Here is a 57,671-nt window from a genome sequence, read left to right as displayed (position 1 = left end):
TCAGCAGGGTAACGATGATCCGTGCTCCTGAGGCCCCCAGGGGATGGCCGAGTGCTACGGCGCCGCCGCAAACATTTATTTTTTCTGCCGGGATACCCAATTGTGCAGCAAAGGCCATGGGCACGGCGGCAAAGGCTTCGTTCACTTCAAAATAGTCGATATCACCGGTTGTCAGCCCGGCTCTTTCCAGAGCTTTGCCGGCGGCCAGCACCGGGGCAGTGGTGAACCATTCCGGGGCCTGGGCGGCATCGGCAAAGCTCACGATTCTTGCCAGGGGGGTAAAGCCGCGGGCTTCCATTACTTCGCGGGAAACCAGGAGCAAAGCCGCTGCCCCGTCGTTAATGGTAGACGCATTGGCGGCTGTTACGGTGCCTTCTTTGGTGAAGACGGGTTTTAAAGCGGGTATTTTCTCAAAGTTTACGCGCTTGTATTCTTCGTCTTCCGATACCCGGGTGACGTTTCCTTTTTTGTCTTTGATCTCTACCGGCAGGATTTCTTTCTGAAAGAAGCCGTTTGCCGTATTTTCAGCAGCGAGCGTGTAGGAGTTTATGGCAAAGGCATCCTGTGCTTCGCGGGTTAAGCCGAACTTTTCAGCCGTAGCATCGGCAAAGCATCCCATGGCTTTTTGCTGGTAAACATCGGTGAGGCCGTCTTTGGCGAGCCCGTCAATGAGCGTGCCGTTGCCGTACCCGTAACCGTAGCGTGCTTTTTCCAGGTAGAAGGGAATCTGTGACATGTTTTCCATACCACCGGCTACCACGGCTCCGTTATCTCCGGTAGCAATGCTGGTGGCGGCCAGCATCACCGATTTCATGCCGGAAGCACATACTTTATTGATCAGTGTGGCAGGAACCGATGAAGGCAGGCCTGCACCCAATACGACCTGGGTAGCCGGCGCCTGACCCAGGTTAGCCTGCACTACCGAACCGAAATAAAGCTCATCTACGGCAGAAGGGTCAAAACCCACGCTTTCAAGGGTACCTTTTACGGCCAGGGCGCCCAGTTCAGTAGCCGGTATGCCGGCAAATACCCCGCCGAAACTCCCGATAGGAGTTCTTTTGGCGGCCACGATAAATACGTCTTTCATACTATAATAGTTCCGAGTGCAAAAGTTCCGGGTAGAGCGTTCCGGACAATATCCGGGCCAGCGGGCAGTCGCTGATTACTCAAAACCACAGTAATAAAGCAAAGATACGCAATCTTTACAAATTTGCCCGTGAAATGGCCTGCTCGGCCAGCTGCAGCAATTGTTCGGGATTTTTGAAACCGACGGCATGGTTGACTACCCGTTCGGTGCGCGGATCAATGAACAACAGGGTAGGGTAAACCTGCACTGCATATTTCCTGCTCAGGCTTACTCCCTCGCCTTTCTCCATGTCAAATTTGACATTGATGAAATTCCGGTTATAATATTCGCCCAATGCCTTATCAGGGAAAACCTGATTCTGCAATTTTAAACACGGACTGCACCATGTGGTATAGGCATCAAAGAAGATGAGCTTGTTTTCTTCTTTGGCTCTTTTGACCACATCTTTCCACCTGGGTGACTCAAAATCAATTCCTCCTGACTGCGCATGCACAAGCTGCCACCCCATTAACAGGATCAGAAAACCAAGTTTTTTCATTCTAAATGTATCAGCGGGTTCTTCTTCCCGGTTTATAGTATAACGTCAGAGCGGGGTTAATCGTATCCTTCGTCGTCATCATTGCGTTTGCCTCCTCCTATCTGCATGGTATCCAGGTCGGTGTAGCCTCCTGTAGAATCTTCTTCTTCCTCATCATCTTCCGAAATAGCAGCTTCGGTATCGAGGACATTCTTTTTGGCTTTCAGATGGGGCATACGAAGGAGATAAAATTTGTCTTCAGTCTCGTAAGGAAGGGCCTGCGCGTATTTACCGTCTCTGTCGGTAAACAAAATCAGGCTGGTTTCATACCCGTCAGGATATTGTTCCAGAATTTGTTCCTGAAGATGCTCTTCTAATTTCAGGAAGTCTTTGATGACTTTTGGCTTATTCATTTCTTAATACAATAGTATTATGCGTAGTGAAAACTATAATGTTTAAAGCGATCCGTTTATATATCGTGCTAACAGTAAAAATATTTTTTTAGTTTTACTTTTTATTTATTTTCTTTCCGAAATATTATTAAAATTTACGTACAAAAAAACACGAATGAAACCGGTATATAAAGCACACCCCTGGCATGGGATATCCATAGGATCAGAGGCTCCTGAGAAAGTGACCACTTTTATTGAAATTGTCCCTTCGGATACCATTAAATACGAAATTGATAAAGATTCGGGCTATTTAAAAATAGACCGGCCACAGAAATATTCGAATATCATTCCTGCGTTATACGGGTTTATTCCCCAGACATATTGCGGTGACCGGGTGGCCGAGATAGCCCGGGGCAACGGAGCGGCAGTGGTGGAAGGCGACGGCGACCCCCTGGATATCTGCGTGCTTTCAAGTCATAACATTACCAGCGGGAATATCATTCTGCAGTCGCGCCCTATCGGCGGCTTTTGCCTGCTGGATAAGGGGGAAGCCGATGACAAGATCATTTCGGTGCTGGTGGGCGACCAGATCTATGGTCAGTACAACGACCTCTCTGAGCTTCCCAAAGCGGTGGTAGAACGTTTAAAACATTATTTCCTGACCTATAAGAATCTTCCGGATGAGCCCCAGACCTGCTCTATTGCTTATGAGTACGGTAAGGAACACGCGCACCGGGTGATCCGGAATTCGATGGAAGATTACCGCGACCTGATCTTCAAGCCGTTTTAAAGAAAGGGTCTTAAAAATCACCAACTGCTGCGTTGTTTTCGGAATTAGGTCTCAGTCACATACCGTTAGTATGCTCCTTCGGCCTCATCCTCAACGCCTTGCATTTGGAGGTTTTTAAGACCTTTCCGACACATCCGGGCATAAGAAGCCCTTTCGTCAAGGCTTCAGCCGGCCGTCAAAACTCATTTTCCGGCTTGAAGCCACTTTGATTTTTTTTGCATCCGGGTGATACGGATTGATCAGGTAGTTAGACTCCGGAGGCACAATGCTACTGGGTACCTTCAGAACGGCCGCTTTTCCCTCCATTACAAAATGATCGCCGATATGCTGAGTAGCCGTAACCGGTGGTTTGGCATTCCAGTTTTCGGGCAGGTCTTTAAGCGTCAGTTCCCGGATAACCACATCATCCGGAATTTCAATCTCTACGTAGTAACGGTCGTCCGGTAAATCTTCACTCAGGTCAAGATGTACGGAAACTTCCAGGGTAGCCAGCGCCCTTGACTCTGCCGTGTAGACCAGGAAGGTGTTTTTACTGTTCCAGCGGAAGCCCCCGCTCTGGGCTGCGCCGATCCCTTTCAGGGTATGGGGCAGGTACTTTTCCCGCTCAATTCTGTAGACTTTCATCAGGCCAGGTTACCGTATTCCAGGCGGTTTAGGGCATTTTTAACCTCCTGTATCCCGGTAACAGAGTCTAAAAGGCTTTCAGGAGTAAGCCCTGCTAAAGAAAGATTCGGCTTTTTCAGCCAGCGTGAAAATTTAGGCTCTTCTCCGTTAAAGACTTCCAGGCCGAAATCTGTTAATTCAGACAGAAGAAGGATGAACTCACTATCGCGGCCATTAAGCAGGGAGTTTTCCCTTTTCTTTTTATTGTAAGTGGTTTGAGGAATATCCAGAAGTGCCAGCATATCTTTCACCGGGGTATTCATTTTTTTGCTGATGGCTTCAATGGCATGATAGGATACCCCACGCCTGACCAGGTTTACCCGGTCCATGCGGGTATTCCAATAGTATACCTCTGTGTCACTCACCGTTAAACGGGAGCATTCTCCGGTCTTGTTATCCGTATTGCGGCTGCTGTGCTTTGAAATATATTCTACCGGTTTGTTTGACATGGAATAGTTATTTTGCTACTAATATAAAGCATATATGTTGTAATTGCAAATAATTTTCAAAATTTCATTCTTTGTATCCGAACGGCGTTCAGGATAGCCAGCAGGGCCACGCCCACATCGGCGAAAACCGCCTCCCACATGGTGGCCAGTCCGCCGGCACCCAGGATAAGCACAATGGCCTTCACGCCAAAGGCCAGCCCGATGTTCTGCCAGACAATTTTCCGGGTAGCTTTACCGATGGCAATTGCCAGGGGAATTTTGGCGGGGTTATCGTCCTGGATAACCACATCAGCGGTTTCAATGGTGGCATCGCTGCCCAGGCCACCCATGGCGATTCCCACGTCGCTCAGGGCTACTACCGGGGCATCATTGACGCCGTCGCCCACAAAGGCCACAATCTCGTTTCCGGCTTTGATCTCTTTTACTTTGCTGACTTTGTCTTCCGGCAGGAGGTCGCCGAAGGCTTTGCCTATTCCCAGCTCTTTGGCTACGTGCTGTACTACCGTTTCTTTGTCGCCGCTCAGCAAGGTGGTTTTTACATGAGCTTCGTGCAAACGCCGGATGGCCGGCCCGGCTTCGGGCTTAATGCTGTCGGCGATGGTAAGATAACCGGCAAACCGGCCGTCATAGGCTATGGCGATCACCGTATGGACAATGCCCGACGGGTCAAGGTGATGAACAATGCCTGCTTTGTCCATGAGCTTGAAATTACCGGCCAGGAGTTCTTTCCCGTTTACGTCAGCTTTCAGGCCGTGCCCGGCCACCTCTTCGATATTCTCCAGCTTCACCGAACGGTCTGCCGGACCTGCATATTCGTGGATGGCAGTGGCTACGGGATGGGTGCTGTGACTTTCGAGCGCATTCACCCATTTCAGAAGCTCATTTTTGTCCCATCCCGGCTGGAAGATGGCTTCCTGCACCCGGAAAACACCCTCGGTCAGGGTACCGGTTTTGTCCATGACCACATGCCGGGCCTGGGCCAGTACATCCAGGTAATTGCTGCCTTTGATGAGAATTCCGTTCCGGCTGGCCGCCCCGATCCCGCCGAAGTAGCCCAGTGGAATGGAGATGACCAGCGCACAGGGGCAGGAGATAACCAGGAAAATAAGGGCCCTGTACAGCCAATCCCTGAATAGGTAATCATCTGTAAAAAGAGCGGGAAGGAGGCAGATGGCGATAGCCAGGAATACCACGATGGGCGTGTATATCTTTGCAAATTTACGGATGAACAGCTCGGTAGGCGCCTTTTGGGCGGTGGCGTTCTGCACCAGCTCCAGGATCTTGCTCAGCTTACTGTCTTTATAGGCCGTAGTAACCTGTACACGGCTGACCGTATTCAGGTTGATCATCCCCGCCAGAACCGTTTCTCCTTTTCGTTTGGTATCCGGTTTGCTCTCGCCGGTGAGGGCAGATGTATTGAAGGAAGCGGTTTCGGAGAGAAGCTGCCCGTCAAGCCCCAGCTTTTCGCCGGGCTTCAGGTGAATGATGTCGCCGATACTTACGGTTTCTGCCCTGACAGTTACAATTTCTTCTCCCTGCAGAACAGAGACCTGGTCGGGGCGCTGGTCAAGCAATGTCTTGATATTGCCTTTTGCTTTGGCCACCGCCATAGACTGGAAGGCTTCGCCTACGCTGTAAAAGAGCATAACGGCCACGCCCTCCGGGTATTCGGCAATGGCAAATGCCCCCAGGGTGGCGATGCCCATCAGGAAAAATTCGGAGAAGAAGTCGCCGCTCTGTATACTTTTAAAGGCATCTTTAATCACCGGCAGCCCCACCGGGATATAGGCAGCCCCATACCCGATGAGCCTGACGTAGCCTTTGAACCAGGTTTGCGGTATCCAGTTATCCAGGGCAATTCCTGCCAGTAGTAAGACAAAGGAAATAATGGATGGGATAAACAGCTTTAGTGTGCCGTTTTCATCATGTTCATGCCCGTGATCATGCGAATGATCATGCTCGTGTACCGGTGCGCAACAGGATTCCTCGTGCTCGTGTGCCATTAAAACTCTGATTTTTAGTCAAAGGTACGCGGCAGGAGAATGCAATGCTACTGCAAGTACTATATCTAATGAATAAAAGCAGAAGCCAGCCCGGTCAGAATAAGCGTAGCCCCTGTAATGATTCCGGCATTGTGCTCCAGCTTATGGGAATCGAATTTCAGCAGGCCTCTATAGGCTACCCGTACCAGCAACAGCATGCCGGCGATCGTCACCAGGGCATAAACAAGCGAAATGGTCACCAGTAATTGTATAGACTGCATGCCAGCCATAAGAAAAAGGGCTTCGATCTCCATACACGGTGACATAAACATGGCTATTGATAACGAGATAATGATGTTCCGTTTGGAGGTGACTTTTATGTGGTCTCCCTGCAAATGGAAATGCCTGTGCTTATAATGACGGTAGATGTAGACAATACCCATCAGGGTAAGAATGACCGGAGCCGCAAAGTGCGTGATGTGTTCTATATTAAGCGCCAGCTGGTGGCCGGTCAGCCCGAGGGCCCAGCCAATCAGCAGGGTACTCAGCACATGGGCAAGCGCCGTAAGAAAAGTAACCTGGGTTACTTCGCCAATACTCCATTTGTATTGTCGCCCGATAGCAATTACAGGCAACCAATGGTTGGGAATAAGGGCATGCAATAAGCTGATGATGATGGCTCCTGTTAGTATCTCCATTCTGTTGTTATGCCGGTTCCGCGATTAAGTGTATGCCGGCGGAATCTGCCTGCAAAATTAATTGATTCCTGCAACATTATTGCAATTTGTTTTCAATTCTATTGTTTTTCGGTCAGGTATTTCCAGTATCTTCTGGGTACGTGGCGTAAATGAAGCTTCAGGTTTTTGCGGGCTTCTATGTTAGTACTTTGAAAATATTGTTTCCAGAGGTGCTGAAAATGTTCATCCCGTTCGTCGAGGCTCAGGGTTACGCCGGTGGTTAAGGCCGTCTTTTCTTCGGGCGATAATTGTATGGGTGAGACGGTGATTTTATCGTAAAGCAGGCCGTATTTTCTTTTGTTATCCCAGATCAGCCAGGACTGATCGGCATAGCGATTCCTGAAAAAGCCGGCAATAAGGGGTAAGACGTCGAAGTCAGGTTCTACGATGGAAAAGAAGAGCCCGTCGCTGCTTTTCTGAAACCGGATAAACGCTTTCATCCGGTGGCGTTCGCGGTGCACCTTTTTCAGGGTAAGTGAAAAGCAGATGACATCGTCATCGCCGAAGTTCTGAAGAATGTCCGGGCCTGCCGTGAAGATCCGGCAAATGAGCCGGAAGGCAGCGGCCCAGGCTTTCCGGTCTTCCGAGAGGAATACCTGGTAAAAATCCTGTGCCGCGGTGGCGCCTGAATGTTTTTCCAGGCCCTTTTGTACCCGTTCGGCGCTTTCAATATCTGTTATAACGGTTCGCCGGGCTTCAAACAGCTCATCCGGCCGGTCTCCAGGAAGCAAAGGGATAGCTTCCGGTTCTTTCCGGGCAAAGCTGTCAAAGACGCAGCAGAGAAAACCGGCATAAGTGCCGTCAAAGAGATAATACATTTTCAGAAAAGGCTGAGCTGGCTGACATCTGCTTTTTTAGGAGCCTCAGGTTTTTGCAGGATAGCTGCTTTGACACTCATCATGGAAGGTGCGCCCAGGATAAGCGGGCTGTCGGCACATACCAGGAAGTGGCGGGCGCGGTTCCAGGCGATGCCCATTTTGCGCAGCTGGTACCCGTGCAGCCGGCCGAATTTCCGGGCCTGAACGATTTTCAGGGCCGACGACCTGCCTATACCGGGAATCCGGAGAATAGCGCGGTAGTCAGCCGTATTGACATCTACCGGGAAGTAATGCGGGTTACGCAGGGCCCAGCTGAGCTTGGGGTCCATATCCAGGTCCAGCTGGCTATGGCCCGGATGCAGGATTTCCTCCAGCTCAAAACCGTAGAAACGAAGCAGCCAGTCGGTTTGGTACAGCCGGTTTTCCCGCACCAGGGGCGGGGCGCTTCCTATCTGCGGCAGGAGAGGGTTTTCATTGGTAACCGGCACGTAAGCACTGTAATACACCCGTTTGAGGTTATAATCCCGGTAGAAGGTTTTGGCGATATGCATGATTTCAAGGTCGGTTTCAGGGGTGGCCCCGATGACCATCTGGGTACTCTGGCCTGCGGGTACAAATAGCGGCTTGTGTTTAATGATCTTCGATTCGGACCGGAGTTCCCGGATCTGGTTGTTGACAAATGCGAGCGGCTTTCGTACGGATTCGTGGTCTTTTTCCGGAGCTACCATCTTCAGCCCGGCCTCGGTGGGCAGCTCGAGGTTAATGCTCATGCGGTCGGCGTAAAGCCCGGCTTCACGGATCAGCTCTTCACTGGCTCCCGGAATGGTCTTCAGGTGAATATACCCGTTGTAGCGCTCTTCGGTGCGCAGCTTTTTTACGATGCGCAGCAGGCGTTCCATGGTATAGTCGGCATTTTTGAAAATCCCGGAGCTCAGGAACAGCCCCTCAATGTAATTTCTGCGGTAGAAATTCATGGTCAGGTCTACCACCTCTTCTACCGTAAAAGCGGCACGTTTGACATCGTTGCTTCTTCTGCTGACGCAAAAGGCGCAGTCGTAAATGCAATGATTGGTCAGCAGGATTTTCAGCAGTGAAACGCACCGGCCGTCTTCCGTATAGGTGTGGCAGATGCCTGAAGCGGAGGCATCTCCTATGCCGCCCGTATTTTTTCTTTTGCTGCCGCTTGAGCTGCAGCTGACATCGTATTTGGCTGCATCGGCCAGTATTTTCAGTTTTTCCTCTATCCTCTCCACGCTAAGTTTCTATGTAAGATTTAACCCGGTATACCTGCAATATTAATGAAATATACCGCAGGCCTGATCCTCGTTCTGAAAATAGCTACGATTTATAGCAAATGCATGTCGGGGATATTTTGTAACTTTACTTTCGTGCGTGAAGCGGGTATGGTTTTACAGAAAGGTTTATGCCAATGAAAAAGCGTTTTTTCAGATTTCTAAACAAAGTGAATAAGGCGGTGCTGCCGAAGTACAGCAAAAAAGATCCGATGAAGCTCACGAAGTTTGAGCAGGCCATAGTGGCCTATAAGTACTATGTGCTGATTAATTCACTGGACTGAACTGCCCTGAAAAGGACGAAAACTGCTGCGTTGTTTCCGCCCTTTTTAAGACAGCTTCTAGCCTGATCTCATTCCGGGCTGATGGACTAGCGGCCCATTCTGCTCAGATAGGCACCCATATCAAATTCTTTTGGCGGTGTGAGCCCTTTTAAATGCCGTACAAAATAATCCCAGCGCAGTCGCATCATGTAATTGGAATATGGCCCGAAACCGTGGGTAGCCGACGGGAAAATCACCAGGTCAAAATCTTTGTTCGCCTTCTGCAGGGCTTCCACCACCAGCAGGGTGTTATAAGGGGGTACGTTATTGTCCATCATCCCGTGAGCCAGCATGAGTTTCCCTTTCAGGTTTTTGGCATAGGTAGGGTTGGCCTGGGCTTCATAATCGGCATTTTCGAGGAGGCCGTTGTACCTTTCACCCCAGTCGTCTTCGTAGTTCCGGTTATCGTGGTTGCCCGATTCTGAGATGCCTACTTTGTAAAAGTCAGGGTATTTGAACATGGCGGCGGCTGTGGCAAACCCGCCACCGGAATGCCCCCAGATACCCACTTTGTCGAGGTCGATCGGGAATTGTTGCGCCAGCTGCTTAATACCGGCGATCTGGTCGGGCAGGGTATTTTCACCCATGTTTCCGTAGTTCATGTCGTGGTAGCTTTTAGACCTGTAGGGGTTGCTGGTGCCTTCTATGGCTACCACAATAAAGCCCAGCTCGGCCAGCGCGCGGTTATCTCCGGAAACCGTGCTGAAGCCCCATGACCGTACGCTTCCGCCCTGCGGGCCGGGATAGATATAGTTGATCACCGGGTATTTTTTGCCGGGCTCGAAGTGCCTGGGCGTATATACAAGTCCGTAGATGTCGGTTTTACCGTCGGCTGCTTTCAGCCTGACCGGGGTGGCCGGTGTCCAGCCGGTTTCCGATTCCAGCTGCGAGATATCGGCTTTGCCCAAAGCCAGCAGGCTGTTGCCGTCGGCGTCTCTCAGCTCAAATGCCTGGGGAACGTCAGGTTCGGAGTAGGTATCAATGAGGTATTTTTTCGAAGGCGACCAGGTGATCTGGTGGGTTCCGGTAGCCGGCGTGAGATCGGTAAAGTTTTTCCCATCGAAATCTACCCGGCAATAGCGCTGGTAATACGGGTTTTTGGGGTCCATGCCGGCCGTGGTAAACCAGATCCGGCGGCTTTTCTCGTCAATATCTGTGACGCGCGCTACTACGAAATTGCCTTTGGTTACCTGGTTTTTAAGCTTCCCGGTACGGGAATCGTACAGGTAAAGATGGCCCCAATTGTCTCTTTCAGAATACCAGAGGATTTCGTTTGTGGCCGGGAAGTACCGCCAGTTGATGGCATTCACGCCTGATTCGTAGTAAGTGGGAACTGTCTCTTCAAATACTTCCCGCACATCGCCGGTTTCAGTGTCGGCGATCCGCATCCGGGAGATCTTGTGATCTCTTGAAGTAGAGAGGAAGGCCAGCTCTTTTCCGTCAGGCGACCAGTCTACGTCGGCCAGGCGACCGCTGTCGGTGATATTGTCGCTCAGCGATGAGCGGCGCGGATCCGGGTCCACTTTCAGGCGTACCACCTTGCGGGTGGGTACGTCAATGACCACGCGGTGGATCAGAATGACTTCTTTGTCACCCGGCAAAGGGTATTTCCAGGATTTCAGGGTAGGGGAGCCTACATTGGTGGTCACCAGGTACATGTCTTTTACATGGCGCTGATCCTGCTGGAAGGTGGCTATTTTCCGGGAATCGGGCGACCAGCTGATGATAGCACCGTCGCCGTTGGTCCAACCGGCATTATCGGTAGCATAGCCGAAATCTTTGACCCCGTCGGTAGTAAGCTGGGTTTCTTTTTTGGTGCTGACGTCGCGTACCCAAAGGTTATGATCTTTCAGGAAAGCCACCATTTTACCGTCGGGTGAAGGAATGTCAGGAGTACGCGGTCTCCGGGCCATAAACCCTTCCTGCCCCGGTTCGTCTGCTACTTCAACCGTTGATTCTGAGAGCTTGCCGGAAGCCGGCGTGTAGGCCCAGCTTTTCTTTTCGGCTGAAAAATAGAGGGTCTTCAGGTCAGGAGAAAAACGGATGGTTTTAAAGGGCAGCTGGTCAGGGTCATAGCTCTTACCCGTTGCTTTTCCCAGCGCCTGTGCCAGCTTCGTATGATCAAAAGCGGCTTTCCGTGTTTTCTTAACCGGGTCTGCCAGGAAAAAAGTTTTCCCTTTCGAAGTGATTTCGAGGAACCAGAATTTGTCGCCCTCCAGCCAGTTGGGGCGGAGTGAAGTGTTATACACATATTTTTGTAAGCCCTGAGCCAGATAGTTGGCAGCTCTTTCGTAGTCTTTCCGGCGAAGGGAGTCGCCGGGTGATGCCATACTGTTACCGTATAGGAGCAGTATTATTACACAAACCTTGCTTTTGAGTGTTCTGAACATTTCGTTGGTCTTTAAACGTACTTTAAATATAAGGGTTTCCGGAGAAATATCTATAGAATGCCTGCTGACTTTCGATAATCCTGCAGTTTGAATAGACGAAGTTATTCCTCTGCTTTGTTCTTCAACCCCATCAGTAAAGTATAGGCCCCGTTCTCCACCAACGCTTTTCCTCCCAATACGCCCGGTTGAAGAATTTCTACCCAGCCCAGGTGACGGATGCCCGGCTGGACTTCCAGCATACGGAAAACGCGTTCGGATAGCTGCTCAAAAACATACCATTGGTTTTCAAACATTACTACACTGGCCTCGGGAAGTACGTTAGCCGGCCGGTTTTGGGTTTCGATTTCGGCACTGACGTACATGCCCGTAATCAGGGCGGAGGTGTTACTTGTCGGACGCGCAAGGATATCCGTGGAACCGTCTTCGTTCACGGTCTTCCCGGTAGAGATGATCCGTGCGCGGGACGAGAAACCCTCGTTGGTGGAGAAACGCAGCTCCTGACCCGTTTTTAAAGCGGGCAGGTCTTTTTCAAATGCTTTGATCCGCAGGAGCAGGCCGGCGGGGTTGACCAGTTCAAACAGTGTTTCGGTGGGAGAAACGTATTGGCCGGTGTTCACCCGGATCTCGCTGACGGTTCCGCTGAACGGTGCGAACAGGTGAATGGTGCTGCGGAGGTTATCGGTGCTGACGCTTTCAGGGTCTATATGGATCAGCCGCAACTTTTCTTCAAGCGCTTTCCGGCTTACCTTCAGCGTCTCGTATTCGGCTTCGGCCTGCTGCAGTGTTTTGTCGCTGGCGGCCTGGGTACGGTTCAGCGCTTTTTGGCGCTCGTAGTTAAGTTCGGCCGTTTTGAGCTGTACCCGGGTGGTAAGGTAATCCTGCTGAAGCTGGATGAACTGGTTGTCTTCCAGAACGGCCAGGATCTGCCCTTTGGTAAAGGAAGCTCCCGGCAGGATATGGATTTTCCTGACGTAGCCGCCCAGTGCAGAGGTGACCGACACCACGTCTGAGGGTGCGGCATCTACTTTTCCGTTCAGCCGGAGGGTGGCTTCCAGGTTCCGGGTCTGAAGCTGCGTAACCGACAGCTCCATGGTTTTCATTTGTTCTTCAGAAAGCCGGATGATGTTTTCCGGGGTTTTACCGGCTTCTTCCGGGGTCTCCTTTACTTCCTGCCTGCAGGCAACAGCTGCTAAGAGTAGAGTAGCGATGATGTATTTACTTTTCATTAGGTATTAATTTTAGTTTTTAGCTATCAGCCGTCAGCTTTTAGCTTTATTCGTGGTATCCCTTTCTGATAGCTGATAGCTGAAGGCTGATAGCTATTCCATTGCCAGGTAATTTAATCGGATGACACAAAGGTTCAGTTGCTCGAGAGCGTCGAGGTGCCCGGTTCTCACTTCCAGCGACTGGCGGGTGAGAATGACCCAATCGAGGTAGTTGATCTCCCCGGCCCGGAGCTGTTGCTGAGCCAGCTGTTCGGCCAGCAGTGTCTGGGGAATCTGCTTTTCCTCGTAATTCCGTAGGATGGATTCGAGGTACATGGTCTCGTTCAGTGCCTGCTGGTAGGCCGTATGCAGCTGTTTTTCTTTGAGTGCCAGCTCATTTTCAGTGATGCTTTTCTGAATTTGAGAAGCCTGAATCCGGGATTTCTGACTTTTGGTAAAAACAGGAATGTCGATCCCTGCGGTTACCGAGCCGAAACGTCCGGGAGCCAGGTCACGCAGGGTCTGGTTGGAGTAAGCCAGCGAAAACCCGGGTAAAAGCCGGCTTTTTTCAGCCTCAATCTGAGCATCATGTACCTGTGCCTGCTGCTGTAATGCCCGGAGCTCGGGGTGATCTTCTACGGTACAGCAAAGGTCTAACCCGATTTTCGCCGCAGGCGCCACCGGTTCAGGCAGCTCATCGGTATTTAAAAGCAGCTGAAGCTCAAGCCGGCTAATGTCCAGGTCGTTCAGGATCCGGGCCAATTGCAGGCTGATCTGCTCTTTCTGGATGGTGGCGGTAGATGATTCCAGGCGATCGGCTTCTCCCAGCTCCAGTTTTTGACGGGATAAGCCGAGGAACCGGGTAAACAGGGAATCGGTCTTTTGGAGCAGTTCTTTCCTTTCCCGGAGAATAAGGATATGCTGAAATACTTCCGAAACCGCCTTTTTAATCTGGGCTTTCGTGAGGCTTTGATTTAAAACCGCCAGCTGCCACTCCCTTTCCAGTACCGTCTTTTGCTTTTGGTAAGCTCCCGGCAAACGGAACCGCTGGCTGACGGTTACCCGGTTATCCGGCCGGAGTCCATTGTATTTCCCGTATTCTCCGGCCAACTCTGCGGGGGTGAGGTCCAGCCAGGTGCCTGTAAGCTTTTCCCTGTACTCCGCCTGTAATTTCGCATCCTTAACCGAAAGATTGTTTTCGGTAGCAGTCTGTATTGCTTCTTCCAGGGTAATGGATTTTTGGGCGGAAGCCCCCAATCCCAGGAATACCAAGGGAAGGATCAGGGCGGATGCTTTCGGCTTCCGGATATTCTCGGCCAGCACATAAAGAATAGGTAATACAAACAGGGTGAGGAAAGTGGCAAACAGGAGCCCGCCGATCACCACCGTGGCAAGGGGGCGCTGAACCTCGGCCCCTGAGCCTTTGCTGAGGGCCATGGGCAGGAAGCCTAGCGAGGCCACCAGGGCGGTCATCAGTACCGGTCGCAGCCTTACCCGTGTGCCTTTCAGCACCGTTTGAACGGCATTCAGGCCTTCACCGAGCCGGATCCGGTTATATTCAGCCACCAGTACGATCCCGTTTAGCACCGCTACGCCAAACAGGGCAATGAACCCCACGCCCGCGCTGATGCTGAACGGCATTCCCCGTAAGGCCAGGAAATACACCCCGCCAATGGCCGACAGCGGAATGGCCGTATAGATCAGCAGGCTGTACCTGACCGACCGGAACGAGAAAAACAGCAGCAGGAAGATGAGCACCAGCGAGATGGGAACAGCCACGCCCAGGCGGGCCCTGGCTTTGTTCAGGTTTTCAAATGTACCCCCGTAGGTCATGGTGTAACCGGTTTCCAGGTGTATGTTTTTCGCTGCTTTTTGTTGCAATTCCTGTACAATGCTTTGCACATCGCGGCCTCGCACGTTAAAACCGACCACGATGCGGCGGCGGGTATTTTCGCGCTGAATCTGGTTCGGGGTGTTGGTGTATTCCACAGCAGCCAGCTGACGAAGAGGTACCTGTATGCCGGAGGGTGCAGGCACCAGCAGGTTACGGATATCTTCTATGTCTTTTTTCAGGCCGGCGTCCATCCGTACCATGAGTTCAAACCGCCGTTCGCCTTCAAAAACCTGTCCGGCGCTTTGCCCGGCAAAAGCACTGTTAACGATGCGGTTCACGGCTTTGACGGATAGCTTGTAGCGGGAAAGTGCGGCCCGGTCATAGTTGATCACCACCTGTGGCGCCCCGATCAGCGGTTCAATGTACAGGTCCTGTGCGCCGGGCACTTTTGTGATCAAACCACTCAACTGGTGGGCATATTTAACCAGCTTATCCAGGTCTTCCCCAAAAATCTTCACTACCACATCCTGGCGCGCACCGGTCATGAGTTCGTTAAACCGCATCTGCACCGGGAACTGGAAGCCGGTAGTAAGCCCGGGAAGAACCTGTAACGCCCGGCTCATTTTTTCTGACAGCTCGGGGAAAGACCCGGCGGAAGTCCATTCTTTTTTCGGTTTCAAAACCACGATCATATCCCCCGCATCCATGGGCATAGGTTCGGTGGGAATTTCGGCGCTCCCGATTTTGGTCACCACTTTTTCTACTTCGGGAAACCGGGTGAGCAGGATATGGGCGGCTTTATTGGTTTCGCGGATAGTGGTATTGATATTACTGCCCGGAAGAATCCGCATTTCCACGGCAAAATCTCCTTCTTCCAAAGAGGGGACAAACTCACCCCCCATGCGCGACAGCACAAACACGGCCCCGGCAAAAAGCAGCAGCACCACACCCATGATCAGCCGGGAATATTTAAGGCTTTTGAAAAGGTAACGGGAGTGAAACGCCTCTATTCCGGCCATGATCTTATCCGCAAAAGTCTGGCCGGAGGGTACTTTTAAGACCAGGGAGCTCATCATGGGTACGTAGGTCAGCGATAGGATAAAAGCCCCGATAAGCGCGAAAGTCACCGTTTGGGCCATGGGGATAAACATTTTTCCTTCTATGCCCTGCAGGGTGAAGATCGGGAGATACACCACCAGGATGATGATCTGCCCGAAAACGGCCGAGTTGACCATCTTGCTGGCGGAATCGTATACCGGCTGATCCATATTTTGATTACGGGTATTTCCCAGGTAACCGTGCCGGGCCAGCTGATGGAGCACGGCTTCCACAATGATCACGGCCCCGTCTACGATCAGGCCGAAGTCCAGGGCACCCAGGCTCATGAGGTTACCACCCACCCCGAAGATGTTCATCAGGATAATGGCAAAAAGCATGGAAAGCGGGATCACGGAGGCCACCAGCAGGCCGGCCCTCAGATTGCCGAGGAAGAGCACCAGTATGAACACCACGATCAGGGCTCCTTCAATGAGGTTGGTTTCAATGGTGTGGATAGTGTTGCTCACCATTTTGGCGCGATCCAGGAAAGGCTCGATAACCACTCCTTCAGGCAGGGTCTTTTCGATCTCTGCGAGCCGCTTTTTGATGTTTTTAATGACCTGGCTGGCGTTCTCGCCTTTGAGCATAAGAACGATGGCGCCTGATACCTCGCCCTGGTCGTTATAGGTCATGGCTCCGTAACGGGTGGCATAACCGGTTTTTACTTCAGCCACGTCGCGGATCCGTACCGGGCTTCCGTCAGCCGTATGGTTCACGGCGATGTCCCCGATGTCGTCCACACTGCCGATCAGTCCTTCCGTACGGATAAAAAGCACGGTTTCGGCCTTTTCGATATAAGCTCCGCCGGTATTCTGGTTGTTGGCTTCCAGGGCGTCAAAGACGTCGTTAATGGTCAGCCGGAAGGCTTGCAGCTTATCGGGGTTAATGGCAATCTCGTATTGCTTCAGCTTGCCTCCGAAGCTGCTGACTTCGGCTACACCCGGTGTGCCGAGCAGCTGGCGGCGGATCACCCAGTCCTGCAGGGTACGGAGGCCGGTTTCATCGTACCTGGATTCATAGCCTTTTTGGGGTCGAACCACATACTGGAAAATTTCTCCCAGTCCGGTAGACACCGGGCCCAGCTCGGGATTGCCTATCCCGTCAGGGATCTGTTCCTTTACCTGGTTCAGGCGTTCGGTGACCAGCTGGCGGGCCAGGTAAATATCGGTTTCGTCGGTGAAAACAATGGTGACGAGCGACAGGCCAAAGCGGTTAAAGCTCCGGATCTCTGTGACGCCCGGTATATTGCTGTTGGCCTGCTCAATGGGAATGGTGACAAGCCGCTCGATATCGACGGCACCATAAGACGGCGCTACGGTGATCACCTGCACCTGGTTATTGGTAATGTCGGGTTGGGCATCTATAGGCAGGCGGGTGGCTTCGTATACACCGAAAATAATCAGGCCCACGGTAAAGAGCCCTACAATGAGCTTATTCCGCAAGGAAAAGCGGATAATACTATTCAACATGATAGCTGGATTAACAATTAAAAAATACATAGCGGAGCTTGCGACAGGCATGCCGCAGGTATCCGGTGATCATTGAAAAGCTAAGCTATACGGGGAGGCTGAAGAATGCTGTTGTAGTAGCTGGAAACCAGGTTTTGTACCCTGTCTACGGGTTGGCTGTTTTCGCGGGGAATGGCCGGTTGGGCCGGGATATCGAATTGTATTTTAGGAATATAAAAGGCGTGGCTGAGATCACCCCCAAGGGTCATAAAGGGGAGCTTCATGTCGGTATCCCAGTCGCTGTCTTTTTCATGACCCCCGTAATGGTGCACCAGGAAGTCGACCAGGTCGCCTTCTCCGTTAGCCACAAACTCGTGGTAATGTTCAATAAGGAGCGGAATTTTCAAGAGCTGGCAAAGCTCAGCGTTTGAAAACAGGTAGGCACTCAGGAGCAATATGGAAAGGGCTTTCCTCATTGGTGCAAAGATAAGCAGGTTTTACGGATCACCGGATGTTTGAAACGGGCAATTAGTCTTCACAATTCCGGGTTTAATCGTAAATTAAGGCAGGGGTTTTGCAGAAGACCCGGTTCCGGATCGTATCTTTAATGTACCTAAATGTTTAGAACTATGAAAGATCCCAAGATGAAGCAGGAACTGCTGGACCTGTACAATGACTATGCCCATAACCGGCTAAGCCGGTCTGATTTCATGCAAAAGCTCTCCGTTTACGCGGTAGGAGGGGCTACGGTAGCTTCATTGATGAGTTTTCTTACGCCTGATTATAAGACCGCCATCCAGGTAAAACCGGATGATCCCGCGGTAGATTCGCGTTATGTAACCTATTCTTCTCCCAAAGGTGGTGGTACTATCAAAGGCCTGCTTTGTATGCCCAAAGGCAATACGAAAAAGCTGGGCGGGGTAGTGGTAGTACACGAAAACCGGGGTCTGAACCCGCATATCGAAGATGTGGCCCGGAGGGCTGCGCTGGCCGGGTTTGTGAGCTTCGCACCGGATGCATTGAGTCCATTGGGCGGTTATCCCGGCAACGACGATGACGGCCGGCTGCTGCAGGCCAAACGGGACCGGGATGAAATGCTGGAGGATTTTATTGCGGCTGCTGACTTCCTGAAGTCGAACGAATTCTGCAACGGCAAAGTAGGCGTAGTGGGCTTTTGCTTCGGCGGCTGGATCGCTAATATGATGGCCGTACGTATTCCCGGGTTGAAGGCTGCCGTACCTTTTTACGGCGGACAGCCTCCGGCAAGTGAAGTACCGGCCATCCAGGCCCCGCTCCAGCTGCATTATGCTGCACTGGATACCCGCGTCAACGAAGGCTGGCCCGCCTATGAAAAAGCCCTGAAAGAGAATAATAAAGCGTATACGGTTTATTTTTACCCGGATACCAACCACGGGTTTCATAACGATACCACCCCGCGTTTTGATAAGGAGGCAGCAGTGCTGGCGTGGGGGCGGGTGGTGGAGTTTTTTAAGGAAACGTTGAAATGATGGTGTGTTTGACTTCGACAATTTCCGGTATCTGAAAGATAAAGCCTGGCGGAGAGCAGGTGAAACTCCTGTGCTTTGTAAGCATGGTTTTTAGGCAACCGCCTTTCGATAACATTTCTTTTACTTTTTGTGTTACTTTCCTTTTGGGTAGTGCTATCTGAAGGGAAAGTAATATCATTTGGATAGTAAAGATGGTTAGATTTGTCTTATCAAAAAAATATGCGTTATGACAGCAGAGCAAAAAATATCAAAAACACGGAATGTACTTCTCTGGGTAGCCCAGGTAATTTTAGCCCTGACTTTTATCTGGGTCGGATCTATGAAAATATTCGCACCTGAACAATTGCCTTTTCCATGGGTAAAAGATAATCCCGGCCTGGCTCTGATCACCGGCTTTGTTGATTTATTGGGCGGTATCGGAATTGTATTGCCTGCGTTACTCCGTATTCAGCCCCGGCTGACTGTTTATGCTGCTTACGGGATTATTGCATTGATGATCGCAGCAAGTATTTTTCATATTTCAAGAGGTGAAGCCCAAGATATCGGGTTTAATATTTTTACGGTCGCTCTGGGTGTGCTGGTGGCGTGGGGAAGGAAGTAAAGGCTACCGGTGGGCTAATAGTTTTGGAATAAAACCCTCTGCAACCTTCCGGAATTTCTGAACTCCGGATAAGAAAATCAAAGAATTTAGGATAAGTAATTAAAACATTGAGGTAGGAGTTGTAATTTGTATGGTCTTGTAAAATCATGTAAACACAATGAACAGCGAAATCATCATCTACCAAAATCCCGCCGGTAACATCAAAATAGATGTACGATTAGAAGAGGAAACCGTTTGGCTTACACAGGCGCAAATGTGTGAGTTATTTCAGAAATCAAAAGCTACCATAAGTGAGCACATTAAGAATGTCTTTGAGGAAGGGGAACTAGAGCCCGGAGCAACTGTTCGGAAATTCCGAACAGTTCAAACGGAAGGTAGCCGGAGTGTAGAAAGGGAATTAGACCATTATAACCTGGACGTAATCATCTCCGTAGGCTACCGCGTAAAATCGCTGCAGGGCACCCAGTTCCGTATATGGGCTACTCAGCGTCTCAGGGAGTATATTATTAAAGGTTTTACCCTGAATGATGACCGTTTCAAGTCGGGCAGCTCCATGAACTATTTCAGCGAATTGCAGGAACGTATCCGGGAGATCCGCATTTCAGAGCGTTTTTTCTATCAGAAAATTAAAGATATATACACAACCAGTATAGATTATGATCCCCAAGATGAAAAAACGCGCGAGTTTTTTAAGATAGTTCAAAATAAGTTACTGTGGGCCATAAGCCAGCAGACTGCTGCTGAACTGGTATACCGCCGCGCAGACGCCAGTCTCCCACTGATGGGCATGCAGTCATACGACAAGAAAGATTTTATTTCCATCAAAAAATCAGATGTAAGTATTGCCAAAAACTACCTGAATGAAGATGAAATGAAACTGCTCGGGCTTCTGGTAGAGCAGTACCTGGCCTTCGCCGAAACCATGGCACAGCAGCGTACTCCCATGTATATGAAAGACTGGATGGAGCGTCTGGACCTGATTCTTCAGCTGAACGGCCGGGAGTTATTGACCCATGCAGGCAAAATCAGCCATGAAACGGCACTCAAAAAATCAGGTGAAGAACATGAAAAGTATCAGTTGATACAGAAGGGAGTGGAAAAGGAACAAAGCCTGAAAGAATTAGAAGAGGATATTAAAAAGCTTAAATGAACAATTTCAGATTTATCACTTACCTGACTTCTAATATAGGGACAGACCAGGCCGCCATTGAGCAGCTGTTGTCGCATTGCAGCATCCGTGAATTTAAAAAGGGAGAGTTCCTGTTAAGGCAGGGCGAGAAGTGCCGGTACTCTTTTTTTGTGGAAAGAGGATTGCTGCGGCAGTTTTCCATTGATGAGAAGGGGAAAGAGCATATTATCCAGTTTGCGCCTGAAAACTGGTTTATGTCTGACAGGGAAAGTGTTTATTTTGACCGGCCGTCGTCTTATTTTATGCAGGCATTGGAAGACACCGTTACCTTTCTTTTGGACGAGAACCTGTTCCTGGAATTGTCTAAATCAGATACGGCCTTCCTGGAGTTCAATAACCGGCTGCTTCATAACCATATCCGGCATTTGCAGCGAAGAATTACTCAGCTGCAGAGCGCTACTGCCGAAGAAAGATACCTGGATTTTATCCGGATGTATCCTGATCTGCTGCTTCGCGTGCCCCAGATTTTTATAGCTTCTTACCTGGGGATCACCCCGGAAAGCCTGAGCCGGGTGAGAAAGGAGCTGGCCGGGAAAAATCACAGGATGTAGTTCTTATCATAGGTCAATGTGCAGGTTGCCGGGACCGGGTACCTTTGTGGTATAAAATTTTAAGAAGATGGCAACCAAAACAGTAGAATTAGTTATAAGCCCGAGAGAACCCCACTTTGTAGGCGATGGTTTCAGAGTACACAATTTTATACCCGGCGCTTACCGGCTGGATATGCAGCGGATGAATCCGGTCATTATGATGGATTACAATTCGAAATATTATTTTGCGCCCAGTGAAATACCCAAAGGCGTGGGCGTGCACCCGCACCGGGGTTTTGAAACCGTGACCATTGCCTATAAAGGAAAAGTGGAGCATCACGACAGCAGTGGTGGCGGTGGAGTTATCGGGGAAGGAGATGTGCAGTGGATGACCGCTGCCAGCGGAGTTTTGCACAAAGAATTCCACGAAAAGGAGTGGAGTAAAAAAGGAGGTGAATTCCAGATGGTGCAGTTGTGGGTCAACTTACCGGCCAAAGACAAGATGAGTGCGCCCAAATATCAATCCATTGAAAATGCCACCATGAACCGTTATACGCTTGAAAATAATCAGGGTGAAGTTGAGGTCATAGCAGGTGAATACCAGGGCGTTAAAGGGAGAGCTTCTACATTTACCCCTTTGCACCTGTTGAATGCGAAGCTGAAAAAAGGAGCCAATGCCCGTTTTAATTTCCCGGCCAGTTTTAATACTGCACTGCTGGTTATTGAAGGGGGAATTAAGGTAAACGGTACGGAAGAAGCCCCCGCAGATCATTTTGTGCTCATGGCGAATGAGGGGGAAGAGTTTAGCCTGGAAGCCACTGAGGATGCCGTGGTCCTGGTTATGAGCGGGGAGCCCATTAATGAGCCCATTGCCGCTCACGGGCCTTTTGTGATGAATACCCGCCAGGAATTACTGCAGGCATTTGATGACTTCAATAAAGGGAAATTTGGATACCTGCAGGATTAACTGACAACGTTCATCAAAACAGGAAGAGGGTACAGAGGTTTTTTATCTTTGTACCCTCACTTATTTGTGGCATGAACAAATGAAATCAATCCTTCAGGTTTGTGGTATCTTGCGTCCGGTACAGGCATAAGAGGCGGATTTATAAAGGTACGTCTATTCCGGCTATAAAATCCAGGTGCTTAGCGGTTAAACGTATTTCTGGTTATTGCTTCAATGATTAATTGCCAATAATTCATAGCTGTTTTTTAAATTTTCTGTAACATTTCCGGCTTTCATGTCTCCAAAGCGAAAAACTACAAACATGAGAAAGCTGTTAATTCTGATTATTTTTGTTTTTTGCGCAGGTATTGGCCGGGCGCAGGAGGTTTACCGGAAAACGTTTGGTCAGCCGGGCAATACCCCCCTTATATTTTTACACGGGGGGCCTGGTGGAAGCGCCATTGATTTTGAGCTGACCACGGCAGAAAAGCTGGCAGACCGGGGATTCTTTGTGATTCTGTATGACCGTCGTGGTGAAGGGCGGTCGGATGACGATAAGGCCGGATTTACTTTTGAGCAGACCTTTGATGACCTGCAGGAGATTTACCGGGTTTACGGACTGCGCTCGGCAGTGATACTGGGACACAGCTTCGGTGGAGTGGTCGGCACCCGTTTTGCTGCCCGGTACCCGGAAAAAGTTTCTCACCTGGTACTGGCCGGTGCCCCGGTTTCATTGCAGCAATGCTTTAAAACCATTTTGCGAACGGTGCAGAAAAAAGCGGAGGCGAAAGGCGATTCGGCTACACTGACCCAGGTTGATTTTGTACGAAAGCAGGACACGGCTTCTGTTTATTACAGCTCGGGCTCATTTATGCTGGCCATGCAGAACGGTATCTATAAGGCGGAGAATGCAAGTCAGGATGCCGTAAAGCTCATGGAAGGATTTATGCAGCACCCGCTTACGAAAGCCTATATGGATAACCAGGCCAAAACCAATTATAAGAATATGTATGCATCGGTCATGGGCTTTATTAACCACGAGAAGTATACAACCATTGACCTGGCAGATGATCTCAGGAACCGGGACGGGATACGGCTTTACGGGATATACGGCCGGCAGGATGGCTTGTTTGACGATGCCCATATTGCCCTGATCCGCAGCCTGGTTAAGGAGCCGTCGCATTTTGCATACCTCGACAATTGCTCCCACAGTGTTTACATAGACCGGCAGGAAGAATTCATCAACAAACTGGTTGCATGGCTGAAATAAAAGACTTTGACAGGCTGTATACAACCTATTGGCACAAAGTTTACCGCTTGTGCATGGGGTATGTGAATGACGATGCGCTGGCGCGCGACCTGGCCCAGGAAACCTTTATCCTGGTATGGGAGAACCTGCCGCAATTCAGGGAAGAAGCCCATGTAGGTACCTGGATTTTCAGGATAGCTTCTAACCGTTGCCTGCGCCAGCTGGAAAAAAATAAAAAAAGACAAAAAGCTGAGCTACCGCTGCAGTTGCCTGAAGAGGCCGTTCCTGACCGGGCGGCAGAGGTGGAGCTGCTCTACCGGTTCATCGCCGAATTACCGGAAACAGACCGGATCATTATATCGCTGGAACTGGAAGAAGTAAAACAAGGTGAGATTGCACATATACTGGGGCTTTCTGAAGGCAATGTACGGGTGCGGATTCACCGGATCAAAGAACGTTTAACCCAAAGATTTAAAGAACATGGATTTCAATAATATCTGGAAGGCCCAGGCGGTGCCCGGGCCTGACCTGAAGGCTTTGTACGATAAAATAAAAAGCTACAAAGCCAAACGATTACGGAGACTGATTTTTACCAATATCTGTCTCATCCTGACCTCGGCATTTATTGCCTCTATCGGCTTCTGGACCCAACCGGAGCGTTTGACAACCTGGGCGGGCATATTGCTGGCCATCCTGGCCATGGTGCTGTTTCTGATGGTGTATAACCGGATGATCCCGTTGTACCGCTCACTGGATGATCATTCTGACAGCCGCCGCTTTATGGAAAACCTGGTAGCGGTGAAACAGAAGGAGGCATTTCTGCAGCGCCACATGATGAACCTCTATTTCATCCTGCTCTCAGCCGGAATAGCCCTTTACATGATTGAATATGTAAGCCGTATGGAGCTGAAATGGGGTATCGTGGTTTACCTGGTTACCTTTCTCTGGATCGGGCTCAACTGGTGGGTTATACGGCCCAGGCAGATCAGGAAAGAGCAGGAAAAGATCAATACCATTATTGAGCATTTTCAAAAGGTGCAGGGGCAGTTGGGGTAAGAAATAATGAATTGAACCGGGAGCGGCCTGAAAAGTATACTTTTCAGGCCGCTCTTTTAATTTATAAAGCCCATAAAAAGAAAAAACCTTCGAAAATGTCGAAGGCCTTTCTCAACTTTATAGCCATGAAAACTAATACAACTTTTAAGCCATCGCAGCTTTCAACTCATTGAGCTGATGTTTTACAGACGTGTCGATTTGGGTATCACCCACCTTTAAAACATACCCTCCGATCAGGCTTTCGTCAATCTTTTCAGTGAGCTCCACTGTTTTATTCATTGACTCCGATACGATCCGGCTGAATTGAGCCTTCTGATCCTCGGTTAAAGCTACCGGTGTTGAAACCTGAACTTTCTGAATACCTTTTTGCTCATCGTACAGCTTGTGAAACTCCTGGGCAATCGGGTATAGAAGTTGTTCGCGATTCTTTTTAGTTAAGACGCTAAAAATTGAGAAAGTCACGTTAGTCACACGATTTTCGAAAATTTTTTTCAGAATTCCGAATTTCTTTTCATGCCTGACGATAGGGTTAGCCATGATTTTGCGGAATTCATCGTTCTCCGAGCACACCAGTTCGAAGAATTTCATATCATTATATACCTCTTCCAGCTTCCCCTGCTCGTTGGCAAGGTCAATCAGGGCTTTGGCATACCGGTTTCCAATAAGAGAAAGATTCATAATATATTAGTTGAGTTTTGCGTCAGCGATCAATGTGCTTACATAAGATTGCTGTGCAGCCTTATCGGATAGCTCTTTGCGAAGTACTTTTTCAGCAATTTCCAGTGAAAGACCGGCAACGTCTTTTTTCACCTGTGCCAGCATCACCTCCCGCTCGTGAGCAATGGAAGCTCTTGCATCTTCCAGGATTTTTGCACCCTGGGTCTGGGCATCTTCTTTTGCTTGTGAGATCAGGCGGCTTGAAGCATCTTTCGCCTCTTTGATGATCTCGTCTCTTTCTCTTCTGGCTTCGGCGATCAGGCGGTCGTTATCCGATTTCAGCTTAGCCATTTCGGCCCGTGTTTCTTCAGCCATGCGGAGGGCGCCTTCAATTTCACCTTCTCTTTCTTTCAGGCCGTCAACGATGGGTTTCCAGGCGAATTTCCGCAGGATAAAAACCAGAAGTCCGAAAACGATAATCTGCCAGATCACGAGACCCGGGCTTGGAGATAACAGAGAACTATTTAAAAGTACCATTTTTAAGGTAATGTTTTATTGGTTTAAATTTAAAGATTCCCAACATTAACGCCTAATGCGAATAATGTTGGGAATGCGACCTCTTAGATGTTGAAAGAGATCAGAAGACAGATTACAGCAGCGAAAAGAGCCACGGCCTCGATCAGGGCAGCGATGATGATCATCATGGTCTGAATCTTTCCGGAAGCTTCCGGCTGACGAGCCACACCTTCCATCGCGCTTCCACCGATTTTACCGATACCCAGACCGGCACCGATTGCTGCCAGACCGGCACCTAAACCGGCACCTAATGCGATAAGTCCTGAACCAGACTCAGCTACTGCTTGTAAAATAATGCTTAATAAAGACATAATTTTATTTTATTTTTTCTTTCCCCCTCCGAAAGAATGGTTTTTAATCAGCCTCTTTATAGGGTTTAAAGAGGAATATTTTTAATGATGATCTTCAATAGCCGCCCCGATATACATGGAGCTCAGCAGCATAAAGATCAGGGCCTGTACAAAAGCAACCAGCAGCTCAATAAGGCTCATGAACAGGGCGAAGCCGCCTACAGCTCCACCGATCAGGTAACTCTTAAATATAAATATCAGGCCGTATAAGCTCAGCATAATGATGTGACCTGCCGTAATGTTGGCAAAAAGACGAATCATCAGCGACAACGGCTTCATGATTACGCCCACCAGCTCTACCGGGATCATAATGATGTACATCCATACCGGGGTATCGGGCAGGAATACGTGCTTCCAGTAATATTTATTGGCAGAAATATTAACAATCAGGAACGTAATAACGGCCAGCACCATGGTCACCGCAATATTACCGGTGAGGTTAGGCCCTGCCGGGAAAAGTCCCAGGATATTATTGATCAGGATAAAGAAAAACAAGGTCAGCAGGTAAGGGAAATACTTCCCGTAATTGTGGCCGATGGCCGGCTTGACCACGTCATCGCGGAGAAAGAGAATGATAGGCTCCAGGAGCGACTGCAGGCCTTTCGGGGCTTTACCCCTGTTGGCGGAATAGCCTTTGGCCACGGTTGTAAAAATCAGGATGAGAAGAACCGCGCTGAGCATCATAGCGGCCACGTTCTTGGTGATCGAAAGATCAAACGGATGCACGCTCTCGTTAACGGTGCCGTCTTCATTTAATTTTACAATATGCCCGTGTTCGCTTTTGTAACCGTTATAGACCTTTCCATCGTCTATCCTGCTGGAAGAAAATACCTGCAGACCGTCTTCTTTGGAATAAAGAATAACAGGAAGCGGAACTTTCACACCGTGTGTGATTTCATAACCGTGCTCATCACCGATGTGGTGCATGATCATGCCGGCAATATCAAAGCTTTCCTCCTCTTCATGACCCTCTGCTGAAGACGATGCGCGGGAAACGGAGCTGGTAAAAAACAGTACAGAAAACAACAAACAGGAAAAGTACCTAAACATATTGAAGTGTTTAATAATCAAAGTATTGCCAGCAGGCTATCTCAAAAACGCCGCAATTTACGAAGCAAAACTGAAATTTCAAAGATTGTAAAAAATAAATAAAATACAACTGTGGTTAAAAGAAAAAGCTTGCGGTTTTCCGGGAATAGCCACAGGAAAATTCCGGTAAAAATCAGGATAAAAACCATACGGATCACCGTAGATGCAAGATAGAAATTGATAAAATTATCCCGGTCAAAACCCATATCAGCCATCCGTACCACCAGCAAATGAACGGTGGTGAAGAAAAGAAATATATACCAGATCTGCGGGTGAAGCAGGTATTGGCAGGATGATTGCTTAACTAAAAAAAGTACAACAAACAGGAGCAGGGGCGGAATAAAGGAGGTTAATGATCTCACTCAGGCAAATTTTGATTCAGTGTACTAAGAAATTCGTTATAAAGATAAAACCGAAGCCGGCGTATTTTAATTTGACAGATCAGGTTTTTTTTATAAATTGAGTGCTCAAATTTTCTTTTTCGGATTTATCGCGCCCGGTTTCATTTCTTTAATTAGATTTGTAACCCCAAAATGGATTTTATACAACCAAATAACATTTTCACTATTGGAAACTGCAGTTAGAAATGACGTAGCTCAGGTATGGAAAGACTGTCTCATGGTGATCCGTGAGAACGTGACCGAGCAAAGTTTTAAGACGTGGTTTGAGCCAATTATTCCTTACAAACTTATCAATAAGCGGTTAATTATTCAGGTACCCAGCCAGTTTTTTTACGAATGGCTGGAGAATAATTACGTTAAAATACTCCGGAAAGCCCTCGATTATGCTATCGGCAAAGACGGGCAGCTGGAATATACCATTATCATTGACAGCGGCGGACAAAAAGCGCAGCAGGCCCGGCAAAAACCCGGGGCCGCCCCGGAAGAAGCCCGGAATATCCCGCGGAACCCCTTTGAAATAAAAGTATCCAAAGAAGTTATTTTTGACTCCCAGCTGAATAAAAACTACCGGTTTGAGAACTTCGTGGAAGGCTCCTGTAACCGCCTGGCCCGCGCCGCCAGTGTGGCTGTAGCCCAGAAACCCAGCGTAACCGCCTTTAACCCGCTGATGATTTACGGCGAGGTAGGCCTGGGAAAGACCCACCTGGTACAGGCCATTGGGAACTACATTGAAGGTCAGAACGGGAACAACAAGCTGGTGCTGTATGTGTCATCCGAGAAATTTACCAGCCAGTTTATCAATGCCATCCGCGATAACAGCCTGCAGGACTTTATGAATTTCTACATGATGGTCGATGTGCTGATCATTGACGATATCCAGTTCCTGGCCGGGAAAGAAAAAACACAGGAAACGTTCTTCCATATCTTTAACCACCTGCACCAGTCGGGCAAGCAGATCGTGATGACCTCTGACCGCCCGCCGCGTGAGCTGTCAGGCATGGAAGACCGGCTGCTGTCGCGCTTCAAATGGGGGCTGACCACCGATATCCAGACCCCTGACCTGGAAACCCGTATGGCCATTGTCCAGAACAAGCTGGCCACTGAAAAAGCGGAAATGGACATGGAAGTGGTAGAATACCTGGCCAACTGTGTAGACTCTAACGTAAGAGAGCTGGAAGGCGTGGTCAACTCACTGATCGTGGATTCTGCACTGCTTCAGCGTAAAATAGATATTGAGCTGGCTAAATACCGCATCAAAAGCCTGGTGGAAGAAAGCCAGAAAGCCATCTCCATTGATAAGATCATTGATGTGGTCACCGCCCATTTCAACATTAAAGTTTCTGATATTAAAGGAAAAACCCGCCTGCGCGAGGTTGTGCTTCCGCGCCAGATCGCCATGTATCTCACCAAAGAATTTACCGAGCTCTCGCTGAAGACCATCGGCTACCACTTCGGAGGCCGGGACCACAGCACGGTGATCCACGCCATCCAGACCATCAACGACCTGCAAAACCAGGACAGGGAGCTGCTGTTGCACATTAAAGACATCAAGGAGAAGCTGAAGAAATAGCCTGTATATTCTGATAGTCAGGATTTTTTTTATGAAAAGCGTATACAATAACAGCTTATGAAGGCAATTTTGATTCCGGGGAAAGGCGAAATGCAGGTCAGGGATATTCCCGTGCCTGAGCCCGGAAGAGGTGAAGTGCTTCTGAAAATTCATTATGCAGGGTTCTGCGGATCAGACTTAAGCACCTTTCTGGGCCGGAATCCCATGGTAAGCTACCCGGTCATTCCCGGGCATGAAATAGGAGCAACCGTTTTTGCTTCAGGTGAAGATGTACCTGTTCATTTCCGCGAAGGAATGCCGTGTACGGTCAATCCTTATACCAGCTGCGGAAATTGTTCCGCCTGCCGGAACCGCCGGAGTAATGCCTGCCGGAATAACCAGACTTTAGGGGTACAGCGTGACGGAGCTATGTGTGAATATAAAGCTGTTCCGTGGCAGAAGGTACTGACTGATCCGGCACTGACACCCATGAACTTTGCATTGGTGGAACCCATGAGTGTGGGATTTCATGCGGTAGACAGGGCAGAGGTGACAGACTCGGACTATGTCATGGTGATCGGCTGCGGGATGGTAGGGATAGGGGCTATAGTTCGTTCCGTGTTGAGGGGGAGCCGGGTGATTGCGGTAGATATTGATGAACATAAGCTTGAGTTGGTGCGAAGGATGGGAGCGCATTACACCCTGAATTCACTTACGGAAGACTTTCATACCCGTCTGTCAGAGATCACATCCGGTTTTGGCCCTGATGTGGTAATAGAAGCGGTAGGAGCTCCGGCTACCTACCAGATGGCGGTGAATGAGGTAGCCTTTACAGGGAGAGTTGTTTGTATAGGTTATGCGAAATCAGAAATTGCCTTTGAAACAAAATATTTTGTGCAGAAGGAAATGGATATACGGGGTTCACGCAATGCCACACCCGGTGATTTCCGGGCAGTGATAGAATATATGAAACGGGGAGATTTTCCCGTGAATGAACTCATCAGCGCAGTATGTACTGCGGATGAAGCTTTAGGCCGGATGGAAGACTGGGTGAAGGATCCGGGTAAGGTTTTCCGGATTCTGGTAAAGTTTTGAAGGTGCCTTCCGGCGCCGGAGCCATTTCAGGCACCTTCTCTCTATTTAAAATGTGATGATGCGTTTTTCTCCTGTTTTAAGATCTACATCCCGGGCTTTATCCTTATAGATCAGCCGGGTTTTGCCACCGGGCTTACCGTAAACGGTTACTTTTTCCAATTCTCCGTTTTTCCAGGCCAGATCCAGCTCAAAGCCGCCCCTTGCCCGGAGACCGCTCACCGAACCGGAAGACCAGGCGTCAGGTAGCGCAGGCAGCAGGCTGATCTCTTCCGGGGAAGACTGCAGCAGCATTTCTGCTACAGCTGCCGCCCCGCCGAAATTGCCGTCGATCTGGAAGGGCGGATGCGCATCCATCAGGTTAGGGTAGGTGCCGCCGTAGTTCCGGTCTTTCGGCCGGATGGCGTCGGGCTCTACATATTTCAGGAGCTCGCGGTACATTTTATAGGCCCGGTTGCCGTCGAGCAGCCTCGCCCACAGGTTGATCCGCCAGCCTTTTGACCAGCCGGTAGTCTCATCTCCTTTAATTTCCAATGTGGTGCGGGCCGCCTGAGCCAGTTCGGGAGTACCTTTTACGGTGATGTGGTTTCCCGGGTATAAGCCGAAAAGATGGGTCTGATGGCGGTGTCGGGGCTCCTGGTCCTCCCAATCGTAATACCATTCCTGCAGGTTGCCTTTTCTCCCTACCTTGTAGGGGTGCAGCCGGGCCAGCACGGTTTTCAGCTCACCGGCAAAAGCCCGGTCGCTTTCCAGGATTTCAGTCGCCCGGATCACATGAGAGAAGAGCTCCCTGATCATGGCCAGGTCGGCAGTAGCCCCGTAAAGGGTGGCCCCGCGATACCCTTTTGATGTGATATAAATATTCTCGGGTGAAGTGGAAGGCGAGGTGACCAGGTACCCGTCAGGCCCTTCTACCAGCATGTCAAGACAGAATTCGGCAGCCCCTTTCATCAGGGGATATGCATAGGTTTTCAGCCAGGTAGCATCTTTACTGAAAATATAATGCTCCCAGAGGTGGGTGGCTATCCAGGTGCCGCCCATGGCCCAGTTGGCCCATACCGGATCGCCATGCCCGAAGTCACCCACCGGGTTGGTCATGGCCCAGATATCCGAGTTATGCCCCAGCGACCAGCCCCGTGCCCCGTAAAAATTCCGGGCGGTATAGGTCCCGGTTTTGGCCAGGTTGGCGGTAAACGTCAGCAGCGACCGGTGCATTTCAGCGAGGTTGGTATTTTCAGCCAGCCAGTAGTTCTCTTCCAGGTTGATGTTGGTGGTGTAATTGCTGCTCCAGGGCGGGCGCATGTGCGGGTTCCACAGCCCCTGCAGGTTGGCCGGCACTCCCGGCGTACGCGAAGAAGAGATAAGCAGGTAGCGGCCGAACTGGAAATACAGCGTCTCCAGGTAACGGTCATCTGCCCCGGCCATATATTTTTTCAGGCGTTCGTCGGTAGGTATATCAGCACCGTCAGCGGGGTGCAGGTCTAACTTTACCCGTTTGAAATAAGCCTGGTAATCTTCCAGGTGTGCGGCCTTAAGCGCATCAAAGGTCTTGCGCGAAGCCTGATTGAGATATCCGGCGGCTATTGCCTGCTCGTTTAACCCGTTTAAGGCCGGGTCTTTATCAAAGCCGTTAAAGCTGGTAGCAATGGCTACCAGAATCAGCGTTTCGGTGGTTTGTTTTACCTCCAGGGTAGAATCGGTATAGGCAATAGTCCCGTTCTGAGGCAGGATTTTTACCTGGCTCGTAAAAGCGGTTCCCCGGTGATCATCGTATTCAATGGCATTAACATCGTGCCGGTTGTAATAATTGGGAAACGCCCGGAAGGGCGCACGGCCCGAAAGGTTCAATATGCCGTTTTCAACTTTTACCGCGTGGCGGAGAAGGCTGTTCTGGCGGATCGTAAAGCTGACCGGTTGCGCAGCCCGGATCCGGATCACCAGCACCTTGTCGGGGTTAGACAGGAAATACTCGCGGGTAACGGTATTATTCCCGGTTTGATAGCTGACCGTGGAGACCGCCTGGTCAAGGCTGAGCTCACGGTAGTATTTTTTGACCTCGGGGTTTCCTGCAAAGTCAATAAACAGGTTTCCGAGCGGAGAAAACGACTCCGAGAATTTTCCCTGTACGTTTTTGATCAGCGAGTCGGCCGCTTTGTAATCCTCTTTCTTCAGGGCCTCCCTGACCAGCGGGATGTACGCATGAGCTCCGGGGTTCATATCCGGGTTGACCGGCTCTCCCGACCAGAGGGTGATGTCGTTCAGCAGGATTTTGTCAGAAGCCGTACCGCCGAAAACCGTGGCCCCGGTTTTCCCGTTGCCCAGAACCAGGGCTTCCTCAAAATGTTCGGCAGGGCGCTCGTACCACAATTTGAGCGGGCGGGCTGATTGGGAAAACCCGGTGAAAGACAGCAATAAAAAAAGTAAAATGTATCTCATAATGAAGGTTGTTCTTTTGATGATTCACGGATAACCAGCTCCGGCTTCAGCACTTCATGCCGGAAAGGTACATCTTTATTGATAGAGTCGAGCAAAATCCTGGACGACAGCAGGCCCATATCGTAAACGGGCTGCCAGATAGTGGTCAGTGCAGGGCTGAAATAGCAGGAGTAAGGTTCATCGTCGTAGCCGATGATCGAGATATCCTGCGGAATGCGGTATCCTCTTTCGCGCAATACATGCATAGCCCCGATCGCTACGGCATCGTTCACACAAAAAATGGCGTCGATTCCGGAGGCCTGGTCCAGCAGGGTATGAATGGCACTTACGCCGTCGTCAGCCGAAAAGCCCTGGCTGTAAACAATCAGTGAAGAATTGGCTTCGGTTCCCTGGTCTGCCAGCGCGTTGCAGTAAGCGTTAAAGCGCTCCTGGAACGTAGGTATGCTCACAGGGCCCGCAATATGGGCAATTCTCCGGCAGCCCGAATCAATGAGGTATTTAACGGCCTGGTAGGCACCGTCATATACATCCACAAATACCTTGCTGGATGCAAAACCGGGGCAATCGCGGTCAAACAGCACTACGGGTATGCCTGACTTACGTGCCTCTTCGAGATGCTCATAGCTGCCCGTATTGAAGGTGGGCGAAACCAGGAGTCCCTCTACCCGCATCAGCGCCATTTCGTGCGTGAGCTTCTTCTCTTCTTCAAACGATTCGTTGGTCTGTGAAATGATCAGCTTGTAGCCGGCTGACGAAACAATATCCTGGATACCCGTGATCACCATGGAAAAAAAGTAGCTGGTGATTTCGGGAATGATCACACCAATAATGCCTGACCGCTTCTTCAGAAGATTCCGGGCGGTCAGGTTGGGCTGATAATTCAGCTTCTCCGCCAGCTCATGCACATCCTTTTTGGTCTGGGCACTGATGGAAGGATGGTCATTAAGGGCTCTTGATACCGTTGAGGGCGAAATATTCAGCGCCCTGGCAATATCAATTATGGTAGCGGGTCTGTCCATGAAAACCTTGATTGGGCGCCTTTACCTGGCCACCTGTTAAAACCGGGCTTGTTTCTCACAAAACCGTTTAAACCGTAAAAAATTGCATTATTAAAACAAAAATTTGTAAAAAGCAAATTACCCCCTTAATGCAAACCTTTGCATAGAATTAAAAATGCAATTGCTCGTTTCATAAGATTATTTCCGATTGCTTTGCTTTCACAAAAGAGAAAGCGGTTTACTTTCTAAATATACGGCATTTCAGGGTGAATTGTGTCATCGCGACAAAATAATATAGATGAACCCGGGCATTTTAAAGGTATACCGGCCTTTACAGAATAAAAACAACCTAAAAATAAAAAAATGTATGAGAGAAAATTTAACAGTGCGGCTTTTTCGTAAAGGAAAAACGGCTCAGTATCTTAGGGCAGAAGTAAAGATTGCAGTACTTTTGGTCGCATTCCTGACCATTTCAATTCATTCTTTCGCGCAGAGAACCATCAGTGGAAAAGTCTCTTCCGGAAACGAAACACTGGCAGGAGTAACCATTAACGAGAAAGGTACCGGCAACTCTACTTTTTCGGATGTGAACGGAAGATACACCCTCCGGGTGCAGGGAACGAACCCCACGCTGGTTTTTACTTTTGTAGGGTTCGAAACGCAGGAAGTGGCAGCCGGCGACCGAGCAGTGGTGGATGTGTCGCTGACCGAGTTGGCAACCAACCTGGATGAAGTGGTCATTATTGGTTATGGCCAGGCTAAAAAAAGCGACCTGACCGGCTCTGTTTCCAGCATGAATGCGGAAAGCATTCAGCGGACCAACAAAACCAACGTTTTCCAGGCCATGCAGGGACAGGTAGCAGGGGTAAACCTGCAGATGACCGACAACAAGCCCGGCGGTGCGTTTAACGTGAGGATCAGGGGATCAAATACCATTAACTCAGGCGAAGCCATTGAAAATGCCGGTTACAGTGCCGGTCAGAACCCCCTCTATATCGTTGACGGGATCTTTGTAAACGATATCTCTTTCCTGAACCCGTCGGATATCGACCAGATGGATATTCTGAAAGATGCCTCAGCAACGGCTATCTACGGTTCACGGGGAACCAACGGCGTGGTCATTATCAAAACCAAAGGAGGCGCAAAAGGCCGGCTTTCAGTTTCATATGACAATTATTTCGGTACCAAGCAGGCGTACCACCTTCCCGACATGCTCCAGGGAGCCGAATTCGTAGATTACTTTAAAGATGCCGTAGTGGGTCTGCAATGGGCCGGCGGGAATATGAACTTCGGCCGCGATGACGTGGATCTGAGCAAGTATATGCGGCCTAATGAGCTGGCCAACATCAGCGCCAATAAGTATACGGACTGGATCAGCCTGGTTAATCAGCCCGGGTTCCAGACCAACCATACCGTAGGATTGAGCGGCGGAAATGAAAACACCACTTTCGGCCTGGGAATGGCGTATACCAAAGACGAAGGTACCTTTGAAGGCGAAGGTTTTGAACGATACACCATGCGGGCCAATATCAGCAGCCGGATCCTTCCGAATGTAACCCTGGGCTACACCAATTACATCGCTCTTTCTACCCGTGATGAAGGAAGTAAGGAAGGCCTGAGAAGCGCCTATCGCCTGCGGCCTACGGGCAGCCCTTATGATGAGAACGGCGAGCTGCTGTTCTTCCCGCTGCAAGGAGAATCGTTCATTACCAACCCGCTCTTTGAAGCCGATAACTGGGTGAACCAGACCCGTGCACTGAATTACCTGGGCAATCTTTCACTGGAGATTACCCCGCTGAAAAACCTGAAGCTCAGCTCCAATTTCTCTCCGAATGTGGAATTTACCCGCCTGGGCGAATACAGGGGGCGCTACAGCAAGGCTACCAGCGGTAACCAGCAGAACACCCGCGCCGTAGTGAATAACCGCAACCGGATGTCGTATACCTGGGATAACATCATTAACTACGACTGGAAAATTAATGCGGATAACAACCTGAATGCAACATTCGTTTACTCGCAATTCTATGACCGTTATGAGAATTACAACGCAGAAAGAAGAAACTTTTCTACCGACCAGTACCTGTTTTATAACATGGGGGCGGGTTCGGTGCTGCAGTCGGCTACCAGCAGCTTTTCCAAGCAAACGCTGGAATCGTATACGGGTCGCCTGAATTACGGCCTCAAAGGCAGGTACCTCCTGACGCTGACCGGCCGGTATGACGGGTCGTCTATCCTGGCAGCCAATAATAAATGGGCCTTCTTCCCGTCGGCAGCCATTGCCTGGAGAATGGTGGAAGAAGACTTCATGCAGAACCAGGACATATTCAGCGACCTGAAGTTCCGGTTGAGCTACGGCCAGACCGGTAACAACGGAACCGGCGGCGGACTTTCACCACTGGCCTCCCTTTCGCTTATTGGCAGTAACTTTACCAACATCGGCGACCAGGTGATCCAGACCGCCTTTGTAAGCGGACTGGCCAACCAGGACCTGACCTGGGAGAAAACCAAGGAATGGAACTTCGGGGTGGATTTCGGCCTGCTCAAAAACAGGATCACCGGTACGCTGGACATTTATAACCGCCTCAACTCGGATATCATCTTCTTCCGGCCGGTTCCTACAGCCACAGGCTATTCCGGGGTGTTTGATAACGTAGGAGAAGCAACCAACAAAGGCGTGGAATTTGCCGTAACTTCCAGGAATATCAATAAAGGCGACTTCCGCTGGACCACCTCCCTGAACTTTGCGACCAACCGGAACAAGATCACTCAGCTTTACGGCGGGGTAGACGAGATCCTGTTCGGTGTGCAGGGCGGATCGTACATCCATAAGGTGGGTTACCCGATCGGCTCGATCTATACCTGGGAATTTGACGGCATCTGGCAGCTGGATGAGCTGGAAGCCGCCAAAAAAGTAGGCCAGCTGCCCGGCCAGGTAAAAGTGAAAGACATTGACGGAAACGGCGTGATCAACGCCGATGACCGGACTGTGATCGGCAATGCCATGCCGAAATGGACCGGCGGTATCACCAATACGCTGGATTACAAGAATTTCGACTTTTCATTTTTTGTCTATACCTCGCAGGGCGCCCGTAGCAACAGCTACTTCCATATCTCGCATACCGGCGGATTTGATGCTACTCCGGGAAGGTTTAACAGCCTGAAGACCAATTACTGGACACCCGATAACCCGTCGAACGACTGGTACCAGCCCAGCAATAACGGTCCGTATGCCGCAGCGCTTCAGTACCCCGATGTTTCTTATGTAAAAGTAGGTTACATCACCCTGGGATACAGCCTGAACCAGAAATTCCTGGATAAGATCAGGGTGAAGAGCGCCAGGCTGTATGTAACCGGTCAGAACCCGTTTACCTTCACGGATTACGTAGGGTTTGACCCGGAAACGGCTGTGAGAAACTCGTATGCTTCGGCACACATGACCCGGACCTGGATGGGAGGCGTGAACATTAAATTTTAAAAATTGAGAAGAAATGAAAAAGAATCTTTTAGCTATATTTTTTGCACTCTTTGCGCTGACCTCCTGCAAAGATTTCCTGGAGGAGGAGAACAGGCAGTCGCTCACCGGTAATGAGATCTTTAAAGACCCGGCCTCGTTTGACCAGCTTGTTGCTGAAACGTATTACCGGGCCCGTTGGGCCACTTCTACCTACGATGTAGACCAGCTGGGTACCGATATTTATACCCGCGGCGGTATTGTGGCAGGTATTGATGAGCTGAACGACTACGTGAACCTGCGGCCGTTCAACGGTTCGGTTCTCTCTTCCTGGAACAACAATTACGGGCTGATCGCCGCCGCCAATACGGCCATTGACCGCTCAGCCGAGATAAGCGGACTGACCGAGACGGCCAAAGCAAAAGGATTGGGCGAAGCCAAGTTCTTCCGGGCCTACGGGTATTTTAACCTGGTAGAGCAATTCGGGGGCGTTCCGCTCATTGTGAATGAAGTACGTACCGCCCAGACCGAGCTGATAAGAGCCGATGAAGCCCAGGTGTATACCCAGATTCTGAAAGACCTTGACGAGGCCCTGGCCGGCGTGGAAGAGAGCCCGGCCCTGTACGGCACGGTATCTAAAGATGCCGTACGGCACCTGAAATCAAAAGTGTTGCTTACCCGGGGATACAAGAGCTTCAAAGGGGCTTCTGACTTTGCCGAAGCGGCAGCCCTGGCCGAGAGCGTGATCTCCAAACACCCGCTGGCCTCTGATTTTGCCTCTTTCTTTACCAAAGCAGGGCAGAGAAACCCCGAAGTGGTATTCTCAATTCTGTACGGTTCTAACCCGGTCACCCGCCGGGAAGGAAACAGCCGTCACCTGCTGTTTAAGTTCTCGTACGACGTATACCCCGGCATGACCCGCTCTACCCTGTATCACAGAGGACTGGGTCCGGCGCCGACCCCCTTCTTCTATACTCTTTTTGAAGACGGAGACAAGCGGGAAGCCGCTACCATCCGGAGAACCCTGCTGGCAGAGCTGGCCGATGCCGAAAGAGGCGTGAAAGTAGGCGATACGGTCATTCATTTTCCGAAAACCGCCTGGTCGGCCCAGATGATCGCTTCCAAAAAATATACCGTGGTGAATCCCGGAAGCTATTTTACGCCTAACGGCACCACGCAGATCCAGTACCCGATGTTCCGGAAATTTGATGACCCCGGTGTGCCGTATACCAACCCCGGTATCAACCCGGAAGGCGAGCGTGACGCCGTGATCATGCGGGGCGGAGAAGCCCGGCTGATTGCTGCAGAGGCTTACCTGAATGCCGGTGATAAGGCCAAAGCCGCTGCCCATATCAATGCGCTGAGAACCCGTGCAGGGCTCTCAAAGATGTACTCCGCCGATGAGGTGACCGTAGACGTGATCCTGGACGAAGGAGCAAAAGAGCTGGCCGGTGAGGTTAGCCGGTGGATGGACCTTAAGCGTACCGGTAAGCTGATTGAGCGGGCTATGGCGCACAATCCGCATGTGGCTTTGAACAAGGCGCTGAAAGAATACCACCTGCTCAGGCCCATTCCGAACAGCGAGATTGATGCTACGGGCGGTTCGTTGACACAGAATACAGGGTATTAGAAAATGGTTGAATAAATATCAGGATATCAGGGTGGTGCATATCACCCTGATACTTTTAAACTTTAAATACGGTTAACCATGAATAGGAAAGAATTTATACGGCAATCGGCCGGGGCAGGAATGCTCCTCTTTTCTGCACTGGGAAATAAGGCCTGGGCATCCGGTCCGGTTACTGAACTGATGAAGAAGCTGGTGGAAGGGAACGACCGGTTCATTGAAGATTTTCTTGCAAGAGGGGCAGAAGGCCCGAAACAGGGCGGCAGAAATTACGGCTATAACTTTGCCAAGCTTGCCGCAGCGTATTGCCACCCGGAGTCGCGGTACCACCATGACGAGCGCCTGGTGAATGCTATGAAAGAAATTTCTGTCCATTTTTTGAACGCACTGTCGCCTGACGGCACCATGACCGCGGGCAATATCGAATCCCCACCGGATACGGCCTTCATTATGGAGCCTTTGTGTTCCGGGGTGCATATTCTTAATCAAAGCCGGCAGAAATCACTCGATGCGGTAAAAGCCTCCATCAAAGTGCCTATTGAAAAAGTAGGCGGAGCGCTGGCAGTAGGAGGGGTTCACACGCCGAACCACCGATGGGAGATTTGTGCTGCCCTTGCCTGGATAAACCGCCTGTATCCGGATAAAAAATATACCAACCGGATTGATGAGTGGCTGTCAGAAGGCATTTATATGGATGAAGACGGCCATTACCCGGAAAGGAGCATGAACTATGCGGATGTGGAAAACCGCGCCTTTATCACCCTCGGCCACCTGCTCGACCGCCCGGCCCTGTATGAGCCGGTGACCAAAAGCCTTACCATGGCGTGGTATTATACAGAGCCCAATGGTGAGCTGATCACTTTTGACTCCCGGCGCCAGGATCAGTATTCCAGCAGGGAGATCATGGTACAATACCTCCATTACCGTTTTCTGGCCATTGAGAAGCAGAATACACTGTTTTCGGCTATAACCTCGTTTATTGAGACCTTGCCCGACTTCGGGAAAAATGTGGTGGACCAGTGCCTGTATAATTTTATGGCAGATCCCGTGCTGGCCCGGGAGCTTCCCCGGCCCGGAGCTCTTCCGGTAAACTTTGAAAAGTTCTTTAAAACCAGCAGCCTGGTGAGGATCCGCCGGGAGGAGACTGCGCTGACCCTTTTCGGAGGTAATGACCTTCCGCTGATCATTGCGTCGGGCCGTTCGGTAAGTCCTAACTTTTTCGGTTACAGGAAAGGTGTCGCCGCCTTAAAATATATGCGGATGTCATCGCGGTTTTTCAGCATGGGATATTTCAGGAGTGAGGGGATCTCGCAGGAGAACGGAAAATATGTGCTTTACAACAAGCTGCAGGCCCCTTATTACCAGCCGCTCAAACCCGGCGACCGGAGAAAAGACGGAGATTACGAGCTGACACCCAGCGTGGATGACCGCTTCTGGAGCAAAATGTCGTTCGATAAGCGGCCGGCCGATTTTAAAACCCTGGAAAGCAGGGTGGTGGTTTCAGAAAATAACGGTGAGGTGACCATGGATTTTGAAGTGACCGGTGCAGAAGGTGTAGCCGTCACTGTACAGCTTTGTTTTGATGAGGGGGGCGAGCTTAACGGTATCCAGGAAGGAGGAAGCGGTGCACATTTCCTGCCGGAAGGATACGGCGAATTCAGGAGAGGGAAAGACAGGATCACCTTCGGACCCGGGGTTAAAAAGCACGAATGGACCCGCGGCCTGGAAGGCGAGAAGTACAGCGTGCTGAACGGCAACCTGAACACGCCGGGTCACCACGTTTACCTGACGGGCTATACTCCGTTTAAGCATACCCTGAAAATCAGGTAGTAACTCCCGGAAATTATCCAACAAAACCCGAAACAGGATGAGAAAATGGTATATTGTACTCTTTGCTGCTCTCTGCAGCTGCAACGATAAAAATGTGCTCTCGCTTGACCTTCAGAATGAAAGCGGGATCGCTTTGAAAGAAAAGCCCGTGGTGCTGCCCAGGGAGCAGGTAGACCGGTACTGGAAAGAAGGGTTGAAACCTTTGGTGCTGGATGCCGGGAAAGATACCCTGGCAGCCCAGCTCGATGACACCGACGGTGACGGGCAGTGGGATCAGCTATTTTTCCTGGCCGATTTTCAGCCGGAAGAAAAAAAGCAGCTGACCCTGCGCTGGGTAATCAGCCTACCCGAATTCGAGAAACGCACCAGCGTGCGGTTTGGGGTAAGAGACTCCCTGAATGATGTGGTAAAGCCTAAGCTGACCGATGTGTTCTTCCCGAACGAGCTGCCCGGGGTAAACGGCTATCAGCCCTACCAGACCGACGGCCCGAGCTGGGAGAACGATAAAGTAGGTTTCCGGCATTACCTCGACGGACGGAACTCGAAAGACGTTTTTGGTAAAAAAGTAAGCTACATGTCGCCTGAAAACGTAGGTATCAATGCGGCCGGCGTGACCGAAGATAATTACCATGTGATGGAAGACTGGGGCCGCGATATTCTTTCGGTAGGTACCTCACTGGGGGTGGGCGGTGTGTCGTTCATGATCGGTGATGACCGCCTGAGAAGGCTGGGCATTATAGAGGGAGACCCGAAAGGAAATGTTGACAGCACCGTTTTTACCATCTTCTCCGAAGGACCTGTGCGTTCTGTGATTAACTTTGATTACCGGAACTGGCGGCCTTTGGATGAAAACCGGGCCTATAACGTACAGGAAACGGTAAAGATATGGCCGGGATTTTACGGGTATAAAAATACGGTAAGGATGGCTAATCCGTCAGGCGACGAAACCCTGCTAGTGGGCCTGGTGAACTCGCGGACAGACAAGCCCCTGAAAACGATCTACGAGAACGATCAGTGGATTGTGCTGGGCACGCACGATAAGCAGACCTACGAAAAAGAATGGTGGCTGGGCCTTGCCCTGGTACTGCCAAAAGAAGGATACCTCGGGTATATCAAAGCGCCTGACACGGGACGGATCGCTACGTCTTACCTGGCTAAATTTACGGCAGACAAGCCGGTTTCCTATTATGCCATGGCCTGCTGGGAGCTGCGCGATGCCGGTTTCAGGGAAGAAGCCTATTTTGAAAATTACCTGAAAAGCTTTACAGATCAGCTAAGTGCCAACATTAAAATTACCGTGAACCCATGATAAAATTGCGGAGAACACTGTTTGCCGGTATGCTCGGCGTTGTAAGCATAGGACAGCTGGCGGCCCAGGTCAATGATTCCAATACGCCCCTGCACTTGCTTCAGCCCGATTACCCCCATGCCTATGGCAAGGCAGATGTGAAATCGGTGAAAGCAGACCTCGACAGGATCCTGGCCTACCTGGATACCGTAACGCCGGTACAGGTGCTGGACAAAACGTCAGGAAAACAGCTTGATCCTGCTGCACCGGGCAACAACGCGGTCTTTGCCAAAGGCGATTACCGGTTATTCAGCTATGAATGGGGAGTGACTTACTCCGGCATGCTGGCCGTCAGTGCCGTATCGGGCGATAAAAGGTATGCCGACTATACCCGGAAACGGGTAGACTTCCTGGCGGCGCTGGCCGCATATTACCGGGATAAAACAGGTACAGAGGTACAGAAAAATTCGCCGGTGGCCAGCCTGCTGCACCCCCACGCCCTGGACGACGCGGGGGCACTATGCATGGCCATGATCAAAGCGTTGCAAGGCGGGAATGAAAAGCAGCTAAGGCCGGTGATCGGTAACTTCATTGACTTTATCATGAATAAGGAGTATCGCCTGCCCGATGGCACTTTTGCCCGGAACCGCCCCCTGAAAAATACGGTCTGGCTGGACGATATGTTCATGAGCGTGCCGGCCATAGCGTATATGGGGAAACTCACCGGTGAGCAGAAATACTTTGACGAAGCTACCCGGCAGGTGAAGCAATTCAGCAAACGAATGTTCGATACGCAGAAAAATATTTTTATGCACGGGTGGCTGGAAGAAGCCGCGGTTCAGCCCAAATACCATTGGGGCCGGGCCAACGGCTGGGCCATTATGGCCATCACCGAGCTCCTGAGCCTTCTGCCGGAAGACCACAAAGACCGGCCGGAGATCATAGAGCTGTATCGCCGGCACGTTCAGGGACTGGCTGCTTTACAGTCAGGGCAGGGATTCTGGCACCAGTTGCTCGACAGAAGTGACACCTACCTGGAAACCTCAGCTACAGCCATCTTTACCTACTCCATTACCAGGGGCATCAACGAGGGCTGGCTCGATTATGAAGCTTTCGGGCCCATGGTGCTGCTGGCCTGGGAAGCCCTCTCTACCCGCATCACGCCCGAAGGGCAAATCACGGGTACCTGCGTGGGAACGGGCATGGGCTTTGACCCGGCCTTTTATTACTACCGGCCCGTAAACCGGTTTGCGGCCCATAGCTACGGGCCCATGCTGCTGGCCGGTGCTGAAATAATGAAGCTTTTGAATAACCATAAATACGGTATCAATGAAACAGCTGTGCAGTTTATTCAGAAATAGCCTCCTGCTGACTTTTGTAAGTTGCGCAGGCCTTTCGGCCCAGCAGAAGCTTAACGAAACCCAGGTGATCGGGACGCATAACAGCTACAAGGTAGCGATTGACCGGCCGGTGATGGACACCCTGAAAACAGTAAATCCGGGCTGGGCGCAGCGGTTCGACTACAGCCATGAGCCTATTGATAAGCAACTGGCACACGGGCTGTCCAACCTGGAGCTGGATATTGCCGTAGACCGCCAGGGCGGTAAATATGCGCATCCGGCATTTTACGAGCAGTTTAAAGAAAAATACGCTTTGCCGGTGTATAATGAAGACGGGGAAATGAACAAGCCGGGCTTTAAGGTGCTGCATGTGCAGGATCTTGACTTCCGCTCGCACTGCGGAACCCTCAGCCAGTGCCTCACTATCCTGAAAAGCTGGTCAGACGCTAACCCGGCGCATCATCCCGTATTTATCACCATGAATGCCAAAGACAATGCCACTAATGGCATGCCTACGGTGCCGGATAAATTCTCCCCGGAAGACTTCCGGATGCTGGATAAGCAGATCCTCGGCGAGCTGGGCCGCGACAAGCTGCTGCTGCCCGCGGATGTGCAGGGAAATTACCCCACGCTGGAAGAAGCCGTTCTGAAGAAAGGCTGGCCTGACCTGGAAAAAGCGCGGGGACGCTTCATCTTTATTCTCGATGAAAAAGGAGAAAAACGGGCGGCTTACCTGAATAACGGCAGCCCGGTGCAGGTCTTCTTTGCAGACTCCCCCGAAGGTGACCCGCATGCCGCCATTATGATCATGAACGACCCGAAAAGGAGCTTCGACCGCATCACTGCCCTCGTGAAAAAGGGCTATATCATCCGTACCCGTGCTGATGCCGATACGTTTGAAGCCAGGAAGAATGACTTCTCCCGCTTCAAAGCCGCCTGTGAATCGGGCGCCCAGATCATTACCACTGATTATTACCAAAAAAGTAAACATTTTAAATCGGATTATTTCATACAATTTCCCGGTGGAAAATATGTTAGGAAAAACCCGGTTCTGGTTCAAAAATGATGCCTGTCAGTCCTGAAATAATGTTCCGGAAATGCTATGGCCGTTATGCCATAGCGGCTATCAATGTTTTTAATATGGAGCAGGTGCTGGGTGTTTTCCGGGCAGCTGAAAAAGCCTCTTCACCGGTGATCATACAAACCACGCCGGTAGCCCGGAACTATGCAGAACCGGCCATGCTCCTGGCCATGATCTCTGCAGCCGCAGCGCTGTATCCCCGGGTGGTATATGCCGTGCACCTGGATCACGGAAATGAAGCGCATGTTACCGCTGCGCTTGCACAGGGCGGATACACTTCGGTGATGATCGATGCCTCGCACGATCCCATTCAGGAAAACATACGCAGAACCCGCGAAGTAGTGAAAGCGGCGCACAGAGCCGGTTGTGTGGTAGAAGCTGAGCTGGGAGTGTTAAGCGGGGTGGAAGACGACCTGAGCATCGATGCCTCGCATGCACGCTACACGCAGCCCGATGAGGTAACCCGTTTTGTACAGGAAACCGGGTGCAACAGCCTGGCCATTGCCGTAGGCACCAGTCACGGGGCCTATAAATTTTCAGGAAAGCAGGGCATTCAGTTTCATATCCTGGAAGAAATTCAGCAGAAAATGCCGGGTTTCCCCCTGGTGCTGCACGGCGGTTCTGCGGTAGATCCGGCTGAGATTACCCGCATCAATGCCCACGGTGGAAATATGAAGGAGGGCAGCCGGGGTGTTTCCGATGAAGAGATCAATGAAGCTATAAAATTCGGTATCTGCAAGATCAATGTAGCCACCGATTTGCGCGTCTTGTGGGCCCGGGTTCACCGCGAATTCTTCGCCGAAAGCCCCGACCTCTTTGACCCCGTCATACCGGGAGGTACCTATATGAAAGAACTGGAAAAATTTTGCATCGACAAATTTGAAAAACTCGGCTCCGCCGGAAAAGCAGAAGAATTTAAAAAGTGACAATAATGAACTATCAAAAATGACTTTTATTAGTAGCGCAAATACATACTTTATTCTTCCTTATTCGGATTTTAGCGTCCGTTTGAGCGAAGCGAAAGAGGACTTACTAAAATCCAGGTTTTTGCTCTACTTTTTCTAAAAAAGTAGAAAAAAATAAAATACAAATGAGAGACTCACTGATCGTAAAACCCAACTTCGGCAATACGGATTACCAATATATAACTCCCGGATCGGCCGGCTGGCAGCACCTTAGCTTTGCCGCCCGCACCATGAAAAAAGGAGATGTATGGACAGCCGATACCGGCAATAATGAATACGGCATCATCCTCCTGGGAGGAAACTATTCGGTAAAATCCAACCGGGGCAGCTGGGAAACCCGGAACGGCCGGAAAGACGTGTTCTCGGGCATTGCCCATACCCTTTACCTGCCGGCAAATACCCGCTTTGAGCTGAAAGCAGAGAGCGATGTGCTGGACCTGGCCTATGGCTGGTGTGCTACCGACCGCCAGCTCGAACCCGTCTTTAAAACACCGGAAGAAGCGGAGATTGAAATACGCGGCGGCGATAACGCCACCCGCCAGATCAACAGCCTGATCCAGCCCGGCTTCCCGTGTGACCGCCTGGTGGCTGTGGAAGTATACACGCCTTCGGGCAACTGGAGCTCCTTCCCCGCGCATAAGCACGATGAACGTATCACCGATGCCGATGGAAACGTGCTGGAAGCCTGCCTGGAAGAAACCTATTTTTATAAGATCGACAAGCCGCAGGGCTATGCCATCCAGCAGGTGTATACCGCAGACAGGAGCCTCGATGTGGTCAATGTGGTGCACGATAATGAGGTGGTGCTGGTACCCAGGGGATATCACCCCGTAGTGGCCGGGCACGGCTACAATGTGTACTACCTGAATTTCCTCGCCGGATCCGACCAGTCGCTGGCCAATACACCTGACCCCGACCATTCCTGGATCTTCGGAAGCTGGAAAGGCCGGGATGAACGGATACCGATGGTGAAATAATAATAATTATGAGCAATTAGAAATTAGCTGTTAGAATTTAGAGTACCGGTTGATGATGAACAATGCGAACGTAGGGCTAACAGCTAATAGCTAAAGGCTAACAGCTAATTTAAAATATGAAATACGACATAATTGCCATGGGGCGGTCATCCATTGACCTGTACTCCCAGAACATCGGGGCTGACTTTGTAGACATCAAAGGCTTTGACGCCTTTGTGGGTGGCTCCCCGTTGAACATCATTACCGGTTGCCGGCGACTGGGCCTGAAAACCGCCCTGCTGACCGCTGTCGGCGCCGATAAAGTGGGGGATTTTATCCTGAATTTCCTGGAAAAGGAAGGTATAGATACCCGGTTTATTCCCACCATCCCGCATGCACGCAGCAGCGCGGTGATCCTGGGGATTCAGCCACCCGATACCTTTCCGCTGGTGTATTACCGGAACAATGCCGCCGACTCGCAGCTGACCATTGATCATGTAGACCAGATAGACATGTCGGCGGTCAGGCTCTTTGAGGTCTCCGGTACGGCATTGAATATGGAACCGAGCCGGAGCGCCGTTTTTCATGCCATGGAAAAAGCGCACCGGAGCGGGGTGACCACCCTGCTCGACATTGACTTCCGGGCAGACCAGTGGACCGATATGCGTTCATTCGGTATTACTATGCGGGCTCTGCTGCCTAAGGTTAAGATAGCCATCGGTACCGAAGAAGAGATCCTGGCGGCCATGCTGCAGGATTCCTCCCAGGTAAAGATCGAGCATCAGCAAATCTCCGCTCCGAAAATCACCGGCGATGTGGAACAGGCCATCCGGGACATCCTGGGCCTGGGCGTGGAGATCCTGCTGGTAAAACGGGGATCGGCCGGGGTGTCGATCTATGAGAAGGGCAAAGACCGCATCGATACACCGGGTTTCCCGGTAACGCCGCTGAATGTGCTGGGAGCCGGTGATGCCTTTGCCTCCGGGTTCATCTACGGCTACCTGAATGGCTGGGATCTGTATAAGTCCTGCCGCATGGGCAACGCCAGCGGCGCCCAGGTGGTTTTGCAGCCCGGGTGCGCCAATTTTATGCCTATGCTGGAAGAGTCACTGGCATTCATTGAAGAACACGGCGGCTTTTGAAATTCGCCGGAGAACAACCTTAAATAAAAATAAAATGAAATTAACAGTCGCCCAGGCGCTGATCCGCTTTCTGGACAACCAGTACACGGAAAGGGACGGTGCGGAACACAAGTTTTTTGCAGGCTGCTTCGGTATCTTCGGACACGGAAACGTAGGCGGTATCGGCCAGGCCCTGTTTGAATACCCGGCCTTCCGGTACTACCAGTCGCGCAACGAGCAGGCCATGGTGCATACAGCCGTAGCCTACGCCAAAATGAAGAACCGCCTCTCGGCCTTTGCCTGCACCAGCTCTATCGGTCCGGGTGCCACCAACATGGTCACCGGTGCGGCATTGGCCACCATCAACCGGATCCCCGTACTGCTGCTGCCCGGCGATATTTTTTCTACCCGTCACGTAAACCCGGTGCTGCAGCAACTCGAAGACTTCAATAATGCCGATGCTTCCGTGAATGATGCGTTTAAGCCCGTTTCACGCTTCTGGGACCGGATCAACCGTCCCGAACAGCTGATGCCTTCGCTTTTGCAGGCCATGCGCGTGCTGACCTCTCCTTCAGAAACCGGCGCGGTAACCCTCTGCATGCCCCAGGACGTGCAGGCGGAGGCCTATGATTTCCCGGATGAATTTTTCCGGAAAAGGGTATGGTTCGTTCCCCGTCCCTTACCAGATGCTCTGCTGATCAGCCGGGCTGCCGCTCAGATCAAAAACGCAAAGAAGCCGCTTATTGTGGCAGGTGGGGGCGTGATCTACAGTGAAGCCACCGGGGCGCTCCGGCAGTTTTCGGAAACCTTCGGGATCCCTGTGGCGGAGACCTTTGCCGGGAAAGGCAGCCTGCCCTATGATTTCCCGTATAACCTGGGGGCGGCAGGCGCTACCGGAACGCAGGGCGCGAATGAAATGGCAGCGGAGGCCGACCTGGTGATAGGGGTAGGCACCCGCTACAGCGACTTCACCACCGCCTCGCAAACGGCTTTTCAAAACCCCGATGTACAGTTTATCAATATCAATATCACGGATTTCGATACGCACAAGCAAAGTTCGCTGCCTCTTACCGGCGACGCCCGCGAGACTCTGAACGCCCTGGCTGTACAGCTGGAAGGGTACTGTACGGAAAAGACGTATACAGAAAGGGCACTGGCGTATAACCGCGACTGGGATGCCCGGGTGGCAGAAGCTTACCGGGTGATAAGTGAAGAGGCCATGTCGCAGGCCGAGGTCATCGGCGCAGTCAATACCTTTGCCGGTACCCGCGATGTGATGGTTTGTGCGGCCGGAAGCATGCCCGGCGACCTGCACAAGCTCTGGCGCTGCAAAGACCCTAAAAACTTCCACCTGGAATACGGCTACTCCTGCATGGGCTATGAAATAGCCGGCGGACTGGGAGTGAAAATGGCCGATCCGGACCGGGAAGTGTACGTGATGGTGGGCGACGGCAGCTACCTGATGATGTCGTCAGAGATCGTAACCTCGGTGCAGGAAGGCTATAAGCTGATCATCGTGCTGATCAATAACCACGGCTACGCCAGCATCGGCGGACTGTCCAAATCACTGGGCAGCGAGGGCTTCGGTACGCAATACCGGTACAGAACGGCAGAAACCGGCGGGCTTGACGGCTCTGAATTACCGGTAGACCTGGCGGCCAATGCCCAAAGCCTGGGAGCAACGGTTTTACGGGCGCACAACGAAGCCACTTTCCGGGATGCCCTGAAAAAGGCAAAGCAGGCTACCGGTACCACGGTGGTCTACATCGAAACCCCGCCCGAACGGAAGATGGCCGGCTATGGCCATGCCTGGTGGGAAGTGCCCGTATCGCAGGTTTCGGAATCGGCGGGTATCCGGGAGGCCCGTGAGCGCCAGGTAGCCCACAAAAAACATCAGCGACTTCATCTTTAACCCTGTACCGAATTTATGACTTCATCGTATGCCTTAACCGTATTTACATTTGTGGGTTTTACCCTCTTTACCGGTGCTTATGCCTTTGTCAAGACCCGGAAGGAAAAGCTGCACACCCAGGAGGGATACTTCCTGGGCGGGCGCAGCCTGACCGGCCTGGTGATTGCCGCCTCCATGATCATGACCAATATTTCTACCGAACACCTGGTCGGCATGAACGGCTCTGCCTATAAAAACGGCTTTATTATTGTAGCCTGGGAGGTCACCTCTGCCCTGGCGCTGATCGTGGCGGCGGTGTATTTTGTGCCCCGCTACCTGAGAATGGGGCTGACCACCATCCCGGAGTACCTGGAAAAGCGGTATGACACCACCACCCGTTCCATGATCTCGCTCTTCCTGCTGGTGTCTTTTGCCGTTACCCTCCTGCCCATTGTGCTCTACACTGGGGCCATTAATATTGAGAGCATCTTTAATGTTTCAGAAGTGCTGAACGTCAGCAGGTCTGCCGGCCTCTGGATGACCATTGTGGTGGTCGGTGTGATCGGGTCTTTATATGCCATTTTCGGTGGTTTGAAGGCTGTGGCTTTTTCCGATGTGATCTACGGTTACGGGCTTTTGTTCGGCGGCCTGATGATCCCGGTGCTGGCGCTCTGGCATATCGGTGACGGCAATATGGTTTCCGGGCTGGCCAAAGTTTTTGAGAACAGCCCCGAAAAATTCAATGTCATCGGCAGCGAAGACTCGGTGATGCCGTTCAGTACGCTTTTTACAGGGCTGATCATTAACCAGCTCTATTTCTGGTGTATGAACCAGACCATCGTGCAGCGGGTGCTGGGGGCCAAAAACCTGGCAGAAGCCCAGAAAGGGCTGCTCTTTACCGGCCTGGCCAAGATCCTGGTGCCGTTTATCATTGTGCTGCCCGGGGTAATTGCCTACTATTATTTCGGCGAAAAGTATTATGACAGCCAGGACAGCGTTTACCCTGAGCTGGTCAAAAAGGTACTGCCGATAGGATTCTTAGGCCTGTTGGCTGCGGTGATCATGGGAGCCGTGCTCAGTACATTCAATGCGGTGCTGAACAGCGCTTCCACCATTTTCAGCATCGATGTATACAAACGGATGATCGACAAGAAGGCCAGCGACAGGAAGCTGGTATTTATGGGCCGGATGACCGCCACCCTTCTGGCAGTAACGTCTATCCTGGCTGCCCCGTTTGTGGCCAATGCACCGGAGGGTCTGTTCCAGCTTCTGCAGGAGCTGAACGGCATATTCTTCATACCCATTGCCTCAATCATCCTGGCCGGTTTCTTCTTTAAGAGCGTATCGGCCACCGGGGCAAAAGTGAGCCTGCTTACCGGCTTTCTCTTTTATGTGATCTGCATTTATGTGCTGAAAGTGAATATCCATTTTATTCACCTCTGGGGCATAGAATTCCTGCTCAACCTGGCGGTGATGTTTGGGGTTTCGAGGTTCTGGCCTCAAAAAGAAAACGCCCTGCAATCTACCCGCGCAGTGGTGGACATGCACGGGTGGAAATACACCCGGCCCTTTGCCATTATGCTGGTCATTATCACACTGGGCATTTATATTTTTTTAGGAAACGTTTAAACTCAATTGTTTTATATGGAAATATTAAAGAATTATATCAACGGAGAATGGAAAGACAGCAGGGAAACGGCCTGCCGGGATGTAGTCAACCCGGCCACCCAGGAAGTGCTGGCCCGTGTACCGGCAGGTGGAAAGACGCCCTTAGATGTAGATGATGCGGTTTCAGCCGCTAAGAAAGCTTTTGCCGGATGGGCTCAGGTGCCGGTGATGCAACGGGTACAGCCTTTGTATAAGCTGAAGCAATTGCTGGAAGAACACCTGGAAGACCTGGCCGACACCATTACCCGCGAATGCGGGAAAACCAGGGCCGAGTCGTTGGGCGAGCTGCAGCGGGCCATTGAAAACGTGGAAGCCGCCTGCGCTGCCCCTTTGCTGATGCAAAGTGAATTTTCAGAAAATATATCGAGGGGCGTGGACGAATTCATGATCCGGCAGCCGCTGGGCGTGTGCGCCTGTATTTCACCCTTCAATTTTCCAGGTATGATCCCTTTCTGGTTTCTGCCTTACGCCATAGCCTGTGGCAACACCTTTGTGCTCAAGCCTTCTGAAAAAGTGCCGCTGACCATGCAGAAAGTGTATGGCCTGATAGGGCAGATCGGCTTGCCGGAGGGCGTGGTGAGCCTGGTGCACGGAGGGAAGGAAACAGTAGACGCCCTGCTGGATCACCCGGACGTGAAAGCCGTCAGCTTTGTGGGCTCAACACATATTGCGAAATACGTATATGCCCGCGGAGCAGCTAACGGCAAGCGGGTTCAGGCCCAGGGCGGGGCTAAAAACCCGGTGGTGGTTTTACCCGATGCCGACCTGGAAGTATCGGCCAGGGTCATTGCCGACAGCGTGTACGGTTGTGCCGGACAGCGTTGCCTGGCGGCTTCTACGGTGATTTCCGTAGGCGATCAGAAAGGAGCCATCAAAGAAGCCCTCTATGAAACCGCCCGCAAAAGAAGCACCGGCTACGGGCTGCTGAGCGAAGTGGAAATGGGACCGGTCATTACGCGGGAGAGCCGGTCGAGAGTCGAAGAATTAATTGAAAAGGGCGTTTCGGAGGGAGCAAATGTGCTGCTCGATGGCCGCAACCCCAGGATAGACGGGTATGAGAACGGGAACTTCATCCGGCCCACCATCCTCGAGAATGTGCCTTTAAGCGGGGAGATCATTCGCACGGAGATCTTCGGCCCGGTGATGACGCTCTTGTCGATGAAGACCGTTGACGAGGCCCTGCAGTTTATCAACGGTAACCGTTACGGAAACATGGCCTGCATTTTTACAACCAGCGGAGCCAATGCCCGCAAGTTCCGTTCTGAAGCCAATGCGGGGAACATCGGCGTAAATATCGGGGTAGCGGCCCCTATGGCCCAGTTCCCCTTCAGCGGCTGGAACGAGAGCTTCTTCGGTGACCTGCACGGGCAGGGCCGGCATGCCATTGAATTTTTTACACAGACCAAAATAGTGATTGAACGCTGGCCGAAAGAATGGGCCAGGAAATTTTAAACAAACGAGAAATTCCCGGTTTCGGGCTACGCGTCAACTGAGTTCTCGACTACGCTCGAACTGACAGGGAGCAGCCGCCATTGTCAGTTCGAGCGTAGTCGAGAACCCGGAGCGTCAGAAGCCAGGTACTTTACTTATCAGTTCAGGCACAGGTGAATGAGAGAGCATGAAACTTGTCAGTAGAGTGCGAAACGTGTCAGTTCGAGCACAGTCGAGAACTCAGTGAGAGCGCAGTCGGGAACCCGGCGAGTCAGCAATACAAGATACTTTGAAAACTTTAGGTAGGAGATCAAATAAGAACCAATGAAAAATATAAAAATCGCAAATGCCCCCTGCTCCTGGGGGGCGCTGGAATTTGACCTGGAAGCGGAAGCGCCCGGCTACAAACAGGTGATCCGCGAAATAGCCGAAACCGGTTATGCGGGCACTGAGCTGGGCGACTGGGGATTTATGCCGACCGATCCGTCCCGGTTGAAGGAAGAGCTGGGCCATGAAGGACTGGATCTCCTTGGCGCTTTTGTACCGGTTGACTTCAGCGACGCCGGCAGCCACGCCGCCGGTGTGGAAAATGCGTTACGGGTAGCCGGCCTGATGCACGGAGCGGGGTTTCCCGATGCATTTATTGTCCTGGCGGATAATAACGGCTCGGTACCGGAACGAACCCGGAATGCCGGACGGATACGGCCGGAGCAGGGCCTGGGAGACGCCCAATGGAAAATCTTCGCCTCCGGAGCGGAGAAAGTGGCCCGGGCCGTAAAAGAGCAGTACGGTATGCCGTCGGTTTTTCACCACCACTGTGCCGGTTATGTGGAAACCCCTGGCGAGCTGGAAATGCTGATGCAGCTGACCGATCCTGAGTTGCTGGGGCTGTGCTTTGACACCGGCCATTATGCCTACGGAGGGGGCGATCCGCTGGAAGGCCTGAAACGGTGGCGGCACCGCATCCGGCACGTTCATTTTAAGGACTACAGCGCCCGGGTGGGTGCTGCAGCACAGGAAAATGGCTGGGATTATTTTGAAGCCGTGAAAAACGGTGTATTTTGTGAGCTGGGTAAAGGAGAAGTGGATTTTCCTGCGGTGATGAGATTCCTGGAAGAAACGGCGTATAACGGGTGGATCGTGGTAGAGCAGGATGTGCTGCCCGGTATGGGCAGCCCTAAAATTTGTGCACTGAACAATCGTAAATATTTAACTGGACTATGAAAACACTTAAACTGGGCCTGATTGGTTTCGGCCGAATCGGGAAGATCCACTTTTATAATATTCAGCAGAGAATCCGGGAGGCGGAGATTTTGATGGTCTCTGATCCTGCAGCTGACCTGTCGGAAACCGGGGTAGCCACCGGCACGCCTGACGATATCCTGGAACATCCGGAAATTGAGGCGGTGATTGTATGCTCCCCCACCGATACGCACGCTGATTTTGTAGAAAAATGTGCGGCCAAAGGCAAGCATATCTTCTGTGAAAAGCCTCTTGATCTTTCGCTGGAGCGCATCTCCCGCACCCTGAAGCTGGTAGGGCAGAGCGGCGTAAAGCTTATGCTGGGCTTTAACCGGAGGTTTGATGCCAATTTCCTGAAAATTAAAAACCTGGTCACCAGCGGAAGCGTGGGCAATCCGCACCTGATAAAGATCACCAGCCGTGATCCCGGTCCGCCACCGCTGAGCTACCTGAAAGAATCGGGCGGTATGTTTCTTGACATGACCATCCATGACTTTGATATGGCCCGGTATATTATGGGCAAGGAAGTAAAGCAGGTATATGCCTCGGCTGCCGTTTTCTGGGGCGAGGATATCCGCGCAGCCGGTGATATCGATACGGCCGTGATCACCCTGAAGTTTGAAGACGGCTCCATGGCGGTGATCGATAACAGCCGGAAGGCGGTTTACGGTTATGATCAGCGGCTGGAAGTGTTCGGCTCCAAAGGCATGGTGAATGTAGATAACAACAAGCCGGACAACCATTTCTTCTACAACGAGAACGGGGTGCATTCTGCCTTACCGCTGCATTTTTTCCTGGAAAGGTATACGGAATCGTACCTGTATGAGATGCGCGAGTTTATTAAGGCATTGGCGACCGGTCATGACATATCGGTAGGCGGGAGCGATGCCCTGCAGGCTACCCTGATCGCCCTGGCTGCCAAAAAATCGGTTTTGGAAAACCGGCCGGTCGATATCGACGAGGTCAGACCCTGATGAAACCCGGCCGCAAAGCTGTACCGGTTTTTTACGGGAGAAATAAATTTAGAGAGCCGTTGACCCGAGGTTGACGGCTCTTCTTTTATATTTGCTGAGAGGAAATATAAAAAGTCAGACTCCGCGGCTCTTCCTTCGGAAAAAATATTTACGACAAATTTGTCCGAAATAAAAATACCGCTTATCTTTACCCCACGAAATACAGAAATATGTTTTCAAAAGCCTGTGAATACGGTATCAGGGCTATCATTTACATCGCTACGGAATCGCTTGAAAACAGGCGGGTGAAGATCGGTGATGTGGCTGAGAACACCGGCTCTCCCGAAGCATTTACGGCCAAAGTGCTGGGCTTGCTGACCAGGCACCGTATTGTCCATTCATTGAAAGGGCCTTACGGTGGTTTTGAGATCGGTGTGGCCCGCATGAAGGAGGTACGGTTGAGCGATATTGTTTTTGCAATAGACGGTGATTCTATTTACAGGGGATGTGCGCTGGGGTTAAGCGAATGCAATGCGGCTGAGCCCTGCCCCATGCACGAGAAATTCGTAAAGGTCAGAAGTGAGCTGAAAAAAATGCTGGAAAATACTACCGTGCATGACCTTGCTACCAAATTACAGGCAGGAGAGTCAATTTTAATACGATGAAAAAAAAATTTGCCCTTATTTACGACAAAATTATCCGAAATAGAATGCTTCTTGTATGCTGGATGCTGCTATGCTCCGGGGCATCTTTCGGTCAGACCGGTACCGGGAACTGGATACTGAACCCGGGTGTGGTGGGTACCATCATCCTGATCGTCATTGTTTTGCTGGTGCTGGTTCTGATTGTTTATTTCCGGGTTTCCGAATTTATCAGCCGGACGTGGTCCGATGAAAATACGGAGAAGAAACGGAAGCTTTCGGAAAGCCTGATCGACCTGGACAGCGCGGAGATCGATACCATCCTCGAAAAACGAAAAGCAGCGCTGGCCTATCGTTTATCAGGGGATGAACTGGGTAGCAGCGTAACGGCAGAAGATAAAAGAGGGGTGATTGCCGGGGTAACCCATGAGCCCCGAAACCCGCTGGTAGACGAGAAAAAACGGACAAAGCTGGATCTTGAAACACCAGACGAGCTCAAGAAGCTGGTGGTCTGGTACCTGGGTGCTGCCGTATTCTGGCTGGTGCTGGGCACCGCAGTAGGCCAATACGTGGGAATGAAATTTGTTTGGCCGGAGATGGATACCGTACCGTGGCTTTCCTTCGGACGCCTGAGGCCGGTGCATACCAACACCGTGTTCTGGGGCTGGGCTTCCATGGCCATGATCGGCCTGGGCTATTTTGTGGTGGCGCGCACGTCGAATACCATCATCCACAGTTACAAATGGGCCTGGATAGGCTGGGGGCTTATCAACCTTTCTGTGCTGAGCGGAAATATTTGCCTGATGGCGGGCATTAATAACGGCGGTGGGGAATACCGCGAATACATCTGGCCGGTGCTCCTGCTTTTTGCGTCGGCACTCATTATCACCTTCCGGAATTTCTACAAAACCATAGCCCACAGAAAGGTAAGTGAAATTTATGTATCAAACTGGTATTTGCTGGGCGGGCTGCTCTGGACCATCACCCTGGTTACTATTGGTTACCTGCCGGTATTTCAGGACGGGCTGGGCGAAACCGTGATCCAGGGGTACTACATGCACCAGGGAGTGGGCATGTGGTTTATGACCTTCACCCTGGGGCTGGTCTACTATTACCTGCCCTCCTCCTTAAATAAACCCATCTACTCGTATTCGCTGGGGGTGCTGGCCTTCTGGACACAGATGCTGTTCTATACGCTGATCGGTACGCACCATTTTGTGTTCAGTCCTTTGCCCTGGTGGCTGCAAACCGTGGCCATTGTGTTCAGTGTGGGTATGTTTATACCGGTAGTGGCGGGTACCACTAACTTCCTGATGACCATGCGGGGCAGCTGGAGCGATATTTCCAAAAGCTACGTGCTGCCTTTCTTCCTGGTAGGAGTCATCTTTTACTTCACGGGCTCATCACAGGGAAGCCTGCAAGCCTTCCGCTTTACCAATTTTGTATGGCACTTTACCGATTTTAACGTAGCCCATTCCCACATGACCATGTACGGTATCATCACCTTTATCCTGTGGGCGTGTGTCTATGCGGTTCTCCCGAAGCTCACCGGGCGTGAACCCCGGCAGTTTTTTGTGGGAACACACTTCTGGATGGCGTTTATCGGCTTGTTTGCCTACATGATCTCCCTGATGGCCGGCGGTACCCTCCGCGGACTGAGCTGGATAGAGGGTAAACCTTTCATTGAATCGGTGGTGCTGATGCAGCCCTACTGGGTATGGAGGGCCATTGGCGGCTCGCTCATGTTCCTGTCTCACCTGATGTTCGCTTATAACTTCCTGGTAATGGTAAAGCGGCCGCTAAACCATGATTAATTGATAAAAGCATGATTAACTTTCATAAAGACCATAAAAGCTTAGTGAACACCTCCCTGTCGGTATTTGCCGGACTGAGCATCCTGATAGCGGTAGTTCCGGCGTATCAGATGCAGAAAACGCAGCCTTTGCCGTCTATGCAGCCCATGACAGAGGCACAGGTAAAAGGACTTGACAGATACATTTCCGAAGGCTGTGTGGCCTGCCATACCCAGCAGGTGAGAAATATAGAAATGGACAAGGTATGGGGAGGCCGGCCCTCTGTTCCCTCCGATTATTACTACAGCAAAAAACGGATGGACGTATGGCGGCAGTCTCCTTCTATCCTGGGCAGCGAGCGCACAGGCCCGGACCTGACCAATGTAGGCAAACGCCAGGCCGGGCGCGAGTGGCATCTGCTGCACCTCTATAACCCCCGGAGTGTGGTCAAAGAATCGGTGATGCCGGGCTATCCCTGGCTGTTTACGGAGAAAAGTGAAAAAGAGGTGACCGACAAAGATGTGGTAGTGCCTGTTCCGGCTAAGTTTCTGAGAAACAGTACCCGGAAAATCGTGGCCTCGAAAGAAGTGCTTGACCTGGTAGAATACCTGGTGTCGCTGAAGCAGCCGGATATGGAAGCGGTATATGATTTTATACCGGCCCTGAAAAAAGACAAGCCGGCAGCAGCCGGGGGCACCCCGGCAGGGTTGCCTGACGGCTCCGTATTGTATTCCAATACCTGTGCAGCCTGCCACCAGGCCGACGGAAAAGGATTGCCGGGGGCATTTCCGCCCCTTGCCGGAAGCCCCATCGTCAATGATGCCAGCCCGGAAACGCTTATCCGGATCATCCTGCAGGGATATGATGCCCGTGCCGAATACGGGGTGATGGCTCCTTTTGCCGATATGCTGAGCGATGAAGAAATAGCGGCCATTGCCACGCACGAGCGCAGCAGCTGGGGCAACAAGGCACCGGCCGTTACACCTGAAGAAGTAAAAAAAGTAAGAGAATATATTCAGACATTAAATCAGTAACACGTATGGAAAACAAAGAGATATGGCTTGAATCATTGATCACCGCGACTCCGCAGGAGGGCAGGGAACTGGCCGTAAAAATGGCCCGGAAATCGGTAGCAGCCATT

The 57,671-nt window shown here is 51.0% G+C and carries 50 protein-coding genes (2 of these 50 cut by a window edge); 30 read left to right on the top strand and 20 right to left on the bottom strand.

The features are described from left to right. The 3 genes from AB2U10_RS02625 to AB2U10_RS02615 all read right to left on the bottom strand — a co-directional run. On the bottom strand, positions 1-1,087 hold the 5' portion of the coding sequence (locus tag AB2U10_RS02625) for a thiolase family protein (RefSeq protein ID WP_367915507.1). It extends 92 nt beyond the left edge of the window; 1,087 of the gene's 1,179 nt are visible here — the first part of the coding sequence; the start codon lies at positions 1,085-1,087; the stop codon falls past the left edge of the window. Between the two features lie 115 nt (positions 1,088-1,202). Then, a complete protein-coding gene (locus AB2U10_RS02620; RefSeq protein WP_367915508.1) occupies positions 1,203-1,625 on the bottom strand; it encodes a thioredoxin family protein in 423 nt (140 codons plus the stop codon). A 56-nt stretch (positions 1,626-1,681) separates the two neighbouring features. Then, positions 1,682-2,017, bottom strand: coding sequence for a hypothetical protein (locus AB2U10_RS02615; protein WP_367915509.1), 336 nt, complete (start codon positions 2,015-2,017; stop codon positions 1,682-1,684). 154 nt (positions 2,018-2,171) lie between these two features. On the opposite strand from AB2U10_RS02615, the gene AB2U10_RS02610 reads away from it, so the two are divergent. Beyond that, entirely contained in the window at positions 2,172-2,786 is a 615-nt protein-coding gene (locus AB2U10_RS02610) for an inorganic pyrophosphatase (protein WP_367915510.1), read from the top strand. A 156-nt stretch (positions 2,787-2,942) separates the two neighbouring features. Here the strand turns inward: AB2U10_RS02610 and AB2U10_RS02605 are convergent, their stop codons facing one another. From AB2U10_RS02605 to AB2U10_RS02580, 6 genes are all read right to left on the bottom strand, one after another. Further along, positions 2,943-3,410: an RES family NAD+ phosphorylase gene (locus AB2U10_RS02605; RefSeq protein ID WP_367915511.1), complete on the bottom strand. Its 468-nt coding sequence runs from the start codon at positions 3,408-3,410 to the stop codon at positions 2,943-2,945. Further along, positions 3,410-3,898: an Xre family toxin-antitoxin system antitoxin gene (locus tag AB2U10_RS02600; RefSeq protein ID WP_367915512.1), complete on the bottom strand. Its 489-nt coding sequence runs from the start codon at positions 3,896-3,898 to the stop codon at positions 3,410-3,412. The genes AB2U10_RS02605 and AB2U10_RS02600 overlap by 1 nt, the downstream gene beginning before the upstream one ends. Before the next feature lie 56 nt (positions 3,899-3,954). After that, a complete protein-coding gene (locus tag AB2U10_RS02595; RefSeq protein ID WP_367915513.1) occupies positions 3,955-5,901 on the bottom strand; it encodes a heavy metal translocating P-type ATPase in 1,947 nt (648 codons plus the stop codon). 65 nt (positions 5,902-5,966) lie between these two features. Next, a complete protein-coding gene (locus AB2U10_RS02590; RefSeq protein ID WP_367915514.1) occupies positions 5,967-6,578 on the bottom strand; it encodes a hypothetical protein in 612 nt (203 codons plus the stop codon). 98 nt (positions 6,579-6,676) lie between these two features. After that, positions 6,677-7,435 (bottom strand): TIGR03915 family putative DNA repair protein, encoded by a 759-nt coding sequence (locus AB2U10_RS02585; RefSeq protein ID WP_367915515.1) that lies wholly within the window; start codon positions 7,433-7,435, stop codon positions 6,677-6,679. A gap of 2 nt (positions 7,436-7,437) precedes the next feature. Further along, a complete protein-coding gene (locus AB2U10_RS02580; protein WP_367915516.1) occupies positions 7,438-8,688 on the bottom strand; it encodes a putative DNA modification/repair radical SAM protein in 1,251 nt (416 codons plus the stop codon). A 176-nt stretch (positions 8,689-8,864) separates the two neighbouring features. On the opposite strand from AB2U10_RS02580, the gene AB2U10_RS02575 reads away from it, so the two are divergent. Further along, positions 8,865-9,011, top strand: coding sequence for a hypothetical protein (locus AB2U10_RS02575; RefSeq protein ID WP_367915517.1), 147 nt, complete (start codon positions 8,865-8,867; stop codon positions 9,009-9,011). Between the two features lie 86 nt (positions 9,012-9,097). On the opposite strand, the gene AB2U10_RS02570 is transcribed toward AB2U10_RS02575, so the two are convergent. The 4 genes from AB2U10_RS02570 to AB2U10_RS02555 form a co-directional block, all read right to left on the bottom strand. Then, the gene (locus AB2U10_RS02570) at positions 9,098-11,440 is read right to left on the bottom strand and encodes a S9 family peptidase (protein WP_367915518.1); all 2,343 of its coding nucleotides are present in this window, start codon (positions 11,438-11,440) and stop codon (positions 9,098-9,100) included. A gap of 101 nt (positions 11,441-11,541) precedes the next feature. Then, complete coding sequence (locus tag AB2U10_RS02565; RefSeq protein ID WP_367915519.1) at positions 11,542-12,666, bottom strand: efflux RND transporter periplasmic adaptor subunit; 1,125 nt, start codon at positions 12,664-12,666, stop codon at positions 11,542-11,544. A 93-nt stretch (positions 12,667-12,759) separates the two neighbouring features. Beyond that, entirely contained in the window at positions 12,760-17,046 is a 4,287-nt protein-coding gene (locus AB2U10_RS02560; protein ID WP_367915520.1) for a CusA/CzcA family heavy metal efflux RND transporter, read from the bottom strand. Between the two features lie 80 nt (positions 17,047-17,126). Then, entirely contained in the window at positions 17,127-17,501 is a 375-nt protein-coding gene (locus AB2U10_RS02555) for a hypothetical protein (protein ID WP_367915521.1), read from the bottom strand. 153 nt (positions 17,502-17,654) lie between these two features. On the opposite strand from AB2U10_RS02555, the gene AB2U10_RS02550 reads away from it, so the two are divergent. From AB2U10_RS02550 to AB2U10_RS02515, 8 genes are all read left to right on the top strand, one after another. After that, on the top strand, positions 17,655-18,533 hold the full coding sequence (locus tag AB2U10_RS02550; protein ID WP_367915522.1) for a dienelactone hydrolase family protein: 879 nt from the start codon (positions 17,655-17,657) through the stop codon (positions 18,531-18,533). Between the two features lie 226 nt (positions 18,534-18,759). Continuing rightward, complete coding sequence (locus tag AB2U10_RS02545; protein WP_367915523.1) at positions 18,760-19,134, top strand: DoxX family protein; 375 nt, start codon at positions 18,760-18,762, stop codon at positions 19,132-19,134. A 157-nt stretch (positions 19,135-19,291) separates the two neighbouring features. Then, positions 19,292-20,284 (top strand): virulence RhuM family protein, encoded by a 993-nt coding sequence (locus AB2U10_RS02540; RefSeq protein WP_367915524.1) that lies wholly within the window; start codon positions 19,292-19,294, stop codon positions 20,282-20,284. Beyond that, on the top strand, positions 20,281-20,874 hold the full coding sequence (locus AB2U10_RS02535; RefSeq protein WP_367915525.1) for a Crp/Fnr family transcriptional regulator: 594 nt from the start codon (positions 20,281-20,283) through the stop codon (positions 20,872-20,874). Before AB2U10_RS02540 ends, AB2U10_RS02535 begins: the two co-directional genes overlap by 4 nt. A gap of 67 nt (positions 20,875-20,941) precedes the next feature. Further along, entirely contained in the window at positions 20,942-21,820 is an 879-nt protein-coding gene (locus AB2U10_RS02530) for a pirin family protein (RefSeq protein WP_367915526.1), read from the top strand. A gap of 301 nt (positions 21,821-22,121) precedes the next feature. Beyond that, entirely contained in the window at positions 22,122-23,069 is a 948-nt protein-coding gene (locus AB2U10_RS02525) for an alpha/beta hydrolase (protein ID WP_367915527.1), read from the top strand. Beyond that, entirely contained in the window at positions 23,057-23,542 is a 486-nt protein-coding gene (locus AB2U10_RS02520) for an RNA polymerase sigma factor (RefSeq protein ID WP_367915528.1), read from the top strand. Before AB2U10_RS02525 ends, AB2U10_RS02520 begins: the two co-directional genes overlap by 13 nt. Continuing rightward, positions 23,529-24,104, top strand: coding sequence for a hypothetical protein (locus AB2U10_RS02515; RefSeq protein WP_367915529.1), 576 nt, complete (start codon positions 23,529-23,531; stop codon positions 24,102-24,104). Before AB2U10_RS02520 ends, AB2U10_RS02515 begins: the two co-directional genes overlap by 14 nt. A 144-nt stretch (positions 24,105-24,248) precedes the next feature. On the opposite strand, the gene atpH is transcribed toward AB2U10_RS02515, so the two are convergent. The 5 genes from atpH to AB2U10_RS02490 all read right to left on the bottom strand — a co-directional run bounded on the left by atpH (position 24,249) and on the right by AB2U10_RS02490 (position 27,138). Further along, positions 24,249-24,782 carry an ATP synthase F1 subunit delta gene (gene atpH / locus AB2U10_RS02510; protein WP_367915530.1) on the bottom strand — a complete coding sequence of 178 codons (534 nt, stop codon included), beginning with the start codon at positions 24,780-24,782 and terminating at the stop codon, positions 24,249-24,251. Between the two features lie 6 nt (positions 24,783-24,788). Further along, the gene (gene atpF, locus AB2U10_RS02505; protein ID WP_493820116.1) at positions 24,789-25,253 is read right to left on the bottom strand and encodes a F0F1 ATP synthase subunit B; all 465 of its coding nucleotides are present in this window, start codon (positions 25,251-25,253) and stop codon (positions 24,789-24,791) included. Positions 25,254-25,381: 128 nt separating this feature from the next. Then, complete coding sequence (gene atpE / locus AB2U10_RS02500; RefSeq protein WP_013410280.1) at positions 25,382-25,648, bottom strand: ATP synthase F0 subunit C; 267 nt, start codon at positions 25,646-25,648, stop codon at positions 25,382-25,384. An 81-nt stretch (positions 25,649-25,729) separates the two neighbouring features. Continuing rightward, the gene (atpB, locus tag AB2U10_RS02495) at positions 25,730-26,737 is read right to left on the bottom strand and encodes a F0F1 ATP synthase subunit A (protein WP_367915532.1); all 1,008 of its coding nucleotides are present in this window, start codon (positions 26,735-26,737) and stop codon (positions 25,730-25,732) included. Positions 26,738-26,778: 41 nt separating this feature from the next. Beyond that, complete coding sequence (locus AB2U10_RS02490) at positions 26,779-27,138, bottom strand: hypothetical protein (RefSeq protein ID WP_367915533.1); 360 nt, start codon at positions 27,136-27,138, stop codon at positions 26,779-26,781. 205 nt (positions 27,139-27,343) lie between these two features. Here AB2U10_RS02490 and dnaA point away from each other — a divergent pair, with 205 nt between their 5' ends. Then, positions 27,344-28,747, top strand: a complete 1,404-nt coding sequence (dnaA, locus tag AB2U10_RS02485; protein WP_367915534.1) for a chromosomal replication initiator protein DnaA — start codon at positions 27,344-27,346, stop codon at positions 28,745-28,747. Positions 28,748-28,804: 57 nt separating this feature from the next. Then, positions 28,805-29,821, top strand: coding sequence for a zinc-binding alcohol dehydrogenase family protein (locus AB2U10_RS02480; protein WP_367915535.1), 1,017 nt, complete (start codon positions 28,805-28,807; stop codon positions 29,819-29,821). Positions 29,822-29,866: 45 nt separating this feature from the next. Here the strand turns inward: AB2U10_RS02480 and AB2U10_RS02475 are convergent, their stop codons facing one another. Together AB2U10_RS02475 and AB2U10_RS02470 are read right to left on the bottom strand one after the other, a co-directional pair. Next, entirely contained in the window at positions 29,867-32,254 is a 2,388-nt protein-coding gene (locus AB2U10_RS02475) for a glycoside hydrolase family 95 protein (RefSeq protein WP_367915536.1), read from the bottom strand. Next, positions 32,251-33,273, bottom strand: a complete 1,023-nt coding sequence (locus AB2U10_RS02470; RefSeq protein ID WP_367915537.1) for a LacI family DNA-binding transcriptional regulator — start codon at positions 33,271-33,273, stop codon at positions 32,251-32,253. Before AB2U10_RS02470 ends, AB2U10_RS02475 begins: the two co-directional genes overlap by 4 nt. A gap of 346 nt (positions 33,274-33,619) precedes the next feature. Between AB2U10_RS02470 and AB2U10_RS02465 the strand changes: the two genes are divergently transcribed. The 18 genes from AB2U10_RS02465 to AB2U10_RS02380 all read left to right on the top strand — a co-directional run. After that, positions 33,620-36,727 carry a SusC/RagA family TonB-linked outer membrane protein gene (locus tag AB2U10_RS02465; protein WP_367915538.1) on the top strand — a complete coding sequence of 1,036 codons (3,108 nt, stop codon included), beginning with the start codon at positions 33,620-33,622 and terminating at the stop codon, positions 36,725-36,727. Positions 36,728-36,740: 13 nt separating this feature from the next. Then, positions 36,741-38,333: a RagB/SusD family nutrient uptake outer membrane protein gene (locus AB2U10_RS02460; RefSeq protein WP_367915539.1), complete on the top strand. Its 1,593-nt coding sequence runs from the start codon at positions 36,741-36,743 to the stop codon at positions 38,331-38,333. 78 nt (positions 38,334-38,411) lie between these two features. Further along, positions 38,412-40,160: a hypothetical protein gene (locus tag AB2U10_RS02455; RefSeq protein ID WP_367915540.1), complete on the top strand. Its 1,749-nt coding sequence runs from the start codon at positions 38,412-38,414 to the stop codon at positions 40,158-40,160. 37 nt (positions 40,161-40,197) lie between these two features. Next, positions 40,198-41,469 (top strand): DUF4861 domain-containing protein, encoded by a 1,272-nt coding sequence (locus AB2U10_RS02450; RefSeq protein WP_367915541.1) that lies wholly within the window; start codon positions 40,198-40,200, stop codon positions 41,467-41,469. Beyond that, positions 41,466-42,809: a glycoside hydrolase family 88/105 protein gene (locus AB2U10_RS02445; protein ID WP_367915542.1), complete on the top strand. Its 1,344-nt coding sequence runs from the start codon at positions 41,466-41,468 to the stop codon at positions 42,807-42,809. The genes AB2U10_RS02450 and AB2U10_RS02445 overlap by 4 nt, the downstream gene beginning before the upstream one ends. Then, the gene (locus tag AB2U10_RS02440) at positions 42,778-43,854 is read left to right on the top strand and encodes a phosphatidylinositol-specific phospholipase C1-like protein (protein ID WP_367915543.1); all 1,077 of its coding nucleotides are present in this window, start codon (positions 42,778-42,780) and stop codon (positions 43,852-43,854) included. Before AB2U10_RS02445 ends, AB2U10_RS02440 begins: the two co-directional genes overlap by 32 nt. Beyond that, positions 43,851-44,795: a class II fructose-bisphosphate aldolase gene (locus tag AB2U10_RS02435; protein WP_367915544.1), complete on the top strand. Its 945-nt coding sequence runs from the start codon at positions 43,851-43,853 to the stop codon at positions 44,793-44,795. Before AB2U10_RS02440 ends, AB2U10_RS02435 begins: the two co-directional genes overlap by 4 nt. Positions 44,796-44,959: 164 nt before the next feature. Next, entirely contained in the window at positions 44,960-45,811 is an 852-nt protein-coding gene (gene iolB / locus AB2U10_RS02430) for a 5-deoxy-glucuronate isomerase (RefSeq protein WP_367915545.1), read from the top strand. A 116-nt stretch (positions 45,812-45,927) separates the two neighbouring features. Then, complete coding sequence (iolC, locus tag AB2U10_RS02425; protein WP_367915546.1) at positions 45,928-46,932, top strand: 5-dehydro-2-deoxygluconokinase; 1,005 nt, start codon at positions 45,928-45,930, stop codon at positions 46,930-46,932. A gap of 34 nt (positions 46,933-46,966) precedes the next feature. After that, positions 46,967-48,823 carry a 3D-(3,5/4)-trihydroxycyclohexane-1,2-dione acylhydrolase (decyclizing) gene (gene iolD, locus AB2U10_RS02420; RefSeq protein WP_367915547.1) on the top strand — a complete coding sequence of 619 codons (1,857 nt, stop codon included), beginning with the start codon at positions 46,967-46,969 and terminating at the stop codon, positions 48,821-48,823. A 15-nt stretch (positions 48,824-48,838) separates the two neighbouring features. Further along, positions 48,839-50,431 carry a solute:sodium symporter family transporter gene (locus AB2U10_RS02415; protein WP_367915548.1) on the top strand — a complete coding sequence of 531 codons (1,593 nt, stop codon included), beginning with the start codon at positions 48,839-48,841 and terminating at the stop codon, positions 50,429-50,431. A 15-nt stretch (positions 50,432-50,446) separates the two neighbouring features. Then, positions 50,447-51,922: a CoA-acylating methylmalonate-semialdehyde dehydrogenase gene (locus tag AB2U10_RS02410; protein WP_367915549.1), complete on the top strand. Its 1,476-nt coding sequence runs from the start codon at positions 50,447-50,449 to the stop codon at positions 51,920-51,922. Positions 51,923-52,225: 303 nt separating this feature from the next. After that, the gene (locus AB2U10_RS02405) at positions 52,226-53,125 is read left to right on the top strand and encodes a TIM barrel protein (protein ID WP_367915550.1); all 900 of its coding nucleotides are present in this window, start codon (positions 52,226-52,228) and stop codon (positions 53,123-53,125) included. Beyond that, positions 53,122-54,117 carry an inositol 2-dehydrogenase gene (iolG, locus tag AB2U10_RS02400; protein WP_367915551.1) on the top strand — a complete coding sequence of 332 codons (996 nt, stop codon included), beginning with the start codon at positions 53,122-53,124 and terminating at the stop codon, positions 54,115-54,117. Before AB2U10_RS02405 ends, iolG begins: the two co-directional genes overlap by 4 nt. A gap of 209 nt (positions 54,118-54,326) precedes the next feature. Further along, a complete protein-coding gene (locus AB2U10_RS02395; protein WP_367915552.1) occupies positions 54,327-54,761 on the top strand; it encodes an RrF2 family transcriptional regulator in 435 nt (144 codons plus the stop codon). Positions 54,762-54,805: 44 nt separating this feature from the next. After that, on the top strand, positions 54,806-56,551 hold the full coding sequence (locus AB2U10_RS02390; RefSeq protein WP_367915553.1) for a cbb3-type cytochrome c oxidase subunit I: 1,746 nt from the start codon (positions 54,806-54,808) through the stop codon (positions 56,549-56,551). An 11-nt stretch (positions 56,552-56,562) separates the two neighbouring features. Further along, complete coding sequence (locus AB2U10_RS02385) at positions 56,563-57,564, top strand: cbb3-type cytochrome c oxidase subunit II (protein ID WP_367915554.1); 1,002 nt, start codon at positions 56,563-56,565, stop codon at positions 57,562-57,564. 5 nt (positions 57,565-57,569) lie between these two features. Beyond that, positions 57,570-57,671, top strand: partial view of a hexameric tyrosine-coordinated heme protein gene (locus tag AB2U10_RS02380; RefSeq protein WP_367915555.1) — the start only. It continues 132 nt past the right edge of the window; the window shows 102 of its 234 coding nt (coding positions 1-102); it begins with the start codon at positions 57,570-57,572; its stop codon lies off the right edge, out of view.

It is taken from the genome of Leadbetterella sp. DM7 (genome assembly GCF_040829825.2).
In the GTDB taxonomy this organism is placed as follows: domain Bacteria; phylum Bacteroidota; class Bacteroidia; order Cytophagales; family Spirosomataceae; genus Leadbetterella.
Note: the sequence above shows the minus strand (reverse complement) of the source record. Positions and strands in the feature narration are given on the sequence as shown.

Coding starts and splice junctions, on each gene's coding strand:
- AB2U10_RS02480 (WP_367915535.1), top strand. CDS start 28,805: ATGAAGGCAATTTTGATTCCGGGGAAAGGCGAAATGCAGGTCAGGGAT.
- iolG (WP_367915551.1), top strand. CDS start 53,122: ATGAAAACACTTAAACTGGGCCTGATTGGTTTCGGCCGAATCGGGAAG.
- AB2U10_RS02605 (WP_367915511.1), bottom strand. CDS start 3,410: ATGAAAGTCTACAGAATTGAGCGGGAAAAGTACCTGCCCCATACCCTG.
- AB2U10_RS02565 (WP_367915519.1), bottom strand. CDS start 12,666: ATGAAAAGTAAATACATCATCGCTACTCTACTCTTAGCAGCTGTTGCC.
- AB2U10_RS02440 (WP_367915543.1), top strand. CDS start 42,778: ATGAAACAGCTGTGCAGTTTATTCAGAAATAGCCTCCTGCTGACTTTT.
- AB2U10_RS02620 (WP_367915508.1), bottom strand. CDS start 1,625: ATGAAAAAACTTGGTTTTCTGATCCTGTTAATGGGGTGGCAGCTTGTG.
- atpH (WP_367915530.1), bottom strand. CDS start 24,782: ATGAATCTTTCTCTTATTGGAAACCGGTATGCCAAAGCCCTGATTGAC.
- atpB (WP_367915532.1), bottom strand. CDS start 26,737: ATGTTTAGGTACTTTTCCTGTTTGTTGTTTTCTGTACTGTTTTTTACC.
- AB2U10_RS02595 (WP_367915513.1), bottom strand. CDS start 5,901: ATGGCACACGAGCACGAGGAATCCTGTTGCGCACCGGTACACGAGCAT.
- AB2U10_RS02435 (WP_367915544.1), top strand. CDS start 43,851: ATGATGCCTGTCAGTCCTGAAATAATGTTCCGGAAATGCTATGGCCGT.
- AB2U10_RS02540 (WP_367915524.1), top strand. CDS start 19,292: ATGAACAGCGAAATCATCATCTACCAAAATCCCGCCGGTAACATCAAA.
- iolC (WP_367915546.1), top strand. CDS start 45,928: ATGAAATACGACATAATTGCCATGGGGCGGTCATCCATTGACCTGTAC.
- AB2U10_RS02515 (WP_367915529.1), top strand. CDS start 23,529: ATGGATTTCAATAATATCTGGAAGGCCCAGGCGGTGCCCGGGCCTGAC.
- AB2U10_RS02600 (WP_367915512.1), bottom strand. CDS start 3,898: ATGTCAAACAAACCGGTAGAATATATTTCAAAGCACAGCAGCCGCAAT.
- AB2U10_RS02415 (WP_367915548.1), top strand. CDS start 48,839: ATGACTTCATCGTATGCCTTAACCGTATTTACATTTGTGGGTTTTACC.
- AB2U10_RS02615 (WP_367915509.1), bottom strand. CDS start 2,017: ATGAATAAGCCAAAAGTCATCAAAGACTTCCTGAAATTAGAAGAGCAT.
- AB2U10_RS02385 (WP_367915554.1), top strand. CDS start 56,563: ATGATTAACTTTCATAAAGACCATAAAAGCTTAGTGAACACCTCCCTG.
- AB2U10_RS02585 (WP_367915515.1), bottom strand. CDS start 7,435: ATGTATTATCTCTTTGACGGCACTTATGCCGGTTTTCTCTGCTGCGTC.
- AB2U10_RS02465 (WP_367915538.1), top strand. CDS start 33,620: ATGAGAGAAAATTTAACAGTGCGGCTTTTTCGTAAAGGAAAAACGGCT.
- AB2U10_RS02525 (WP_367915527.1), top strand. CDS start 22,122: ATGAGAAAGCTGTTAATTCTGATTATTTTTGTTTTTTGCGCAGGTATT.
- AB2U10_RS02575 (WP_367915517.1), top strand. CDS start 8,865: ATGAAAAAGCGTTTTTTCAGATTTCTAAACAAAGTGAATAAGGCGGTG.
- AB2U10_RS02530 (WP_367915526.1), top strand. CDS start 20,942: ATGGCAACCAAAACAGTAGAATTAGTTATAAGCCCGAGAGAACCCCAC.
- AB2U10_RS02445 (WP_367915542.1), top strand. CDS start 41,466: ATGATAAAATTGCGGAGAACACTGTTTGCCGGTATGCTCGGCGTTGTA.
- AB2U10_RS02610 (WP_367915510.1), top strand. CDS start 2,172: ATGAAACCGGTATATAAAGCACACCCCTGGCATGGGATATCCATAGGA.
- AB2U10_RS02460 (WP_367915539.1), top strand. CDS start 36,741: ATGAAAAAGAATCTTTTAGCTATATTTTTTGCACTCTTTGCGCTGACC.
- AB2U10_RS02520 (WP_367915528.1), top strand. CDS start 23,057: ATGGCTGAAATAAAAGACTTTGACAGGCTGTATACAACCTATTGGCAC.
- AB2U10_RS02555 (WP_367915521.1), bottom strand. CDS start 17,501: ATGAGGAAAGCCCTTTCCATATTGCTCCTGAGTGCCTACCTGTTTTCA.
- AB2U10_RS02455 (WP_367915540.1), top strand. CDS start 38,412: ATGAATAGGAAAGAATTTATACGGCAATCGGCCGGGGCAGGAATGCTC.
- AB2U10_RS02560 (WP_367915520.1), bottom strand. CDS start 17,046: ATGTTGAATAGTATTATCCGCTTTTCCTTGCGGAATAAGCTCATTGTA.
- AB2U10_RS02590 (WP_367915514.1), bottom strand. CDS start 6,578: ATGGAGATACTAACAGGAGCCATCATCATCAGCTTATTGCATGCCCTT.
- AB2U10_RS02535 (WP_367915525.1), top strand. CDS start 20,281: ATGAACAATTTCAGATTTATCACTTACCTGACTTCTAATATAGGGACA.
- AB2U10_RS02570 (WP_367915518.1), bottom strand. CDS start 11,440: ATGTTCAGAACACTCAAAAGCAAGGTTTGTGTAATAATACTGCTCCTA.
- iolB (WP_367915545.1), top strand. CDS start 44,960: ATGAGAGACTCACTGATCGTAAAACCCAACTTCGGCAATACGGATTAC.
- AB2U10_RS02475 (WP_367915536.1), bottom strand. CDS start 32,254: ATGAGATACATTTTACTTTTTTTATTGCTGTCTTTCACCGGGTTTTCC.
- AB2U10_RS02405 (WP_367915550.1), top strand. CDS start 52,226: ATGAAAAATATAAAAATCGCAAATGCCCCCTGCTCCTGGGGGGCGCTG.
- AB2U10_RS02550 (WP_367915522.1), top strand. CDS start 17,655: ATGAAAGATCCCAAGATGAAGCAGGAACTGCTGGACCTGTACAATGAC.
- AB2U10_RS02470 (WP_367915537.1), bottom strand. CDS start 33,273: ATGGACAGACCCGCTACCATAATTGATATTGCCAGGGCGCTGAATATT.
- AB2U10_RS02410 (WP_367915549.1), top strand. CDS start 50,447: ATGGAAATATTAAAGAATTATATCAACGGAGAATGGAAAGACAGCAGG.
- AB2U10_RS02545 (WP_367915523.1), top strand. CDS start 18,760: ATGACAGCAGAGCAAAAAATATCAAAAACACGGAATGTACTTCTCTGG.
- atpE (WP_013410280.1), bottom strand. CDS start 25,648: ATGTCTTTATTAAGCATTATTTTACAAGCAGTAGCTGAGTCTGGTTCA.
- AB2U10_RS02390 (WP_367915553.1), top strand. CDS start 54,806: ATGCTTCTTGTATGCTGGATGCTGCTATGCTCCGGGGCATCTTTCGGT.
- AB2U10_RS02450 (WP_367915541.1), top strand. CDS start 40,198: ATGAGAAAATGGTATATTGTACTCTTTGCTGCTCTCTGCAGCTGCAAC.
- iolD (WP_367915547.1), top strand. CDS start 46,967: ATGAAATTAACAGTCGCCCAGGCGCTGATCCGCTTTCTGGACAACCAG.
- AB2U10_RS02395 (WP_367915552.1), top strand. CDS start 54,327: ATGTTTTCAAAAGCCTGTGAATACGGTATCAGGGCTATCATTTACATC.